At 65.0% G+C, this 57,671-nt stretch carries 44 protein-coding genes, 2 tRNA genes and 2 pseudogenes (1 of these 48 running past the window's edge); 14 read left to right on the forward strand and 34 right to left on the reverse strand.

Annotated elements, in window-relative coordinates; translation table 11 throughout:
* Nucleotides 1-410: 410 nt before the first annotated feature.
* The 14 genes from ACQ754_RS13295 to ACQ754_RS13360 all read right to left on the reverse strand — a co-directional run bounded on the left by ACQ754_RS13295 (nt 411) and on the right by ACQ754_RS13360 (nt 10,463).
* Nucleotides 411-692, reverse strand: coding sequence for a hypothetical protein (locus tag ACQ754_RS13295; RefSeq protein ID WP_440997520.1), 282 nt, complete (start codon nt 690-692; stop codon nt 411-413).
* An 89-nt stretch (nt 693-781) separates the two neighbouring features.
* Nucleotides 782-1,726 carry a PA2778 family cysteine peptidase gene (locus ACQ754_RS13300; protein ID WP_440997521.1) on the reverse strand — a complete coding sequence of 315 codons (945 nt, stop codon included), beginning with the start codon at nt 1,724-1,726 and terminating at the stop codon, nt 782-784.
* Nucleotides 1,726-2,133, reverse strand: a complete 408-nt coding sequence (locus tag ACQ754_RS13305; protein ID WP_440997522.1) for a PA2779 family protein — start codon at nt 2,131-2,133, stop codon at nt 1,726-1,728. Before ACQ754_RS13305 ends, ACQ754_RS13300 begins: the two co-directional genes overlap by 1 nt.
* 197 nt (nt 2,134-2,330) lie before the next feature.
* A tRNA-Pro gene (locus tag ACQ754_RS13310) sits at nt 2,331-2,407 on the reverse strand.
* 46 nt (nt 2,408-2,453) lie between these two features.
* Nucleotides 2,454-2,810 carry a MerR family transcriptional regulator gene (locus ACQ754_RS13315; RefSeq protein ID WP_440997523.1) on the reverse strand — a complete coding sequence of 119 codons (357 nt, stop codon included), beginning with the start codon at nt 2,808-2,810 and terminating at the stop codon, nt 2,454-2,456.
* Nucleotides 2,788-3,090 (reverse strand): integration host factor subunit alpha, encoded by a 303-nt coding sequence (gene ihfA / locus ACQ754_RS13320; protein WP_440997524.1) that lies wholly within the window; start codon nt 3,088-3,090, stop codon nt 2,788-2,790. Before ihfA ends, ACQ754_RS13315 begins: the two co-directional genes overlap by 23 nt.
* A 7-nt stretch (nt 3,091-3,097) precedes the next feature.
* Entirely contained in the window at nt 3,098-5,482 is a 2,385-nt protein-coding gene (pheT, locus tag ACQ754_RS13325; RefSeq protein ID WP_440997525.1) for a phenylalanine--tRNA ligase subunit beta, read from the reverse strand.
* A gap of 34 nt (nt 5,483-5,516) precedes the next feature.
* Complete coding sequence (pheS, locus tag ACQ754_RS13330; protein ID WP_440997526.1) at nt 5,517-6,539, reverse strand: phenylalanine--tRNA ligase subunit alpha; 1,023 nt, start codon at nt 6,537-6,539, stop codon at nt 5,517-5,519.
* A 98-nt stretch (nt 6,540-6,637) separates the two neighbouring features.
* Nucleotides 6,638-6,994 (reverse strand): 50S ribosomal protein L20, encoded by a 357-nt coding sequence (gene rplT, locus ACQ754_RS13335; protein WP_440997527.1) that lies wholly within the window; start codon nt 6,992-6,994, stop codon nt 6,638-6,640.
* 29 nt (nt 6,995-7,023) lie between these two features.
* Nucleotides 7,024-7,221: a 50S ribosomal protein L35 gene (rpmI, locus tag ACQ754_RS13340; RefSeq protein ID WP_440997528.1), complete on the reverse strand. Its 198-nt coding sequence runs from the start codon at nt 7,219-7,221 to the stop codon at nt 7,024-7,026.
* Between the two features lie 80 nt (nt 7,222-7,301).
* The gene (gene infC / locus ACQ754_RS13345; RefSeq protein WP_440997581.1) at nt 7,302-7,862 is read right to left on the reverse strand and encodes a translation initiation factor IF-3; all 561 of its coding nucleotides are present in this window, start codon (nt 7,860-7,862) and stop codon (nt 7,302-7,304) included.
* Between the two features lie 3 nt (nt 7,863-7,865).
* On the reverse strand, nt 7,866-9,791 hold the full coding sequence (thrS, locus tag ACQ754_RS13350; RefSeq protein WP_440997529.1) for a threonine--tRNA ligase: 1,926 nt from the start codon (nt 9,789-9,791) through the stop codon (nt 7,866-7,868).
* 112 nt (nt 9,792-9,903) lie between these two features.
* A tRNA-Val gene (locus ACQ754_RS13355) sits at nt 9,904-9,980 on the reverse strand.
* Between the two features lie 261 nt (nt 9,981-10,241).
* A complete protein-coding gene (locus ACQ754_RS13360; RefSeq protein WP_440997530.1) occupies nt 10,242-10,463 on the reverse strand; it encodes a helix-turn-helix domain-containing protein in 222 nt (73 codons plus the stop codon).
* A 99-nt stretch (nt 10,464-10,562) separates the two neighbouring features.
* Between ACQ754_RS13360 and ACQ754_RS13365 the strand changes: the two genes are divergently transcribed.
* From ACQ754_RS13365 to ACQ754_RS13380, 4 genes and pseudogenes are all read left to right on the forward strand, one after another.
* A complete protein-coding gene (locus tag ACQ754_RS13365) occupies nt 10,563-10,817 on the forward strand; it encodes a hypothetical protein (protein ID WP_440997531.1) in 255 nt (84 codons plus the stop codon).
* Nucleotides 10,810-12,039, forward strand: coding sequence for an Arm DNA-binding domain-containing protein (locus ACQ754_RS13370; RefSeq protein WP_440997532.1), 1,230 nt, complete (start codon nt 10,810-10,812; stop codon nt 12,037-12,039). The genes ACQ754_RS13365 and ACQ754_RS13370 overlap by 8 nt, the downstream gene beginning before the upstream one ends.
* Nucleotides 12,029-13,081, forward strand: coding sequence for a TraI domain-containing protein (locus ACQ754_RS13375; protein WP_440997533.1), 1,053 nt, complete (start codon nt 12,029-12,031; stop codon nt 13,079-13,081). Before ACQ754_RS13370 ends, ACQ754_RS13375 begins: the two co-directional genes overlap by 11 nt.
* Before the next feature lie 266 nt (nt 13,082-13,347).
* Nucleotides 13,348-13,607, forward strand: a pseudogene (locus tag ACQ754_RS13380) (IS1634 family transposase); the annotation flags it as partial.
* Between the two features lie 472 nt (nt 13,608-14,079).
* Here the strand turns inward: ACQ754_RS13380 and ACQ754_RS13385 are convergent.
* Genes ACQ754_RS13385 through ACQ754_RS13405 form a run of 5 tightly spaced genes read right to left on the reverse strand, consistent with a single transcriptional unit; the run spans nt 14,080 to nt 24,063 of the window.
* Nucleotides 14,080-17,079 (reverse strand): type III restriction-modification system endonuclease, encoded by a 3,000-nt coding sequence (locus tag ACQ754_RS13385; protein WP_440997534.1) that lies wholly within the window; start codon nt 17,077-17,079, stop codon nt 14,080-14,082.
* Nucleotides 17,076-18,152, reverse strand: a complete 1,077-nt coding sequence (locus ACQ754_RS13390; protein ID WP_440997535.1) for a virulence RhuM family protein — start codon at nt 18,150-18,152, stop codon at nt 17,076-17,078. Before ACQ754_RS13390 ends, ACQ754_RS13385 begins: the two co-directional genes overlap by 4 nt.
* A 16-nt stretch (nt 18,153-18,168) precedes the next feature.
* Nucleotides 18,169-20,079: a site-specific DNA-methyltransferase gene (locus tag ACQ754_RS13395; protein ID WP_440997536.1), complete on the reverse strand. Its 1,911-nt coding sequence runs from the start codon at nt 20,077-20,079 to the stop codon at nt 18,169-18,171.
* 19 nt (nt 20,080-20,098) lie between these two features.
* On the reverse strand, nt 20,099-20,851 hold the full coding sequence (locus ACQ754_RS13400; protein WP_440997537.1) for a DUF4391 domain-containing protein: 753 nt from the start codon (nt 20,849-20,851) through the stop codon (nt 20,099-20,101).
* The gene (locus ACQ754_RS13405) at nt 20,851-24,063 is read right to left on the reverse strand and encodes a helicase-related protein (RefSeq protein WP_440997538.1); all 3,213 of its coding nucleotides are present in this window, start codon (nt 24,061-24,063) and stop codon (nt 20,851-20,853) included. Before ACQ754_RS13405 ends, ACQ754_RS13400 begins: the two co-directional genes overlap by 1 nt.
* 267 nt (nt 24,064-24,330) lie before the next feature.
* Between ACQ754_RS13405 and ACQ754_RS13410 the strand changes: the two genes are divergently transcribed.
* Together ACQ754_RS13410 and ACQ754_RS13415 are read left to right on the forward strand one after the other, a co-directional pair.
* Nucleotides 24,331-25,695: a hypothetical protein gene (locus tag ACQ754_RS13410; RefSeq protein ID WP_440997539.1), complete on the forward strand. Its 1,365-nt coding sequence runs from the start codon at nt 24,331-24,333 to the stop codon at nt 25,693-25,695.
* 560 nt (nt 25,696-26,255) lie between these two features.
* On the forward strand, nt 26,256-26,891 hold the full coding sequence (locus tag ACQ754_RS13415; RefSeq protein WP_440997540.1) for a hypothetical protein: 636 nt from the start codon (nt 26,256-26,258) through the stop codon (nt 26,889-26,891).
* On the opposite strand, the gene ACQ754_RS13420 is transcribed toward ACQ754_RS13415, so the two are convergent.
* Both ACQ754_RS13420 and ACQ754_RS13425 read right to left on the reverse strand, forming a co-directional pair.
* Nucleotides 26,888-29,161, reverse strand: a complete 2,274-nt coding sequence (locus tag ACQ754_RS13420; protein WP_440997541.1) for a ThiF family adenylyltransferase — start codon at nt 29,159-29,161, stop codon at nt 26,888-26,890. The two genes, ACQ754_RS13415 and ACQ754_RS13420, sit on opposite strands and share 4 nt — an antisense overlap.
* 27 nt (nt 29,162-29,188) lie before the next feature.
* Nucleotides 29,189-30,307, reverse strand: coding sequence for a hypothetical protein (locus ACQ754_RS13425; RefSeq protein ID WP_440997542.1), 1,119 nt, complete (start codon nt 30,305-30,307; stop codon nt 29,189-29,191).
* A 665-nt stretch (nt 30,308-30,972) separates the two neighbouring features.
* Between ACQ754_RS13425 and ACQ754_RS13430 the strand changes: the two genes are divergently transcribed.
* From ACQ754_RS13430 to ACQ754_RS13450, 5 genes are all read left to right on the forward strand, one after another.
* The gene (locus ACQ754_RS13430) at nt 30,973-31,935 is read left to right on the forward strand and encodes an HNH endonuclease (protein ID WP_440997543.1); all 963 of its coding nucleotides are present in this window, start codon (nt 30,973-30,975) and stop codon (nt 31,933-31,935) included.
* Entirely contained in the window at nt 31,932-33,218 is a 1,287-nt protein-coding gene (locus ACQ754_RS13435; RefSeq protein ID WP_440997544.1) for a pentapeptide repeat-containing protein, read from the forward strand. Before ACQ754_RS13430 ends, ACQ754_RS13435 begins: the two co-directional genes overlap by 4 nt.
* A 1,100-nt stretch (nt 33,219-34,318) precedes the next feature.
* A complete protein-coding gene (locus ACQ754_RS13440) occupies nt 34,319-34,699 on the forward strand; it encodes a hypothetical protein (protein WP_440997545.1) in 381 nt (126 codons plus the stop codon).
* Nucleotides 34,700-34,804: 105 nt separating this feature from the next.
* Nucleotides 34,805-35,278, forward strand: coding sequence for a hypothetical protein (locus ACQ754_RS13445; RefSeq protein WP_440997546.1), 474 nt, complete (start codon nt 34,805-34,807; stop codon nt 35,276-35,278).
* 87 nt (nt 35,279-35,365) lie between these two features.
* Complete coding sequence (locus ACQ754_RS13450; protein ID WP_440997582.1) at nt 35,366-35,638, forward strand: ADP-ribosylglycohydrolase family protein; 273 nt, start codon at nt 35,366-35,368, stop codon at nt 35,636-35,638.
* On the opposite strand, the pseudogene ACQ754_RS13455 reads toward ACQ754_RS13450, so the two are convergent.
* Together ACQ754_RS13455 and ACQ754_RS13460 are read right to left on the reverse strand one after the other, a co-directional pair.
* Nucleotides 35,623-36,757, reverse strand: a pseudogene (locus tag ACQ754_RS13455) (IS3 family transposase). The gene ACQ754_RS13450 and the pseudogene ACQ754_RS13455 overlap by 16 nt on opposite strands.
* A 568-nt stretch (nt 36,758-37,325) precedes the next feature.
* Nucleotides 37,326-38,135: a LytTR family DNA-binding domain-containing protein gene (locus tag ACQ754_RS13460; protein ID WP_440997547.1), complete on the reverse strand. Its 810-nt coding sequence runs from the start codon at nt 38,133-38,135 to the stop codon at nt 37,326-37,328.
* 95 nt (nt 38,136-38,230) lie between these two features.
* On the opposite strand from ACQ754_RS13460, the gene ACQ754_RS13465 reads away from it, so the two are divergent.
* Entirely contained in the window at nt 38,231-39,463 is a 1,233-nt protein-coding gene (locus tag ACQ754_RS13465) for a DUF418 domain-containing protein (RefSeq protein WP_440997548.1), read from the forward strand.
* Between the two features lie 430 nt (nt 39,464-39,893).
* On the opposite strand, the gene ACQ754_RS13470 is transcribed toward ACQ754_RS13465, so the two are convergent.
* Nucleotides 39,894-40,691 (reverse strand): SDR family NAD(P)-dependent oxidoreductase, encoded by a 798-nt coding sequence (locus ACQ754_RS13470; RefSeq protein WP_440997549.1) that lies wholly within the window; start codon nt 40,689-40,691, stop codon nt 39,894-39,896.
* 63 nt (nt 40,692-40,754) lie between these two features.
* Complete coding sequence (locus ACQ754_RS13475) at nt 40,755-41,225, reverse strand: cupin domain-containing protein (protein WP_440997550.1); 471 nt, start codon at nt 41,223-41,225, stop codon at nt 40,755-40,757.
* Between the two features lie 186 nt (nt 41,226-41,411).
* Between ACQ754_RS13475 and ACQ754_RS13480 the strand changes: the two genes are divergently transcribed.
* Nucleotides 41,412-42,206, forward strand: coding sequence for a LuxR C-terminal-related transcriptional regulator (locus tag ACQ754_RS13480; RefSeq protein WP_440997551.1), 795 nt, complete (start codon nt 41,412-41,414; stop codon nt 42,204-42,206).
* On the opposite strand, the gene ACQ754_RS13485 is transcribed toward ACQ754_RS13480, so the two are convergent.
* From ACQ754_RS13485 to ACQ754_RS13515, 7 genes are all read right to left on the reverse strand, one after another.
* Nucleotides 42,154-44,556, reverse strand: a complete 2,403-nt coding sequence (locus tag ACQ754_RS13485) for an efflux RND transporter permease subunit (protein ID WP_440997552.1) — start codon at nt 44,554-44,556, stop codon at nt 42,154-42,156. The two genes, ACQ754_RS13480 and ACQ754_RS13485, sit on opposite strands and share 53 nt — an antisense overlap.
* Nucleotides 44,549-45,658 carry a hypothetical protein gene (locus ACQ754_RS13490; protein WP_440997553.1) on the reverse strand — a complete coding sequence of 370 codons (1,110 nt, stop codon included), beginning with the start codon at nt 45,656-45,658 and terminating at the stop codon, nt 44,549-44,551. Before ACQ754_RS13490 ends, ACQ754_RS13485 begins: the two co-directional genes overlap by 8 nt.
* Nucleotides 45,659-45,663: 5 nt before the next feature.
* The gene (locus ACQ754_RS13495; protein WP_440997554.1) at nt 45,664-47,025 is read right to left on the reverse strand and encodes a DUF1329 domain-containing protein; all 1,362 of its coding nucleotides are present in this window, start codon (nt 47,023-47,025) and stop codon (nt 45,664-45,666) included.
* A 41-nt stretch (nt 47,026-47,066) separates the two neighbouring features.
* Nucleotides 47,067-48,683 (reverse strand): DUF1302 domain-containing protein, encoded by a 1,617-nt coding sequence (locus ACQ754_RS13500; protein ID WP_440997555.1) that lies wholly within the window; start codon nt 48,681-48,683, stop codon nt 47,067-47,069.
* A 505-nt stretch (nt 48,684-49,188) separates the two neighbouring features.
* On the reverse strand, nt 49,189-52,362 hold the full coding sequence (locus tag ACQ754_RS13505; RefSeq protein WP_440997556.1) for a hypothetical protein: 3,174 nt from the start codon (nt 52,360-52,362) through the stop codon (nt 49,189-49,191).
* On the reverse strand, nt 52,359-54,869 hold the full coding sequence (locus ACQ754_RS13510) for a hypothetical protein (RefSeq protein ID WP_440997557.1): 2,511 nt from the start codon (nt 54,867-54,869) through the stop codon (nt 52,359-52,361). Before ACQ754_RS13510 ends, ACQ754_RS13505 begins: the two co-directional genes overlap by 4 nt.
* 76 nt (nt 54,870-54,945) lie before the next feature.
* A complete protein-coding gene (locus ACQ754_RS13515) occupies nt 54,946-55,380 on the reverse strand; it encodes a hypothetical protein (RefSeq protein WP_440997558.1) in 435 nt (144 codons plus the stop codon).
* Nucleotides 55,381-55,953: 573 nt separating this feature from the next.
* Between ACQ754_RS13515 and ACQ754_RS13520 the strand changes: the two genes are divergently transcribed.
* Entirely contained in the window at nt 55,954-56,298 is a 345-nt protein-coding gene (locus ACQ754_RS13520) for a sigma-70 family RNA polymerase sigma factor (RefSeq protein ID WP_440997559.1), read from the forward strand.
* An 88-nt stretch (nt 56,299-56,386) separates the two neighbouring features.
* On the opposite strand, the gene argJ is transcribed toward ACQ754_RS13520, so the two are convergent.
* Nucleotides 56,387-57,643, reverse strand: coding sequence for a bifunctional glutamate N-acetyltransferase/amino-acid acetyltransferase ArgJ (gene argJ, locus ACQ754_RS13525; RefSeq protein ID WP_440997560.1), 1,257 nt, complete (start codon nt 57,641-57,643; stop codon nt 56,387-56,389).
* Nucleotides 57,640-57,671 carry the end of an NAD-dependent succinate-semialdehyde dehydrogenase gene (locus ACQ754_RS13530; RefSeq protein WP_440997561.1) on the reverse strand. Its footprint extends 1,390 nt past the window's final position, so the window shows 32 of its 1,422 coding nt (coding positions 1,391-1,422); its start codon lies beyond the right edge, outside the window; it ends in the stop codon at nt 57,640-57,642. The genes argJ and ACQ754_RS13530 overlap by 4 nt, the downstream gene beginning before the upstream one ends.

Genomic DNA, 57,671 nt, shown 5'->3' on the forward strand with positions numbered 1-57,671 from the left:
CGAAAGCTTTGCCACACAGTGCCTTGCGCTCAGGGCACGGGGGCCGGTGAGGAGAACCCCAGTTCCGCCCTTGAGGCAGACGCCGCAACGCCGTTTGACCCTCGAGCGTAGACAAGGGCAGCTCCGCGACGAAGTGAAGTCCGGTCGGTAACCAACCCACGCATATCAGAGGGATCCACCGTCGCAGCTCGCCCTCGTGTCCTGAACGCAAGGCACTGACCAACAACCAGGAGACCGGAGACAACGAAGAGAAACGAATCGCAAACGTTGACAGGTCAATCCATATCAGGGCGGATGGAGGCCGAAGGCCGGAATCCGCGGGGAGGGTCGCGGTGCGTTGCGCTTCGCTCCATGCACCTTACGGTGCCACGGCGCCTACGGCCCCGTGGCGGTGGAGGGGCCTCGGCGGGTCAGTTCAGGCGGCCGCTCGAGGGGAGGGAATCGCGCTCGCGGACGCCGTTCTCGTCGCTATCGTCACCGCGATCCGGAAGATAGATCTCGGTGGGGCAGTGCTGGTTGCGCTCGATGACCCGTTCGTGACGCTCGCCGAGACAGTTGTAGATGCACTGGCGCCCATCGGTGACCATTTGGTCGCGGATGAGGTTGCACTTCTCAGCAAGTGCCGAGTCGCTCACCGCCATCGCCACTACAGTGACGGCCGGAATCGCCATCCAATGCCGCAGATATCCCATGATCGGCTCCTTAACTTGCCCCGACCGCCCGTCGCAGTTGGCCGCGTCCCCCTGTGTAGGAGACAAGCTAGCCAGCCCCGCCGGGAGCGTCAATCACCGCGCACACCCTTGAGGGTCTCGCGAAACCGTTCCACGCGGGGCCCTCCGATGGCCACGGCGCGCTCGGCGGCGCGGATGGCGGCGTCCCGGTCGCCGAGCTCGGCGGCGAGCTGCGCCAGGTTGTTCCAGACCACCCCCCGGTGATCCGCGACCCGGCCGGCGGCCGCCTCAAGGACCCGCCGGGCCTCTTGGAGGTCACCGGTGGCGTAGGCGGCATTGGCATGCCCCACGGCGAGGCGCCCCTGCTCGGGCCAGCGCTCCGTCGCGGAGGCCCAGTACGGCAGCGCCGCCGCCGGCGCGGCGCTCTCCTCCAGCTCGGCCAGCGCCCGGAACAGGGGGCGGGGCTCCGCGCTGGCCGGCAGCGCGCCCGGGGGTGGGGTCACCAGGGCCCAGTAGTCGCCGCGGGCCCAGGTGCGCAGGAAGGTCTCCCGGCCCAGGCGGTGGCGGCGGCGCTCACCGGAGCGCAGCACCAGCTCGCCGGTGTCCGGTTCGAGCCCCACCACCACCGCATAGTGCCAGCGCGGCCACCAGGACAAGGCCAGGTTCTGCAGTACCATTACGGGCTGTCCGGCGGCAAGCTCCGCGGCGATGGCGGACAGGCGCCCCTGGATCTCGTAGGCCAGGCGCCCGGCACTGCGCGCCGCGGCCTTCACCTCCGCCTGCAGCGCCCCCTCGCGTTCCGGCAGGTAGATACGCTCGGCGAGCGCCTCCGGGCTGGTCTCGTGACCGCTCCACTCCAGGGTGGTGGCCAACGCCGCGGGGCCGCAGTAGTGCGCGGTATCCGGGTAGAAGGGGACCGCCTCCAGCTCCACGCGCCCGGCATCCCCCGATAGGCGGGTGCGCTCCTCCGGCAACGTGCTGCAGCCGGCGAGCACGGCCGCGAGCACAACGGCGGCGAGCCGGTGCGGCCCGCCGCCGCAGCGAGTTGTCCGCATCAGCGCGCGGTCTTGTTTACGAAGGGGAAGACGTCGGTGAAGCCGAGGATGTCGGTGATCAGCAACACGACGAAGATGAACACCGCTGCCCCGATCAGGCTGCTGCCGCCGGCGGGGAGCTCGTCCATGCGCGCGGCGAGCTGCCGGGCCTCGGCGTCGGAGAGCGCGGCCACCCGCTCCTCGGCCATCTCCGGGTCCACACCGTGGTTGACCAGCTGCTCGCGCACGTCCTCGCGCTCGAGCATGGCCTGGATCCGCTCGCGGGCCTCGTCGGCGGCGTCGCTGGCCGCCAGGGTCTGGGTGCCGATCATTGCCGCCTGACCGGCCGGGGCGACCAGGGTCATCGCCAGGAAGATGGCCGTGAACAGGACCATGATGCCGCGACTGTGGCGAAGTGCGTCGTTCATCACCCTCTCCTTCTCGTTGGGATCGATCACCGACAGCATACCGGAGCCGGTGCCGCGGTGGTGAGGGCCGCCGTTACCGGGGCATGCCGCGCCGCCCCCTGTCTCCGCACGGCAACATCGCCGCAACCCCGGCCCCAACCCCACAACGAAACGGCGGCAGCCCCGTTGCCGGTGACTGCCGCCGTTTCCGTCGGATTTGGTCGGGGTGAGAGGATTCGAACCTCCGACCACCTGCACCCCATGCAGGTGCGCTACCAGACTGCGCTACACCCCGAATTCAGGTCGGCAATGATACCCGATGACGCCTGCGGGGAAAAGCGCTAGCGCCGCAGGGTCGCGAGCAGATCCTCGAGCTCGGCGCGGATCTGGCGGACCACCTGCCGGCTCTGGTTGAGGTCCTCCCGGGCGTCCTCACCGGCGAGCTTCTGCCGGGCGCCGCCGATGGTGAACCCCTCCTGGTAGAGCAGCGTCCGGATCTGGCGAATGAGGATGACATCCTGACGCTGGTAATAGCGCCGGTTGCCCCGGCGCTTGACGGGCTTTAGCTGCGGGAACTCCTGCTCCCAGTAGCGCAGCACGTGGGGCTTGACCCCGCAGAGCTCACTCACCTCGCCGATGGCAAAGTAGCGCTTCGCCGGGATGGGCGGCAGCTCGTCATTGCTTGTCGTGTCCAGCATAGGCCTCGACCCGGGACTTCAATTTCTGCCCCGGCCGGAAGGTGACCACCCGCCGGGCGGAGATGGGGATCTCCTCGCCGGTCTTGGGGTTGCGGCCCGGCCGCTGGCGCTTGTCGCGGAGGTCGAAGTTGCCGAAGCCCGAGAGCTTCACCGGCACCCCGGCCTCCAGGGAGCTACGGATCTCCTCGAAAAAGCTCTCCACCAACTCCTTCGCCTCGCGCTTGTTCAGACCCACCTCTTCGAAGAGACGTTCGGCCATATCGGCCTTGGTCAGTGCCATAGTCGGTTCACTCCCTCAGGGATGCGTTGAAATCGTCTTTCAAGCGGCTGACCACCCGGGCGATGCAGGCCTCCACGTCCTCGTCCGTAAGCGTGCGCTCTGAATCCTGCAAAATCAAGCCGATAGCCAGGCTCTTGTGCGCTTCCGGGACGCCGGCCCCGCGATAGACGTCGAAGAGTACCGTTTCCCGCAGCCAGGTGCCGGCGCTCTCGGCAATGGCGGCGCGGACGCGGGCGGCGGCCACCTCCTCGGCCACCACTACCGCCAAGTCCCGGCGGATGGAGGGGAAGCGGGACATGGGCTCGAAGGCGGGCACCCGGGCCGCGTCCAGGGCGGCAAGCTCGATCTCGAAGACGTAGGCGCGGCCGCCGAGCTCCAGGCGCTTCTCCCGGTCGGGGTGGATGGCGCCGACCCAGCCCACCGGTTGGCCGTCGCGCAGCACCCGGGCACACTGACCGGGATGCAGGGCCGGATGTTGCGCCGACTCGAAGGCGAAGGCACCCAGCTCGCCGGTCAGCGCCATGAGCGCCTCCAGATCGCCCTTGATGTCGAAAAAGTCCACGGGCCGGGCGGGCTCCCCCCACTGCTCGGGGTGAACGTTGCCGGTGGCGATGGCCGCCAGCATCGGCGTCTGTTCCAGGTGCGCGCCCTCGCTACCGCGAAAGCGCAGCCCGGACTCGAACAGCCGCACCCGTGGGATCTGGCGGTTACGGTTGTGCACGGCGGCCCGCACCAGGCCCGGCCAGAGGCTGGTGCGCATTACCGCCAGGTCCTCGGAGAGCGGATTGGCCAGGGCCAGGGATTCGGCGCCGGGGTCGAGCTCCTCGGTGAGCCCATCGGATACGAAACTGTAGGTGATCGCCTCCTGATAGCCGCGGTCCACCAGGGCCCGACGCAGCCGCCGCAGCCCCAGCCGTCCCTCGGGCTGCGCCCCCATGGCCAGCGGGGCGGGGGTGCGGGACAAGGGGATGCTGTCGTAGCCGCGGATGCGGGCGATCTCCTCGACCAGATCCTCCTCGCGGGCGACATCGAAGCGCCAGCTCGGCACATCCACCGTCCACTCCACGGCGTCCGCATCGCCGCTGACGGCCATGCCCAGGCGCTGGAGGATATCCTGCATCTCCTCGCGGGCGGTCACCGTGCCCAGTAGCCGATCCACCCGCGCCGGGCGCAGCCGCACCCGGGCCGGATGGGGCATGGTCGCGTCGTCCACCGCCCGGGTGACCGGCCCCGGCTCACCGCCGGCGATCTCGGTGAGCAACCGGGTGGCCCGCTCCATGGCCCGCTCGGGGAGCTCCGGGTCCACACCCCGTTCGAAGCGATGGGAGGAATCGGTATGCAGGCCGTGGGCCCGCGCCCGGCCGGCGATGGCCAGGGGGGCAAAGAAGGCGGCCTCCAGGAAGACATCCCGGGTGGGGGCGCCGACGGCGGTGTCGGCCCCGCCCATGATCCCGGCCAGGGCCACGGGGCGCTGCTCGTCGGCGATGACCAGGGTATCGGCGTCCAGGGTGACGGTGTCGCCGTTGAGCAGGGCCAGGCGCTCGCCGTCGACGGCCATGCGCACGCGGATGCCACCGGCGAGCGTGGCCAGGTCGAAGGCATGCATGGGCTGGCCGAGCTCGAGCATCACGTAGTTAGTGATGTCCACGGCGATGGACAACGGACGCACGCCGGCCCGGCGCAGGCGCTCACGCATCCACACCGGCGTCTCGGCGGCCGTGTCCACGCCGCGGATGACCCTGCCCACGTACTTGGGGCAGGCCTCCGGCGCCTCGAGGGTCACCGGGAGGGTGTCGCGAATCACCGGCGCCACCGGACCCCCGGCGGGGTCGGCTACCGCCGAGCGCTGCAGCACCCCCACCTCGCGGGCGACCCCGGCCATCCCCAGGCAGTCGCTGCGGTTAGGGGTGAGGTCCACCTCGATGACGGTGTCATCCAGGGCCAGGTAGCTCCGCAGGTCCTCCCCCGCGGGCGCGGAGGCGGGGAGCTCCATCAGGCCGGCGGCGTCCTCGGAGAGCCCCAGCTCCCGGGCCGAGCAGAGCATACCCTGGGACTCCACTCCCCGGAGCTTCGCCCGCTTGATGCGGAAATCGCCGGGCAGGACGGCGCCTACCCGGGCAAATGGCACCTTCATCCCCGCCCGCGCGTTGGGGGCGCCGCAGACCACGTCCACGCTCTGCTCGCCGTCGGAGACCCGGCAGAGCGAGAGCTTGTCCGCATCGGGATGCCGTTCGCAGGCGAGGACCTCGCCCACCACGACCCCGTGGAAATCCGGCGCCGCGGGCTCGACGGCGTCCACCTCCAACCCGGCCATGGTGAGCCGGTGCTCCAGCTCGGCGGTGGAGGCTGGCAGGGCCACCCATTCCCGCAACCACTGCTCACTGATCCTCATCGCGTGCCTCTGGTAGTCCTGGGATGCGCGGCGCCTAGCGGAACTGGCGCAGGAAGCGCAGATCGTTGTCGAAGAAGATGCGCAGGTCGTTGACGCCGTAACGCAGCATGGCCAAGCGCTCCACGCCCATGCCGAAGGCGTAGCCACTGTAGCGCTCCGGGTCGACGCCGACGTGCTCGTAGACCGCCGGGTGCACCATCCCGCAACCGAGGATCTCCAGCCAGCCGCTGCCGCCGCACACCCGGCAACCGGCACCGGCGCAGAACATGCACTCCACGTCCACCTCCGCCGAGGGCTCGGTGAACGGGAAGTACGATGGCCGGAAGCGCACGGCGAGATCCTGCTCGAAGAAGCGCTTGACGAAATCGTCGAGCACCGCCTTGAGGTCCCCGAAGGTGATGCCCTCGTCCACCAACAGCCCCTCCACCTGGTGGAACATTGGGGTGTGGGTGAGATCGGAGTCGCAGCGATAGACCCGCCCCGGCGCGATCACCCGCACGGGCACACCGTCGGCCTCCATGACCCGGATCTGCACCGGGGAGGTGTGGGTGCGCAGCAGGTGGCGGGCGTCGAAGTAGAAGGTGTCGTGCATCGCCCGCGCAGGATGGTGCTCGGGGATATTGAGGGCCTCGAAGTTGTGGTAGTCGTCCTCCACCTCCGGGCCCTCAGCGACGCGGAAACCGACGCCGGCGAAGAGGTCCTCGATGCGCTCCAGGGTCCTGGTGATGGGATGCAGGCCCCCGGTGTCGCCGCCGCGGCCCGGCAGGGTGACATCCACCCGCTCCGCCTCCAGCGCCGCCGCCACCGAGGCCCGCTCGAGCTCGGCGCGTCGTGCCTCGAGGCGCTCGGCGAGGCGTTCCTTGGCGCGGTTGATGGCCTGCCCCGCGGCGGGGCGCTCCTCGGCGGGCAGGCGGCCGAGCTGCTTGAGCTCGGCGGTGAGGTGGCCCTTCTTGCCGAGGTATTCCACCCGCACCGCGTCCAGCGCGGCCAGGTCGGTGGCCGTGTCGATGGCCTCCTCGGCGTGGCTGATCAGCGCATCGAGATCCTGATTGCTCATGGTCCGTCCCGTCCGGCGACAAAAAAAGGGAAGGTCGCCAAGGCCCCTTCCCTTTCCCTAGCGGCGGGCGCGCCCGAGGGCGCGCCGGTGTCCGCGTCTCAGGCGAGGCTCGCCTTGGCCTTCTCGGCCAGCGCCTCGAAGCCCGCCGGGTCCTGCACCGCGACATCCGCGAGGACCTTGCGATCGACCTCGACGCCGGCCTTGTGCAGCCCGTCGATCAGGCGGCTGTACGAAAGCCCGTTGGCGCGCGCTGCCGCGTTGATGCGCTGGATCCACAGGGACCGGAACTCGCGCTTTTTCTGGCGGCGATCCCGGTAGGCGTATTGTCCGGCCTTGGTGACGGCCTGATTGGCCACTTTGAAGGTCTTGCGCCGTGCGCCGTAATAGCCCTTGGCCTTACGGAGGACCTTCTTGTGGCGGCGGCGTGCGGTGACACCGCGCTTTACTCTCGCCATCGTCTATTCTCCCGAATGATTCCGGTTGGTTACAGGTACGGCACCATGCGACGCACCATGGGGGTATCGGCCTCGGCCACCATGGTGGAGGCACGGAGCTTGCGCTTACGCTTCATATCCTTCTTGGTGAGGATATGGTTGTGCATGGAGTGGGCGCGCTTGAACCGGCCCGACCCCGTCTTGCGGAAACGCTTCGCCGCACCGCGATTGGTCTTGATCTTGGGCATTGCCTAATCTCCGCTCTCTCAAAGAAAAACCCCCGGCGTGGTCGCCGGGGATTCCCGCTGCCCGGTTGGGCGGCTACCGTCTACTTCCCCTTGCGCGGGGAGAGCATCATTACCATCAGCCGACCCTCCATCTTGGGCCGCTGATCGACGGTGGCCATGTCCTCCAGATCCTGCTCTACACGCTCGAGCAACTGCAGGCCGAGCTCCTGATGCGCCATCTCCCGGCCGCGGAAGCGCAGCGTGATCTTGACCTTGTCCCCCTCCTCGAGGAAGCGGCGCACGTTGCGCAGCTTGACGTCATAGTCCCCCTGGTCGGTGCCGGGGCGGAACTTGACCTCCTTGACCTGGATCTGTTTCTGCTTCTTACGCGCCGCCTGCTGCTTTTTCTGCTGCTCGAACTTCCAGCGCCCGTGATCCATGATCCGGCAGACCGGTGGATCGGCGTTGGCGTCGAGCTCGACGAGGTCCAGCTCCGCTTCCGCCGCTTTGGCCAGGGCGTCGCGGGTGTCCATGACTCCCACCTGCTCGCCGTTCTCGTCGATCAGGCGCACCTGCGGGACTTCGATATCTTCATTGACCCTGCGATTGTCGCCCGCGCTCGGCTGCTGCCGACGGGCGCCCGGTTTTCTACGGATAGCGATGCTTCAGTCCTCCGACACTGTCCGGCCGAGCCGAGCGCGTTCGGCATCAATCCGCTCGAGGAACGCCTCGAGCCCCATTGATCCGAGATCCTCACCCCGCCGGGTGCGCACGGCCACGGTCTTGGATTCCACTTCTTTGTCGCCCACTACCAGCAGGTAGGGCACACGCTGGATCGTGTGCTCGCGGATTTTAAATCCGATCTTCTCGTTCCTCAAGTCGCAACAGGCGCGAAATCCCCGATCCGTCAACTGTTTTTCCACCTCGCGGGCATAATCCGCCTGGCGGTCGGTGATATTGAGCACCACCGCCTGCCAAGGGGCCAGCCACACCGGCCAGTCGCCGCCGTAGTGCTCGGCGAGCACACCGATGAAGCGCTCGAAGGAGCCGAAGATGGCCCGATGCAGCATCACCGGCACCTGCCGGTTGCCATCCTCGGCGACGTAGTCGGCGCCGAGCCGCCCCGGCATGGAGAAATCCACCTGCATGGTGCCGCACTGCCAGACCCGGTTGAGACAGTCGCGCATCGCGAGCTCGATCTTCGGACCGTAGAAGGCGCCCTCCCCGGGATTCACCGTCCAATCGTAACCCTTGGCGTCCAGGGCGTCGGCCAGTGCCTGTTCGGCCTTGTCCCAGGCCTCCTCGGCGCCCACCCGCTGCTCCGGCCGGGTGGACAGGGCCACGGCCACGTCGTCGAAGCCGAAATCGCGGTACACATCGAAGGCCAGGTCCAGGAACGAAGAGACCTCGTCCTGGATCTGCTCCTCGGTACAGAAGATGTGGGCGTCGTCCTGGACGAAGTTCCGCACACGCATCAGCCCGTGGAGCGTACCGGAGGGCTCGTTGCGGTGGCAGGAGCCGAACTCCGAGAGCCGCAGCGGAAGGTCCCGATAGCTCTTCAGGCCCTGGTTGTAGATCTGGATGTGGGCCGGGCAGTTCATGGGCTTGACCGCGTAGTCCCGATGCTCGGACTCCGTGGTGAACATGTCGTCGCGGAACTTCTCCCAGTGCCCGGAGCGCTCCCAGAGGCTGCGGTCCAGCAGCTGCGGCGTGCGGATCTCCTGGTAGCCACTGGCGTCGAGCCGCCGGCGCAGATAATCCTGCAGCACCTGATAGACCCGCCAGCCGTTGGGGTGCCAGAACACCATCCCCGGCGCCTCCTCCTGGAGGTGGAACAGCCCCTGGTTGCGGGCGATCCGGCGGTGGTCGCGCTTCTTCGCCTCCTCGAGGAAGGTGAGGTAGCGCTTGAGGTCCTTGCGATCGGCCCAAGCGGTGCCGTAGACGCGGTTGAGCATCTCGTTGTTGGCATCGCCGCGCCAGTAGGCGCCGGCGAGCTTGGTCAGCTTGAACGCCTTGCAGAAGCGCGTGTTCGGCACGTGCGGGCCGCGGCACATGTCCACGTATTCCTGGTGGTGGTACAACGCCACGTACTCCACGTCTGGCATGTCCTCGAGGAGCTCGACCTTGTAGGTCTCGCCGCGCTCACGGAACACCCGCAATGCCTCGTCGCGGTGCACCACCTCTTTGACGACGTCGTAGTCCTGATCGATGAGCTCGGCCATCCGCGCCTCGATGGCCTCCAGGTCCTCCGGGGTGAAACCGGGCTCGTAGTGGACGTCGTAGTAGAAGCCGTCCTCCACCACCGGCCCGATGGCCATCAGCGCCGTGGGATAGAGCTGCTTGACCGCCTGCCCGAGCATGTGGGCACAGGAGTGGCGGATGATCTCCAGCCCCGCCTCGTCCTTGGGGGTGATGATGGCCAGGTCGGCGTCCGAGTCGATGAGGTCACAGGCGTCCCGGAGCTCGCCGTTGACGCGGCCGGCCAGGGTGGCCTTGGCAAGGCCCGGGCCGATGTCGTGGGCGACATCCATAATGGAGACGGGCTGGTCGTAGCGGCGTTCGCTGCCGTCGGGGAGGGTGATCACGGGCATGCTGAGTGCTCCACAGTGGTGACCGATACGAGGGGCCACATGCATTTCCCGGCGGGTGTTCGGCCGGCAGAAACGACGAAAGCACCGCCACGGGCGATGCTTTCCGGGAAGCTGGTAGGCGCGAGTGGACTCGAACCACCGACCCCCACCATGTCAAGGTGGTGCTCTAACCAGCTGAGCTACGCGCCTGTCTCGATCCAGCGCGCATTCTACAGCGTTCGCCACAGGTGTCAACGCCGGCCCCAAGTCATTGGTTTTTAAGGGTTGTGGGTGCTCTTGGAACCGGCCAGCACGACCGCTTTGGACACCCCGCGCTCCACCACCGCGTAGCTCGCCCGCGAGCTTGAGCCCAAATTGAGCCCGTCTGGGGCCCGGCTAGGCTGGGCCCAGCCGCCAACCTCGCGCAGCAGCTGAGCACCACCTCGAATTGTCCCAACCCGGTGAGCCCACCTACTCCTCCACATACTCGGCCACATCGCCGACCGAGCAACCGAAGTACCGACACAGCGCATCGAGGTTGTCCGTTGTGGTGTTGTAGCCCTTGACGTTGGCGATCTTGGAAAGGGTCGTTCGATTAATACCCGTCTCTGCCGAAATCTCCTCATAGGTGACACGCCGCCCCTCCGTGAACGATTTGTCAGCCATGAGCTCCTTGAGTCGAAACCGGATCATCAGACTGTCCCGTTAAGTTTACAAATGTGCTTGACAGTCACGTTTGTTGTTTTTACGCTGAATACCACACTCAACAAACGTTAACTTAAGGAGACAAACGTGACTGAGAGAACCTATCTTACTCCGGAGCAAGTCGCCGCGCGACTGCACTTCTCGCCGCGCTACTTCCGCAACGTCGTCATGAAGCGCGACTTGATCGAAGGCTTCCACTACACCCGCGCCTTCCACGGCCGCAAGTACCTCCTCATCTGGGAGCGCGTGGAGCAGGAGCTGTTGAGTGAGGTCGCCGAGGGTGAGGCCGAGAGCGGAGGGCTTCAGATCCCAATGGCCAAGGGAGGACGCTGCAATGTCTAGCATCCGTCGCCATCACAACGGAAAGCTCTTCTTCGACTTCCACTACCAAGGGGTCCGCTGCCGAGAGTACACCCGGTTAGACGACACCCCGCGGAACCGCCGTCTCATGGAGGAGGCACTCAAGCGCATCGACGCCGAGATCACCCTCGGGACCTTCGACTACGCGAAGACGTTCCCCAACAGCAAGCGGGCCTCCCGGTTCGCAAAGCCCGCAACACCCGGTGCCGGCGCCGAGACGAACGCGGCACAGGCTCCACCGCAGAAGGAACTGCCCACCTTCGACGAGTTCGCCGAGGAGTGGTTCGTGGAAAACGAGGTCACCTGGAAGCGCTCCTATCGCGCCAAACAGCGCGACATCCTCGAGCGCTACCTCAAGCCGGCATTCGGGAAGGAGGTGGTCAGCGGCATCCGGAAGTCCCACGTGCTCAAGTATCGGGCCCAGCTCGCCAAAGTCGCGCCCGATACCGGCAAGGCAGCCTCGCCCTCGTGGATCAACCAGGTCTTGAATCTGCTCAAGCAGATCCTCGACGAAGCCGCTGACCGATTCGACTTTAGCACGCCATTCCGCGGCATCAAGCCCCTGCGGGTCGGGCGCACCCAGATCGATCCCTTCTCCCTCGAGGAGGTTCAGCGCTTCCTCGACGCCCTCCCCCCGCAGTGGCGCCCTTATTTCATCGTGCGCTTCTTCACCGGGATGCGCACGAGCGAGGCGGATGGGCTGAAGTGGCAGTACGTCGACTTCAACCGCCGCGAGATCCATATCCGCGAGACCCGCGTGCACGGCGAAACCCAAGACCCGAAGACGGACGGCTCCGCACGGAGCATCCAGATGTCGGGCATGGTGGAGAATGCCCTGCGGGAGCAGTGGCGGATGACGGGACAGCTCAGCAGCTACGTCTTCTGCAGCCGGCTCGGTTACCCGCTGATCTATCGGAACGTGAACAACCGCATCTGGTATCCGACGCTGAACAAGGCGGGCCTGCGCCGGCGCAACCCCTATCAGACCCGCCACACCGCGGCGACGCTGTGGCTGGCCGCTGGCGAGAACCCCGAGTGGATCGCCCGGCAGATGGGGCATTCCAACACGAAGATGCTGTTCACCGTCTACTCCCGTTTCGTACCCAACCTGACACGCCAGGACGGTTCCGCCATGGAGCGCCTGCTCCGCTCGCGGCTGGACACCGCCCATGGGGCCTCTGAGGAGGTGGATCATGCGGAATAACGCAGACACCGCAGCGGCGGTCCGGCAGGCCTTCGGCGGAAGCACCACGGAACATGCCGACGGGCTCCCCGGCGCAAGCTGGACGGCAGCCAACGCGCCGATGTCGCTGTCCATCAGTGAGCTCCAACCGGTCCTTGAGTATCCGGAGCTCGCTGCCGATGGACTGGTGGCGGGTACCTACGGCGTCGAGTGCGTGCACACCGGACGGGCCTCCACCGGGGAATACTATCTCCGCCTTCGGCTCTACGATGTCACGGGGGCCGCCCACGTCTACTCGCGGTGCGCTGATTGGCCATCGCCCCCGCGGGATGGCCAGACCCACACCGTGGGGTTCCGGTGGGTCCACGATCGCTATGAGAACCTCGTGCCGCTGGCGCGCCCGTTTCCGTCGACGCAGACACTGCCGGAGCGCTCCCCATTGGAACTGCTGCCCGGAGACCGGTTACCCGAGCCGGAGAACCTGTTCCGGCTGCTGACCCTCGTCGAATCGCTGCGAACCCCCGGGTACCGGGCTCTGGTGGAGGAGGTTTTCCGCGATCGGGAGCTGGCCTACCTCTTCGCCACGCTCCCCGCCAGCAGGCGGTGTCACCACACCGGCGAAGGTGGATTGCTGGCCCATAGCCTGGATGTCGCCGAGGGCGTCCGGCGTGCCACCGGGCACCTGGCAATCGGGCGATTGCGACGCGAGGCCCTGATCCTGGTTGGGCTTCTCCACGATATCGGGAAGGCCTTGCTGAACACTCGCGAGGGCTACCGCCTCCCCTCCAGCCGGGGGGAGCATGCGGCGCTGATCGACTACGCGCTCGCGACACCCATGGCCCGCCTCAAGGCGCGAGACCTGGACGCCTTCACGGCCCTGTGGCAGGTCATTGACGGCTACAAGCGCAAGGACCGATACGCGGCACCGCTGGCCGCGCTCGTCGAGTCCATGGACAGCGTCAGCGCTCAGACGAATCTGATTCAGCAGCGGTCGACTTCCCACCCCGGTTACCGCCTACCGGGCTGTCATCGCGAAACCATCTGGCACGCGCCGGGGCGCTGAGTGGTTGCTCGGCGCCCCCCCTCCCCCGACGAGCCGGTGCAGGTCACGCATGACCCTCCTCGGGCCCGTATGCAATCAGCCAAGTCCCCAAGTTCATCAGGTTGTCCCGGATCTTGCCGCGATAGCGGCCTTGCAGCCTCCACGGATCAGTGCGTTGGGCGGCACAGGCCCCGAAAACGCTGTTGTGCCCACTTGGGGTTATCAGGGTGTGCCGTGATCCAATATTGGAAGCCGCTCGGGCCTGTTTGTACCGTTGCCCCGTATGTATCCGCTCCTCGCGCTCCCAGGGCCGGACCTACCTGCGCCTGGTCGAAAGCTATCGCGACGCCCGGGGCAAGACCCGGCACCGCCCGATCGCCCAGCTCGGCCGGGCCGATCGACTCACCGAGGACAAGGTCACCAGCATCATCCGCTGGCTCAAGCGCCACACCGGGCTGCCGGTGGTCGACGCCGAGGGTCCGCGCTTCGAACCGAGCCGCTCGTTAGGGCTGCGCCGTGGCTGCTCACCGAGATCTGGCACGCGGTATCCCCGGGCTCCAAGCGGACTCGCCGGCGGCGACACAATGTGCCGCCGCACGCAATGATCCGCGGACAGCCTGATCGAGTGCGGGCGGATGAGCACGAGCCCCTTTGGGACGTTGGCGTGACGAGATCGACGCCGAACTTAGGAAGGCTGCCATTGGACTTGATGATCACCTTGCCGGCCGGTGAGCGCTTCCCGGAAAGCACTCGGTACTCCCTACGTTCACCGCCTTCAGTCCGGTAGCAGATGGTGACCTGGGTGATGAAGTCGCCGTCAAAAATACGGTCGTATTCCATGAAATAGACGGCCTCACCCGGCTCCAAGGTTTCGCAGGACGTAGATGTCACTCGTGACACCGCCCTCGTGGGCGATACCAGTCAGCCACAGCTGCGGCGTGTCACCATCCGGGGAACCGCGGACATACTGAAGCACGCCTTTGGTAGCGCGCACTGTCGCAATTGGAGAGCATCGACGGTCACGAGAAGCCTTGCGAGAAGCTCTCATAATCGTTGTCCACCCGAAAGGTCACGTCCTCACCGAGGGCGCGGAAGTGCGCCTTGCCGCACTTGATCTTAGCCTCCTCTTGGGGTCGCAGGGTGTCGGTGAACAGACTGCCCTTGGACTCCACCACGAAGTACAAACGCTGCTTCCCATCGGTTTCCACCACCACGGCCCAGTCAGGATTGTAGCCTCCGAGCGGGGTATCGATGTGAAACCACGGCGGTAGCTTGGCATAGACCTTGACCGCGTCGTTGCGCTCAAACGCCTCGGCGAAGTTGGCCTCCACGTCGGAGTCGTAGACCACGTGGTCGTATACGGACTTCTCGCTCTCGATCATGTTGCGGCTGAGGTAGCCGAACAACTCCTGCTCCTCGAACAGCTCCTGAGCGTAGAAGTGGTCATCGCCGATCTTCTGGTACTTGATGCCGTCCACAATGAACAGCCGCATTTGGCGGCGGATGATCTCCAGCACCTGTTCGATGAACTTCTGCGGGTTGTTACGGAAGCCTTCCAGCCGCTCGCTGCGCACCAGGATCTCCACCAGCGTGCGGCGGGTTAGATTGGTCTCGTTCTGGAGGAACCCGATGATGTCCGGTAGCTGGAAGTCCCGGGCGTCGTAGGTGGCGGCGGTCTCCTTGACGCTCTCGGCATCCACGCCGCCCCGGTTCACATCCAGGCGGGCCGTGCGGGTGACGAAGCGGGCCTTGCCCACGCGAAGGTTGTCGCGGATCTCCTCGGCGCAACGTTCGATCAACGCCTGGGAGTCGAAGTCCACCCGGTAGGTAGTGTGGTGCTTGATGCGGTCCCAAAGCGCCTTGAAGTCGTCGCTGAGGTAAACCGCTTTGTTAAGGCGCACCTGTCGGCGGTCGTCCTTGTTCTGGATAACCAGCCGGCCGGCCACCTTCCGCAGCACCGCAGTGATCGCGCCCGCGTACTCCTGGACGTCTTCCGGCAGAGATAGCGTGCCGTTCTTCAGGTCCTGTCGCAGGCTGTCCTGGACCTTGCCCTTGCTGTCGACATAGCCCTGGCCGTGGAGGTGGTTCCAAACGGCCTCGGAGCTATCGGTCCCCAGATACGCGGATTCGCCCTCCACGGTCTCGACGGGAATACTGGCGAACAGATGCTTCTCCACCACGCCGAAGCGGATGCCCTCTTCCTGCTCGATCTCCGTCTGGAGCTTCCGGGCGAAATCCTCGTAGGACTCATTGGCCATCACCGTCAGGGTGTTCACCTCGAAGCCGTGCACCCGCTCGCCATCCTGGTTCACGGCCACCCGCAGCCCGCGGCCTATCTCCTGGCGCTTCTTCATGGTGGAGCGGGTCTCGTTGAGGGTGCAGATCTGGAAGACGTTGGGGTTGTCCCAACCTTCCTTGAGCGCGGAGTGGGAGAAGATGAACTTCAGCTTGGACTCGAAGCTTAGGAGCCGCTCCTTGTCCTGCATGATCAATTGATACGCGCTCTCGTCTGCCTGGGTCTTACCCTCGCCGCGGGAGTCCTTTAGCATGCCGCGGCCGCTGGCGTCTTTCTTCTTGTCCACGGCGAAATAACCGTCGTGGACGTCTTTGGCCTCGCTCTCCAGGTCCACCTCGCCGAACAAACTTTGGTACTTGGGCTTGCGGGCGGCGCGCAGATACTCTTCCTCGAACATCCGCGCGTACTTGCCGGGCTGTGGGTTGCCGTCCTCGTCGTAGTCCCGGTAGTTGGATACCCGATCGATGAAGAACAGGCTCAGCACCTTGATACCCCGGGGCGTTAGCTTCAGCTCCTTGTCCAGGTGCTCCTCGATGGTCTTGCGGATCTGCAACCGTTTGTACTCGTCGTCGTCCACCTGGCCGATGGCCTGGCCCAGACGGACGATCTCCGGCCGGCTGGTGAAGCTGACGTACTCGTTGTCCGGCTCGCAGTAGATGTCCTCGATGATATAGCCGTCGTAGACGCTGCGCCCGCCGGTGGCGTCCAGCAAATCTTCGCCGCTGCGCACCCATTTGGCCTTGCGAGTAACCTTGCCCTTTTGCAGCACGTCCAGCTCCAGCTTGGCGCGTATGGGACTCTTGCGGTTGTTCACGTCCAACAGCTTGACATAGGCCTTGTTGTGGCTGTCCTGCACCTCGATACCGGCCACTTCGATCTGCTTGACCAGCTTGCGCTCGTAGGCGTCCACGGAGTCCAGCCGGTAGAGCATGTGGTGCTTGTCCAGGTGGGTGGCCGAGTAGCGCAGGGTACAGAGCGGGTTCAACGAGCGAATGGCCTCCCGACTCTTGTCCGTCGTGGCGACGCTCTGCGGCTCGTCGATGATCACCACTGGATTGGTGGCCTGGATGAACTCGATGGGCTTGTTGCCCGTCATCCGGTCGTGGGGACGGTGGATGATGTTGGCCTTGTCCTCCCGCTCCGGGTCCTCGAAGCTGCGGCGGAAGGCGTCGATGTTGATCACCATGATCTGGATGGTGTCGCTGGTAGCGAAATTGCGCACCTGGCCCAGCTTCTGCGAGTCGTAGACGAAGTAGTCGAACGGGACGTTCACGTAGAGCCCCTTGAAGTGCGCCTCGGTCATTCGGAGGGATTTGTACACGCCCTCCTTGATGGCCACCGACGGCACCACGACGATGAACTTGGTGAAGCCGTAGCGGCGGTTTAGCTCGAAGATCGTGCGAAGGTAAACGTACGTCTTGCCGGTACCGGTCTCCATCTCCACCGTAAAGTCCAGAGAATCCAGCTCCGCGGAGGGCGCCAAACCGTTGCGGAGCTGGATGCCCTGCACGTTCTGCAGGATGTCCTCTTCCAGCAGGCGCAGGCGATTGCCCACGCCCAGGTCGCCGCTCTCCTGGCCAAAGCTCATGGCCATCTGCGGCTCACCGCGCAGGGGCGCGACGGTAAAGTTCGTCTGGCAGATCTCCTGCCCCTCAAAAACGTCGGCAATGGCGCTTATCGCTTCGCGCTGATAGTCGAGGTCCGCGTCGAACTGGATCTTCATCGATCCTCCCCCTCGTCTTTACCCCCATCGCGCTTGGGAGACTTGCGCGCCAAATCCTCCAGCGCGCGCAGCGTCTCCTCCTCGCCGGCCGCTTCCTTCAGCGCGCGCCGACGTTCCTCGAAGCGCGCGTACTCGACCTTGGCCTTCTTGTCGGCGGTACTCTTTCGCACACTACCGTGACCGCTCAGCACGGCCCGGTCGTTGAAATCCAGGAACTGGTCCAGCTTTTCCTGCCAGTCCTGCATGAAGACCTGTTTGCGCCGGCTGGCTTGATCCTGGGCGAAGTCGAGCCACATGGTCACGATGCGATTCAGTTCAGTGATTTCATCGGCCTTGAGGTAGTTCTTGGCGACGGTCACGTCCGCCGCACGTACCTCGCCGCCCTTCCAACTCGTCAGCCCCATGTTGGGCGCGGTATGGTCGGCGCGGGCGTGGATCAGCTCCGGGGCCGTCTGGCCGGTGGCGGCGTAGTGGAGTTTGTTCTGCATATGCTGGAAGAAGCGCTGGGTCTCCTCGGCGTTGCGCTCATAGTCGGCGGCCAGGGCGAAGATCTCCCGCACGCGCAGGTACATCCGCCGCTCGCTGGCGCGGATGTCGCGAATGCGCTCCAGCAGCTCGTCGAAGTAGTCGGGCACGCCGGGGCCGGGCGGGTTCTTCAGGCGTTCGTCGTCCATGGCGAAGCCCTTAGTCAGGTACTCCCGCAGCCGCTCGGTGGCCCAGCGGCGGAACTGGGTGCCCCGGTGGCTGCGAACCCGGTAACCTACGGCCAGAATGGCATCCAGCTTGTAGTGCTTAACATTGTAGCGCTTGCCGTCCGGAGCAGTTGTCAAGTAATCCTTGACTACTGCTGACCGGTCGAGCTCGCCTTCCTTAAAGAGGTTCCGCAAGTGGAGACTAATGTTCTGCTTGCTGGTCTGGTACAGCTCGGCCATGAGCGCCTGGCTCAGCCAGATGGTGTCATCCTCGAACCGGCACTCAACGCGCGTTGACCCATCCTCGCTCTGGTAGACGAGGAGCTCGCCTCTCGCGGAAGCGATGTCGTCGTCCGGCGGTCCCTGCGGTTCGTCGCTCATGCCTTGCCCTCCCTGGTCACAGACTCTTCACGTCTTCGATGCCCGCCTGCCGCAGGATCTGCACGGTGTTAGTCTTCACCACGTCGTCGGCGAAACCCACGTCCTTGAACACGACCCGCATGACCTCCGGGGTCAGCTCGTCATTCAGGGCGGCGATGCCGTTGACCACGTCCAAGTCGACTTTGTCTGCCAGGCAGACGATCAGGGCACCGGCGCCGATAAGATAGACCGTTCGGCCGGCGATTACGCGTTCTTCGATGGGCACCGCCAGCTCCAGGCCGTATTTGAGCAGCAGCTCGTGGAGCACGTCCTGCTTGCTGCGGTCAGGCTTGATGTTGTCGATGGCGTCGAAAAGCGAGGACCTCAGATCGTCGGCGTTGGGGTCCCAGGGGCGGATGTTGCTGGCGCCGAGCTGGAGCACCTTGAAGCCCAGGTCCAGCTCGGCGTTGGCATTCGAGCCGTCTTCCGCCTCACTCGTTTGCTCCTCGCGTATCGCCTCACCGGCTGCCCGAAGTCGGGCCTTGCCCATATCGGCAATCGTGGCGTAATCCTCCGCCTCAGTCTGCTCGGGGAGCTGCGCCAGAACGAAACGCCGATTGCCACTGTCCTCGGCATTGAGCTGCATAACGGCATCCCCAACCGTGGCTGACCCCGCAAAAAAATCCAGAACGATATCGCACTCTTCCGGTTTGGTGCCGATGCGAAGCATTTGTTGGACAAGACGCGTGGGCTTGGGCGTATCAAAGACTGATTCAGAGGAATCGAATTGCAATCGCTTCAATAGCTCCTTTTTAGCTTCCTGAGTATGACCTACCTCCTTGTATGACCAGAAGGTTTGCGGAACACGACCCTGTTTCACTTCACTCAGAAAGCGTTTTATAGCCGGTGTGTTATCACCGTCATGCCCCCACCATATACGTCCGTCGGCATCCAACTCGGCAAACTTCTCTTTCGAAAATCGCCAATATGTCCCGTACGGCGGACGTTCAATGACGCGGCCCGAAGGGCAAGTAATGGAATACGTTCCTTGGCTGTAGTAGTTACGAGCAGAGAGATCGCTGGCCTTCCAAGGCCCACGGGGGTCATTGTCAGGATTGCTGTATGCTGCATCTTGCTCGGCGCTTCGCGGCAGTAATTCGGGAACCCACGTTTCGCTGTTCCTCGCGTAGACCGCGATGTAGTCGTGGTCCTCCGAGAACTGCCGAGCTGAATTCTTCGGTGAATAAACCTTTTGCCAAATAACAGTCGCAACAAAGTTCTCCGGCCCGAATATTTCATCCATGATCTGCCGGAGATTCTGCACCTCATGGTCGTCAATAGAGACGAAAATCACGCCGTCGTCCCGCAGCAGATTCCGCGCCAGCCGCAGCCGCGGATACATCATGTTCAGCCAGTTGGTGTGATACCGGCCCGATGACTCGGAGTTCGCAGAGACCTTGAATCCCTGGTCGTCGATCTGACCGGTGTACCGCAGGTAGGTGTCCAGATTGTCTTGGAAGCGGTCGGGGTAGATGAACTCGCCACCGGTGTTGTAAGGCGGGTCGATGTAGATCATCTTCACCCGCTTGTGGTAGGACTTCTGCAGGAGCTTGAGCACCTCCAGGTTGTCGCCCTCGATGAACAAGTTCTGGGTGGTGTCCCAGTTCACGGATTCCTCCGGGCAGGGGCGCAGGGTGCCGGCGGAGGGCGTCTGGGCGATCTGACGGGCGCGGGCCTTGCCGTGCCAGGTGAAGCTGTAGCGCTCGCGCTCGTTCTCAACGTGGTCGCCCAAGATCTGCCGCAGGGCATCGAAGTTTACTTTCCAGCGCGGGCCGTCTTGGTCTGAGCCTTTTGTGAAAGCGTCGGGGAAAAGCTCGCGGAGCCGTTCGATGTTCTCTTCCACGATGTCCGGCGAGGCGCCGTCGCGCTTGGGGTCGAGCTTGTCCATGGTCATATCCGGTGTCGTCTTATAGTCCGGCGGTGGCTTGCCGGAGTTGTTGTTCGAGTTGCTTGATGCGGGTGTTGAGCTCCATCTGGCGGTTGAAGCGGGTCTCCTGCTTGATCTCGGCCCGCAGGCGGGCGATCTCGCCCTCCAGCCGGTGGCATTCGGTCAGCCGGTCGCGGCGGGCCTGTTGGTGCTCCGCCCGGGTAGGAACGTGGAATTCGCCCGTCAGGCGGGCGCATGCCAGCGCCAGTAGCCGCTGGTGCCAACCATCGTAGAGGGCATAAAGATGGCTCCGGGGCAGCTTGTCCACCGCGAGGCTCTCCAGAAAGGCCGCTTCCACGTCCTCCGGTGCTTCGGCGTCCAGCCAGCGCGTCAACAGAAGGGCTTCCGCTACCGTGGCACCGTGCTCCGCGCGGCTGGCTCGCTTGTGGGCGGTGCTCACCGCGAGCCGGCCATTGTGCACGAGGACCAGGAGCAGCGGGTAGGGAATGGCCCGGTGAATCAGCTCTGCCAGCCGTTGAGCACGGCGGGGGCTGCGAAGCTCGGCTTCGACGACCGCCAGCTCCGGGTAGTCGCGCTCGTCGTCCTGGTAGACGCTGACCGGGAGCGTGCTGGGCTTGATGGTGTACTGCCACGTGACGGTCTCCACGTCGTCCGTGAAGGCGCGGCGGTCCGCGGCGGACAGCTCGGCATTGTCGAAGAACAGTTTCTTGTAGACCCGCTTGCCAAGGTGACAGGCCTCGGGCAGGGCCAGGCGGTCGTAGAAGCGCTGCATCAGGCCGCCTCGGCGCCGTCCTGGATGATGAGGTAGGCGACTACCTCGAAATCGTCCATGCCCCGGAAGCTGTCGCGGCTGACCACCGTGCCGCCGGGCTGGAACAAGCTCTCCACACCCCGCTCTTCCGCCTTGCCGGTCACGGCAGCGACGGCCCGCGCGAGCAGGTCACGATAGTGCGCCATGTCCCAGCCATTCCGGGTGGGACGGTTGAACCGGGCGACTGCCCGGTCTTCCGGGTGGCCACGGCCCAGGGTCAGGCGCTTGAGGGCATCGAGAACCCGCCGGGTGTGGGTGAAGTTGAGCCGCACCGCGCCGTCGTCGCCCACGTACACCAGGTAGTGGGGCGCCAGGGGATAGGTCGGGTCGCCCTGGACCCTGGCGTTCATGTTGCGCAGACAGAAGATCGCACCCGGCCCCAGGTCCTCGCCGTCAACCAGATCGTCGATGGGCGTAACGGCGAAGGCACCCAGGGGCATGCGCTTCAGTCGAGCGCCATGCTCCTTGAGGTACTCGCCCAGGTCCATGCGGTAGTCGTTAAGGGTGAGGTCGGTGATCGAGATGCCGTCGGAGAGGTCCTCAATGCTGGGGACGTCTTTCTGGAGCTGGTGGAGCTGACGGCGGCGGTACTCGAGGTCGTTCATGGCGTCGCCTTCGGCGTACTCGATGACGTTCTCCTCGCCGGTGGCAGAGATGTCCAGCAACACCATGCGCCCGGCCACGCGGGCTTCCAGGTCGATGTACTCGTCCAGCTCCATGTTGGGCCAGAAGTTGACGAGCTGGATGACGTCGTTGGTGGAACCGAGCCGGTCGATCCGGCCGAAGCGCTGGATGATGCGCACCGGATTCCAGTGGATGTCGTAGTTGACCAGGAAATCGCAGTCCTGGAGGTTCTGGCCCTCGGAGATGCAGTCGGTGGCAATGAGTATGTCGAGCTCCGGGCCGTCCCTATCGGCTCGCTCCTTGGAGACGGGTGAGAAGGCGGTAAGGATGGACGGGATGTCGCGACGCAGACCCGGGACGGTGCCGCGATTACCGTGGGTGTGGCCCGTCACCTTGGCGGTATGCAGGCCGAGCGTCTCCCGCGCCCAGTCGGCGATCTCGCCATACAGGTAATCGGCGGTGTCGGCGAAGGCGGTGAAGATCAGCACCTTGCGGTTGCCGGGGTTGATGGGGTTTACCGCCTTGGCCTCGATCTCCGCCTTCAGGCGGTTGAGCTTGGCGTCCCGCCGAGCGGAGACGTCTCGGGCCTCGCGCAGGAGCTTGACCAGCTGTGCCTCGTCCTCCTCTAGGTCCTGGCGCCAGCGCACCCGGTCCACGTCCTGAATCAGCACCTTGACCTTGTTGCCCACGAGGTAGGGATCGAACGCCTCGTCCTCCACCTCGATGTCCTCGATGCCCCATTCCTCGATACCCGTGGCGTCGTGGCTTTCTAGGCGTTCCTTCAGTTCGCGCACGCCGCCCAGGAGTTTTTCCACGGTCAGGGCGAAGGCGTGAATGGAGCTCTCCATGCGCTTGAGCATGTTCACGCGCATGAGGTGGATGAGGCTTTGCTCGCGATCCTTCTGCTTGAAGATGGAGCCGCCGGTCACCTGCATGTCGTACTTGCGTCCGTACTCCTCCAGCTTTTCGGGCAACACGTAGGTAATCGGTGCGTAGGCGGCGAGGTTCAGTCGACGGATGTCCCGATTGATCTCGCGCAGCTCGGGGAAGTACTCGGCCTCGTCGATGGGTGGATAGAGGTTGCGGGGTGCGGCCCGGTGCGGGAAAGCCCCGACCTCCGACATGTCATAATACTTCTCGATGTGCTTGCGCGAGCGGGCGATTGTCAGCCGGTCCAGCAGGCTGAAGTAGTCGAAGTTCAGCGCCTCCAGCAGCCCTTCGGAGGTGCGCTTTTCTTCCCCTTCCCGCAACCAGGCGTTGAAACGCTTCTGGGCCTTGCCCAGCGTGTTGTCGATGCTGGCGATACCCTCGGCGTAGAGCGCATCGTCGCGACCCTCGGTGATGAACGCGATCTGGTTCTTCAGATCGTTCATGCGGTTGTTCACCGGCGTAGCGGAGAGCATGAGCACCTTGGTCTTCACGCCGGCCTTGATGATGTCCTGCATGAGCCGGCCGTAACGCGTCAGGCCGTCCTTTCGCGGCGGGTTGTTGCGGAAGTTGTGGGACTCGTCGATGACCACCAGGTCGTAGTTGCCCCAGTTGACCGTCTCCAGATTCAGCTCGCCCGATCTGCCGCCCTCGCGGGTGAGGTCGGTGTGATTGAGCACGTCGAAATTGAAGCGGTCCTCCGCCAACAGGTTGCGGGTGTCGTTGACGGTGTACAGCGTCCAGTTTTCGCGCAGCTTCTTCGGCGCCAGCACCAGCACACGATCGTTACGCAGCTCGTAATACTTGATGATGGCCAGGGCCTCGAAGGTCTTACCCAGGCCCACGCTGTCGGCCAGGATGCACCCATTGAACCGCTCGATCTTGTCGATGGCGCCCAGCACGCCGTCGCGCTGAAAGCGGTAGAGCTTGTTCCAGACCACCGTGTCCTTGATACCCGTGCGGGTCTTGATGATGTTCTCTTCATCAAGATCGGCCAGGTAGTCGCGGAACAGGTTGTGGAGCGTGAGGAAGTAGATCGACTCGGGGGATTTGTCGGCATAGATCTGCCGCAGGCCCGCGAGTAGGTTGGCTTTGGCATCGCGAGCGACGTCCGTGTCGTTCCAGATACCCTCGAACCATTCCAACAGCGCCGCCGCCTCGGACTCCGTGGTGGTTTCCGTGTTCATGTAATAACCGCTGCCGGGTAGGCGACCCAAGCCCACGGTCGTGAACGGTGAGCTGCCGTGGATGGCGAGATTGGCGCCATCCGCATTGGCGATGTGGTAGAGGTTGTGCGGTGCCGGGCGCGACACAGTGCGGACCTCGGCACGGTTATCCAGCCATTCCGCGCATGCCCGCGCCAGCGCAGCGGCATTCAGCCTATTGCGGAGCGGCCGGTCTGCGTCACCGCCAATCAGGCTGCAATGGGGGGCGCCATCCTCGCTGGCCTCCTCGAGCGGCAGCAGCAGGCGCGCGGCCTCTACTTGTCGCAGGGCGCCCCCCATCGTCTCGTAGCCATAAATCGAGAAGTCCGACGCGAGCACCGAGAGGCTAGCGCCATCGGAGATGGCCTCGGCGAGCGCACGAGCGAGATTTCCGTGGGCTTTGTTATCGATCAGCATTAGCCCTGCCCCCTATGGAAACTCTTTCGCTATTGCCGCCACCTTTCGATGTGACGCAGTATGCAGCATGAGCATAATTGGTGGTAAGGGCCACGGGGTCGACCGGAGCCACCTGAGCCAATGGAGTGCGCCGTGCCGAGGCTAGATCAGCTGCCAGAGGGATTGTCCGCAGGGCACCGGGATGGTGCGCCAAGCAGGTCAGATGTGGCCGTACGCCCAGGGGTTTTTCGGTCACCAGCCGAATGAAGAGAAAAACGAGGGGGATCGATGGCGGGTATTCTTGAGAAGGTCACGCGGGGCGAGCATGCGCGCCTGGTTCCGGTCGTCGCGGATACCAGCCGGGAGGAGCGGGCCGTGTCGGTCGTCTTGGCGGGGTTCCGGGGCGTCGAGGCATTCCGCGAGGCCGCCCTACGCTCCATCGGCCAGCGCGTCGGTAAGCGCTCACGCTTCACCGCCCTCACCGAGGTCGTCTTCGAGGATGACAGCCATCCCCGCAAGAAGGGCAAGAGGGGCAGCAACGACCGCCCCGACGGCCTGCTGGTGCTCGATACAAGCCGCAAAGAATGGAGTGCGCTCGTTGAGGGCAAGATCGGCAGCGAAACCGTCGACGAGGATCAGTTGAAGCGCTATGTCGCCCATGCGAAGGCCCGCGGGGTCGATGCGGTCATCACCATCACCAACCAGTTTGTTGCCCGCCCCGATCATCACCCGGTGAAGCTGTCCAAGCGCGATGCGAAAGGCATCGAGCTATACCACTGGTCGTGGATGTATCTACTGACTGAGGCGACCCTCCTGCTTGAAGAGGAGGCCGTGGGCAGTGCCGACCAGCGCTTCGTCCTCGAGGAGATCGTGCGCTACCTGCATCACGACAGCAGCGGTGTCTCCGGCTTTCGCAGCATGAACCCCGAGTGGAAGGAGGTCGTCTCCAAGGTCCGCGATCGGGTAAGCCTCTCGAAGAGTGCCGAGGAGGTGCGCAACACGGTCAGCGCTTGGCACCAAGAGCAGCGCGACCTCGGACTCATCCTGTCACGCAAGGTCGGCCGCAGCGTACGCCTGAAGCTTCCGCGTGAGCACCGCAAGAATCCGGACAAGCGCCTCGAGGACGACGCCGAGGCGCTCGTGCGCGAGCACCGTCTGACCTGCACCTTCGATGTGCCGGACGCGGCATCTGACATCGAGGTGGCTGCTGACCTCGCCCGGCGCTCGATCTTCGCGACCATGCGCCTCGAGGCGCCTCGGGATAAGAAAACCACCAAGGCCCGGGTGAACTGGCTCGTCCGGCAGCTCAAGGGCACCGAGATGGAAGGCATCCAGGTCCGGGCCTTGCGCCGCGGCCGCGGACAGCAGCTCCAAGCCTCGTTCGCCGAGCTGGACAAAGATCCCAGGCACCTGGAGGACCCGGAAGGCAATAGCCCGCCCTCTGCCTTCGAGATCTTCTATAGCCTGGATCTTGCAGGGAAGTTCACCGGCAACCGGGTGTTCATCGAGCGCCTCGAGGCGGCCATACCACACTTCTATGAACACGTGGGCCAGCGCCTGCGGGCGTGGGTTCCGCCGCCGCCGCAGATCCAGTCCCGTGATGCCACGGAGAGCGATGGCGAATTCAGCAGCGCGGAGGAGGCGGGCGAGTGACCGCCTCGGACCATGGGTCAATCGAGGGGTGTCGCGTCCCGGATGATTCCGCGGCGTCCGACGAACAGCTCTTCCACTCCGCTGCGAGCGCCCGACCGGTCAGCTTTACGTCCAAGGCCCCCTTTGACGATGAGGGACCGGTGTGGCTCCTGCGTCATAGCGGTATGACGGCTTCCGACCCGGAGCAGACACTCAAACTATGCTCTATTCTTGGGAACAAGGGCAGAAGCCGTGAAGCGGCCGTTCAGACTTGGTGTTAGAGTCTTAGAATTGAGATCGTCAGGGCTTGGTTCGGCACTTACCGCCCCGTAGCGCCTCCTTGGGCCGGAAAGAGCCGATCTGCCTGTTGGTCTTCATTTGCCCGATCACCGACTCAATGGCGCTGCGGCGCTTAAGCTCACCCATCCTGATCGGGTGTTCATGCCGCAGCGTTGGCCAGAAAGGAAGACGACCACGCCCGGATCTCGGCCACCTTGTAGCCGCCATCGACGTAGCAGCGCTTCGGGGCGTCCCGACGGGGGTGATACAGTCTTGCCAGTTGATCTGCAGGAGCTAAGCGCTTGAGCTCGAAATTCGACGCTTACGAGATTATTGGTGTTATAGCGCCGGGCAGCGTCTTCATCTTCGGGGTTACGCTTCTATTCCCCGACTTTAAGTCGGTCTTCTTCGAGCAGGGCTTTTCGGTTGGTGATCTGGGGCTCTTCGTTGTCCTGTCCTTCGTCGCAGGTCATCTCGTCCAAGCCGCTGGCAACCTTGTCGAGATAGTAATTTGGAAGCCATTAGGGGGCATGCCGACAGATTGGCTTGTTCACAATCCGCGGAGGCTACTCCATGACACACAAGTCCAACGGCTGCGCCAAGCCGTCAAAAACGACTTCGACTGTGAGCTTCAAGATCTTTCTTCCGCGCAACTAGCACCGATCGTCCGAGAGATGTATGTCGTCGCTCAGGCGAGAGGCGACACTTCACGCATTGATTCATTCAATAGAACGTATGGACTCATGCGCGGCGTGACGGGGGCGTTCGGGGCTCTCGCAATCATGGCTCTGGTTGCCAATTGGCCAGCTTGGAGGCTTGGAGCCTTCGCGGCACTAGCCGCTCTTATCGGCGGCTACCGCATGGTGCGGTTCGGGAAGCACTATGGACGAGAGCTTATCGTTACCTATCTCCGGCTCACCAAGCCAAGACATGGCTAAACCCAGAGGTGTGCTCCGTTCCCTTCAGGCGACGAGATTACTAACAGCGTCGGTAGCCCGTTCGAACGATCCCTATCACGAAACGATTCCATGGTTCGGCGGTCCTTCTCCGACATCGCCGAATCAGATCGGGGATGACTGTGCCAAGTTCCAATCAGACTTACCTTGCCACCGGCGCACCGGGCAAGCCGCCTCTCAAGTCGGGTTTGCCCCGCCGGGCCGAGTTCGATGGCAGCAGCCGATTGTTCCGTGCCCGGCGGCACGTCACTCACGGCGACCACATATAACTGTTTGAGAACGAAATCATATCCGCCGTAGAGGTAACCCCCGGCCTCGATCTCGCCGTGGTCGAGGCGCAGCTCGTCGAGCCGCTGGGCCGCACCTGGCGAAAGTCGCACTTCCCAGCTGGGCGCATCCGCGGCCTCAAGCACGGTCACCGCACCGCCGTAATCGAACCACCGCCAGCCCAGCGGCGTTCCGTCTTGCGCAAGCGGGTTGATCCCAAACCCTGGGGAAGGCACGCGGCTCTGAATGCCAATGATGGTCGGCATAAAGGCAGCCGCATGCTGCGCGACTAGGTACTTGGGCATCCGCGTCGTGGCGGACGCGCAGCCCATGCCAACAACGAGTTCTTCGGAAGACGTGCCGGCGGCTTGCTCCCCTCGCAGCCACTCCTCGACGGCCTTGTCCTCGACAGCCCGCGCGCACAAATCATAATACAGGTCGATCGCGTTCGGCGTGTTTCCCGCGCCCGTCAGAAAGAGGGTCCCCAATCGTCCACCATGGAAGATCTCCATTCGCAGGAGTCTATTCTCGGCTGGCAGAGACGCGCCGGCCAAGCGGCGTCGCACCCTTTCATCCGCCGTGGCGTCAATAATGAAGGGATAAACGCCGGCGACCTTTGTAAGGTCCTCGTCCGAAAGGCTCGCAACATCATGCTCCAGGACCTCGCGCTGTATCTCCTGACCGTCAAGCGTGATCTTGCCCGCTAGCTTGTCCAGATGCGCGCACTTGGGCGCGTAAAGGTCTTCGATCGTCGCATTGTGGCGCCCAAGATTGTGCGGTTCGACAATGTCGTTGTCGCATACTGCGATCTTCGGGATGCCGGCTCTGAGCAAAAAGTCCGCGACACAACTGCCCAGGGCGCCGTAACCCAGCAAGGCCATCGGTGCGATTGTTTGTAGCCCCGAGGTAAAGGCCAGCATTTCGCGGCTTGGAAGCTGCAGGCCGAGCAGTTGCTGCACTGGGACCGCGGCGTCAATCGGGTTGTCCTCATGCCTTTCGCAATGGAGGAGGTAGGCCCGCATTTCCAGGCGGCGGGCCTCAGGCTCGGATGCCATGCCGAACACCGATGCCGAGATCGGCTCCGGTCGCCATATGCCAACCAACAGCGCCACCGGCCGCCTGCTGGTGGTTTCTCGGCCAGCGAGCTCCAATAGGGCAGTCATGATTGCTGTGGGAAGCTGGGCGTCGATCGCGGTTCCCTCGAGTCCGGCCTCAATCTCCCCGTAGCTGTTCCATACCCCGAAAAGTTGACGCTCTATGGACTGTGCTCGGTCCGACCATACAAAAACCCAGGGGACGTAAGCGGCGATACCCGGTTCTTTTGGGGACGCCTTGATCTGCCTCCGTGACGCTTGAACCTGCGCATCATCGTTCAGATCCACCGGGGGTGTCAGAAACACCACACGGCCACCAAGTTCCTCGCTTAACAGTCGCGCCACCCCGCAGCGGTAGCCTGAATCTTCTACCTCGTTCAGCGCCAACTTTTGGAAGAACCCGATATTAAAGTAACCACCACGGGCGTCCTGCCCTTCGCCCATGGGCACCGGCTCCCAACCGTCCTTCATCAGCTGCCCGGTCTTGGCGTCGTGAAACCAGTCGGAAAGCCGATCTAGCACGCCGTCGACACCGTAGCGGTCATAGACAGCCTGCAGGCCGGCGCGTACAAGGCACAGGCTTGCCGGATGCTCGAGCGGCGTTGGGTTGATGTGCCCAATCTCGCGAGGGAAGTCTGGACGAGCGCTCCAGACGGCTGGAGCATACATACCTACGGCTTCAACTGAGCGGTACACGAGCGTTATCGGCTCAATCTCCTGGATAGGGGTAGCCACGGGCTCGAGAAGTCGCTCGGTCTTAAGGTCAAACCCAATATGTACTCTGTCCGATTCGTCCGTCGTTACGGACAGGGTGTCCGAGTTGACCGCCGGCCACCGGCAGATGCGACTGACTTCACGCCTTAGCGCGTCGGGCCAGTCCGTCTCAGGCATCGTGCGGTTATCACGTCTGTCCGGCATTCATCCGTAACCGCCACCGCGTCCACTCGACGTGCCGGTAGTGGTGACAAACGGCCCCGCCATGAGTGCCCGCGTCGGTCCACCGGCACTAAACTTGAACACTACGTGGTCCGGCTTGTCCCCCTCCTTGTCGCCACCCGTACACAGGAACCGCTTACGCACATCATCCGTCACCTCACCCCCGTCCGCGAGAATTTTCAGGTACCGGTTTCTCGCGTGGTATGAAGGCGGCGTCGGCCCACCCCGCACGATCCGTTTGCTGCTCGCTATGACGTGGCCGTCACCGCGCTGTTCCCCAAGTGCTGCTTCCGCCTCCGGCGAGGGCACAAATGTCTCGTCCTTGGTATCTGGATTTTCGATGCGCCCGATCGAACGGCGGGAGCAGTGGTGCAGCGACAGCAAAATGTGCCACGCAAGAGCGTCCGGATCATTGCCGAGGACTTCGTCATGGATTCGTTCCCAGACCTCGACGGTCGAGTCCCCACCGAGGAGCACGTAATTCTTCTTGCCCCCGACGGTAATTGTCCACCGGATTACCAGGCTTGACGGGTTCGAGCTGTTCGGATTGTCCGGGTCATCCGACTCCGGAATATTCGCCTCTTCAGGCGTCGGCGCAAGCAGGCGCCAATCCAAGCCGTCCGTGATCGTGCCCGATTCATGCGAGCCAGTGTCCATGATGACCAATCGATTGCCATCCCTTTCCCCCGCCGGTGTACCGCGCAACGCCTTCCGACGCTTGATCTCATCGATGACAGGCTTCGAAACGTCCGTCGTGTAATGGGGATCGGCGCCATAGGGGCTGCACCAGATTTCATTGACAATGATCTTGACTGGTCCATCTTCGGGGTCGTCATCCCAATCATCGGGCGATCCAAGATGGAAGACCTCGCCGAATCCGCACAGGTGGTCTTGGTCCGGATGCGTCAGCACGAAGATGTCCAGGTAATCGCCGGTACAGGTAGCCCGGATATCGGGGGCGAAGTCCGGGGCATCGTCATCATTTTCGTCCTGGCACCGGCTTGCCCGGTGACAGATATCAGTCATGATCGTCCGATCATGCGCCTGAAGCAGCACCGAGTCACCGTTTCCGGAGGCAAAAAAGGCTATCTTGTGGCTCATATCCATATCAGGACACTAGATATTGGTCTTAAGACCCGTTTAACGCGTCCCTCACCTGAAAGTCAACCCTCCCCCGCGCTGAGTACGAACTCGCTTTCTACCCAAATGGGGCTCGGGGTCGATTCGGGGCCCGGGGTCTAACATTCCAACACTCCTTCCTGTTGGATGACCGCTCTTTGATCCGACCGTCATCGGCATGCCCGGCATTCCCACGGTGTCCGCTTCAACCCCGGTTGCCGCAACACCCCGCGCTCGGCCTCCTCGGGCCCCTGTCCTACGACACCGTATTTCGGAGTGCGGTAGTGGGAGAATCTCCTGCCATAGAAATCGCATCGAGGAGTGTTGTGCTGCCCTGCACGTATACGCGCTATCGGGCACCTCGTCGCCCTCGGTATCCGGGATGGGGAACTCGAGCGCCTGGCAGAGCTCGTGGACGAAAATCTGCGCATTGGACTCCTCGGGGCCGGTGGTGCAACGGGCCAGCGCTGGATGAACGCCTCCACCTGCGCCGCTGGTGGCTGCCCTGTGGCCCCGTGGGTACGGTCCTCCATGTGCGATCAATCCGTTGCCGCCACCCTCCGATGTGACGCAGTATGCAGCATGAGCATAATCAGTGGTAAGGGCGACAGGGTCGACCGGAGCCATCTGAGCCAATGGAGGGCGCCGTGCCGAGGCTAGATCAGCTGCCGGAGGGATTGTCCGCGGACCACCGCGAAGCGCTCGAGTGGTTCGCCGACCGGGCCGGGGCGGAGATCGCATCGCTCGGCCAGCCCCCCTCGGGCCTCCACCTCGCCAACCGCGCCAAGGACATCCACAAGCCCAAGGGATGGCGCTATGCGCTGAGCATCCGGGCGACGCTGTCCCGCCAGTACGACGACAAGGAGCCGGAGTGGCTGCCGGATGGATCCTGGCGGTACGACTACTACCAGGAAGGCACCGATCCCGCCCAACGGGATGAGGAATACACCAACCGCGGCCTCGTCGCCTGCATGGGGGACGGGGTGCCCGTCGCCGTGCTCCGCCAGACGCAGGGCAAACCGAATGTCCATTACCACGTGCTCGGCCTCGCCTACGTCCGCGGGTGGAAGGATGGCTGGTTCTCGCTTGAAGGCATCCTGGGCAGCGGGAGCCACGGCGAGGCGGCCCCGTCCCTCTCGGCTGATGCGGGAAACGAACAGCCGTTCTCGCCAGAGTCCATCACCGATTCGCGCAAGCGCACGCTCGCCACCATCGTCCAGCGGCGAGGACAGGCGACGCTTCGCCAAGCGCTGATCGAAGCCTACGAGGGTCGCTGCGCCATCACTGGTTGCGAGGTGCTAGACGTGCTCGAGGCGGCGCACATTCACCCGTACCGCCGCGAGGAGACCAACTATCCGAGCAACGGACTGCTGCTAAGGGGAGACGTGCACACGCTGTTCGATCTAGGCTTGCTCACGGTCAACGCGGCAACCCTTCGTGTTGTCCTGGCTCGAAGGATCCGCGCATTGCGGTCCTCGTGCCGATCTCTCCACGGGGCGCGGATTAGCGTGCCTCACGACCCATCTCAACAGCCCTCGGGGGAGGCGCTGCGCTGGCACGCCGAGCACGTTGCCGCCGACGGACTGCACCTAGAAGCGCCACACCAATGAGCAACGGGGGCTCTCTGTGGCAACGGACCGTACAGAGGATACGCGAAACCCTGAAAGGCCTTTGGTTCCGCCTGCCGGCACAGCTGCGCCACAAATTTGAAGGTGACCCAAGTGTTTTCCAGCGCTTTCTCTGGCGCTACCGAGCCGGATTATGGTTCGCTGTTTCCATCCTGGCGGTAGTGTTTGTTGCGTGGCTGTTCGGAGTGTGGAGCGCCATAGGCGCGCTGCGTGACCAGGCGGTGCGCGTGTTTGCAGTGATTGAGCAGACGCCGCTCCCAGAAAGGCCACCACCTGATCCGTCACAGGCCTTCCGGAACCTGCTATGGGGCATCTCAGCCCTAGGCGGCGCTCTTGTAGCGGTAGCCGGCCTTCTGCTTGCCGGATGGCGATCCTACACGCAGGCGCGCGCAGCGCAGATCGAGAATCGGCGAGTCGAGACCGAGACGTTTGCCCGGGCGATCGAACACTTGGGCAACGATGACTTCGCGATACGGTTAGGCGCAATCCTGAGCCTGGAGAGCTTGGCACGCGAATCCCCCCGTCTTCACCAGCCCATTATGGAAGCGTTCTGCGCCTATATCCGGGAGAAGCGGCCATGGCCCCCACTGACGGTCACTTCGGAGCAAGAAAACGCTACTGAGCATCAGGATGGCGACGATGAAACGCCGGCCGCGCGAGGAGAGGGACCGGAAAGCTCATCCGTTGGTGTGGGCGATACTGGAACAACGCGATTTCCTGCTGACTTGCAAGCTATCCTTACCGCGATCGGCCGTCGGGAGCGCAGACACGAGAGCTCAAGGGCTTGGCTTCTGCTCCGCAATACCGACCTTCGCCGAGCGGACCTCTCATATGCTCATTTCGAAGATATAGACCTCGGGGGCGCTCAACTTGAGGTCGCTACTCTGTCTTACACGCATCTAGATAACGGGTGCCTTGAAGGTTCCCATTTAGAGTGCGCAGGTCTTATTAGAACTCGGTTACAATTCGCAAATCTTCAAGGGGCGCACCTCGAGGGCGCTGGACTGCTCAGCGCGGAACTTGAAGGGGCGGACCTTTCAGGCGTTCATCTTGAGAACGCAATGATCGCAGCTACCAACCTCAAGGGCGCGGATCTTACGGGCGCTCATCTTACAAATGCACAGTTTCAGGACGTAAATATCCGAGGAACGAGAGTTAACATGAGCGATATTTGTCAGAACCAAATTGATAATGCTAATGGAGACTCGTCGACAGTAATCCCAGCAGGCCTAGTACGCCCTACCCATTGGGAAATTTCCCCCTAGAGTCGAGAGACAGCCACTCCGTACGCGGACCTCAATTCCTCCATGCGCATGACCGCGGCGATTGCGGCCCGGCGGCCACCGCTGCGCCGGCCACTGAATCCGAGGGCGCACCGCTATCCAGCATGACCTAACCTGCGCAGAGGACCACGGACTCCGTCACCCGGCGGGGTCACGACCGACGGCTGCGCTCGCCCCGAGGTTGGATTTCCGCCATAAGGCACGCTACATTTCGCATATTGAGACCCGGAAGGACTCGGCACATGGCTCCCAGAATCCCGCGCAGCCCCGATCAAGACCCCATGCGCGCGCCGCTCATCGGGCCACGCCGCAGTGCCGCCAATACAAATCCCTATCTAAAAGCGTAGCAACCTTATGGGCAGCTTAGTCCAGCAGGCGTTTACCCGCCATGCTGCGCACGGCGAAGAAATGCTTCACTGTTAGGCGGAATGCTTTATGACTGTGTACTGGAATTTTTGAGGCGGAACCTTTTCATGTGGGCAGGTGGAATTTGGGACTTCATTGCGGGCGGACTCATATTGTACATGCTTCTTTCCCGTGTATTGCTTGGGGATATGCGGGGAGCAGCGAGACTGATATTTGGGTTAGGCATATGCGGCGCCGGGCTCGGAGCTTGGCTTTTGATGCTTCTATGGATTAGCCCGCAATACCAAGTGCCGGCCATTTGGTCCCATGTCATTGGCATTGGACTTGCCGCTGCAGTTGGGTTTGGTGGCATACGGTTGATGTACGTTGTATTCCCCGAGGCTGCAGAGGAGGATTGCTTGATAGTACGGAGGCGTTGGGGCGATAATCAGGATCGGAATGACTAATCTTGAGCCTAGAAATGCCTTCGAGTGTGACTTCGGCAAACGCTACGCGTTTTTCTCAACCCCTCGAGGCAGCCGTTATGCGCAAACGCTGGAGGTATACATGGAGTGGTCTTGGAAAGCGTTCTTGATCCTACTCCCTATAGCAGTCATATTCAGTATGTTCAGCCGTGGTGCTATGAACGCTCAGAATGTGGCGAAGCATGGTCCAGAAGCCGACTACAGAGCTAATTCGGGTATGTCGGTCTTTGGCTCAGTTGTTGGTGGTAGCGTTTGGGCGACAATTATTACGTTGGTCATTGGTTTGTTCTAGTCTTCCATGTGAGTATGGAGAACCCTTTCAAAAACATTGAGCTGAAGTTCTGGCCGGATTTCCTGTTGGCCATATCTGGTTTGGCCTTCGTTGTTTCGGTTGCCGCTATGTATTCTGGTGCCACGCTCGCTCGAAGCTTGTCGGTAGGTTTTTTCGGTCTTGTGCTATTTGGCATAGGAGGAAAGATTTCCCATCACCGGTTCAGAGATCCAAATATTCGAGAGAATAGCAACGCTTGGTTTTCGGGTTGGCGGCACAGCATGCTGGCAAACTTATTCGCTGCCATTGGTGTTATTATAGTTCTTCTATCTGTGTGGCTGATTTCCAAACCAAATGCCTAACAAGACCATCAACTCGGACCGCCAAGCCTTCCGCTACGCTTCAGGATTGCCGGCCGGTTATGGCTGTCGTTAGAACTCTGAGAATCTGAGAAGGAGCGGTATACCGTGCCAGATCCAACACAAGCGATTCCGGTGTGGGTTGCTTATCTTTCCGCGCTCCTGACGCCGACCATAGCGATCCTTGGCTCAGTGATCGGGTTCCTCCAGTGGAGGACTAATCGTAACCGCCTGAAGCACGAGCTTTTTGATCGCCGATATGAGCAGTTCGAAGTAGTCAGGAACTTCCTCGGATCAATCATGTCATCAGGAAAAGCCACTGACGAGAGGCAGTTCAAATACCTGTCGGGCACTCGAGGGGTCAGATTCGTCTTCGACAAGGAACTGGCCGAGTATTTGGATGCGCAAGTGTGGAGACCGGCTATCGAGCTAGCCTGTCTCGATGGAGAACTTCAAGGTGTCCCTGTTGGTGAGGAGCGGTCGAGGAACGTGAGACGGCAATCGGAGCTCAAAAGACAGCTCTATCACGAACTGGAAACTCTTGATGATATATTTGCGAAGTACCTTCAGTTACACCACTAGCCTTCTAACAAAATGCTCACGCCGATGCGAGATTCTTCGCGCGGCTTAGCGTTCCGTTGAACGTCCACTTTTGGCCGTGAAGAGACGCTGAGCCTGCTGGAGACGGCGGTGCGGCTGGCCCGCCGCGATCCGGACCGCCGCAAGGCCCTGGTCACCCTCGGCGAGGGCTGGGTGGCGGAGGAGGCGCTGGCCATCGCGCTGTACTGCGCGCTCTCCCGGGATGACTTCGAGGCGGCGGTGATACTGGCGGTCAGCCGCGGCGGTGAGGTGGACCCATTGGCCTGGACAGGTCAGCGGGGTGTAGAAGTAAACCTCCGCCCTTCTCAGTGGCCGATGCTGGGGCATTATGCAAGCCCATAGGCTTCGGCCGGTGTTGCCTGCGCCAAGCCCTGGTTGGGCCGGCGGTAGTTGAAATACTCGAAGTAGGTGTCCAGCCCTTCGAGCAGGGTTGCGACCTCCGCGAACTCGTGCGGATAGACCAGTTCGTACTTGACGCTGCGCCAGAGGCGCTCGACAAAGATGTTGTCGTAGACGCGCCCTCGGCCATCCATGCTGATCGACACCTCGGCGGCCTTCAACCGCTGCGTGAACGCCTCGCTGGTGAATTGCGTGCCTTGGTCTGTGTTGAAGATCCCGGGCGTGCCGAAGCGTTGCAGTGCCCGCTCCAGCGCCTCCAGGCAGAACGCGGTGTCCAAGCTCCCAGGCCAGAACGAACCGGCTGTGCCAGTCGATGATGGCCACCAGATACATGAAGCCGACGGGCATTGGAACGAAGGTGATATCGGCCGCCCAAGCATCGTTCGGCTGCCGGGGCGGGCACTCCCGCAGCAGGTAGGGATACACCGGATGCTGTGGCTGCTTGCGGCTTGTGTGTGGACCCGGCGCAATCGCCTGCAGCCCCATCATGCGCATCAGCCGCTGCGTGCGCTTGCGATTGATCCGCCAGCCCTGCCGGCGCAGCGCTGCCGTCATCTGCCGGGAGCCGTACCACGGCGTGTCCAGATACTGCCGGTCGATCGCCTCCATCAGCGCGATCTGCTCGGCGGACGCCGCCACCGGCTGGTAGTAGTACGTGCTCCGCGGCAGACCCAGAAGCCGGCATTGCCGCGAGACCGAAAGCCGCGGATGATGGGGTTCGATCAACCATCGCCGGTCACGACTCCGGGCTGGCAGATTTTTTTTCAACCATGCCAGCTCCATGTCCAGGCGCCCGATCTGCTCATAGGCACGCGCCAATTCCGCTTCCTGATCCTTGTGCCTCTCCCGTCGCGCACCGGATTGAAAGAGCTCGCCGGCGTTGTCGCGCAGTTGCGCCTTCCATTGAGCAACCTGCGTCGGGTGGATCCCATACTCGCGAGCCAGCTCCTGGCTGGTCTTCATGCCCATGAGTGCGTCCAGAGCCACCTTGGCCTTGAACTCCGGGCTGTGCCGCTTGCGCTTCGCTGCCATCGTCCAACAACCTCCGCGTGTTGGCTCCATCGTAACGCGGACGGTTTACTTCACGACCTGTCCAGTTTTCGGGGTCCACTTCACGGCGACAGCGACTCCACCGGCGCCATCTGCGGCAACCTGCGCGGCGCCGAGCGAGGCCGGCGCGGCATCCCGGATCACTGGTGGGACGCTGAAAACCTGGAGCTGTGGAGGACGCTGCTGATCACCGCCGTCGAGCTGCGCCGGCTCACCGGCCTCGACGATAACGCCTGGCAGGAGATCGCCGAGCTCTTTCCCCTGGAGTGATGGTTCTGCAATGCTGCGGCTGACAGGGAGCGGGAGGCGATGACATGCCAATGGAATACGCGCTAATGGGCGTGCAGGTGATTGCTGTGCTCTTCGGCCTCGGCGTCCTCGCGTGGGCGCTTGCGTCGCGGCGCTCCTATGAACGGGAACGCAAGGCACGATCACATACTCGGGCCCACGATGGCGCCGGATCGGACGGGGAGCACCCCCGCGGAAACGGGGGATAGGGTTCCACCCGAGCCCTGACAACGGGAATTGCCTTCGCGCTGAAGCAGTGGCAGCCAGCGAGGGGCTCAGAGAGCCAAGGCGTCTACCCTCCGAAGGGTATTCCAGTGTTCCCTTGCCAGGAAATACTCCGTTGATATGTACGCCCGACCGGCACCTCCCGTCCATCGGTGAGCAGGATGCTCAGGCGACCATTGCTTCGATTGACTCGTTCCACCGCCGCGTGGGCAACCCACCAAGAGCGGTGCACGCGTTGGCCGAGCGCACCGAGCTCCCGGGCGGCATCCTCCATCCGGCAGAGTAAGAGTTGTTGTCCCCCACTCGTGTGGACCACGAGGTAATGGTCCTGCATCTGCAGACAGAGCAGTTCGCCGGCGATGGGGTCCCCGAGCCGCTGAAAAAACAGGTTCCCCGTCGTGGGCGAATCGCCGGATTCCGTCTCATCCGGAGCCGGAGACACACCACCGCCGGCGGGGTCGGGCGCCTCGGACGCATTCAGATAAAACACCACGGAGAGTACCGCGCATACCAGGAATACCTTCCAGAACAGGCCGATGATGCTCTCCCCGGGAAGACCGGCAATGGAGCCCGCAGTATGCACCACGCCGGTCGCCGGTATGGCGGCAAGCAGGCTGCCCGCCAGGGGCACCATCAACGAGCGTGCGGGGGCCTTGTCACTGATCCAGGCGTCCAGGCGGCGCACGGCAAGGTCGCAGAGGACCCAGTTCACCAACACGATACTCAGCCAGTAGGTGATGCGAGCGGGCCAGGCCAGCGCCTGGAACGTTCCGAACGGCCCCAGCAGCCCCAGGATCACGCCAGCGGCCGCGGGTGGACCCACCAGCACCGCGTGTCGCCACCATTCACGCATCGTGACTGCGGTGCTGGACGCCATTCACGAAAAAATCCCGTCGCCCGCGAAACTTACGTTGGCCGCCATCCATACCCCACCTACGGTTCCGGGAAACCTCACACGAAGGAGCCGCGTCCATGTCCGCATCGGCATCCAGCACTGCCCGCATCGACAGCCTCGATGTGCTCCGGGGATTCGCCATCCTCGGCATCCTGGTGATGAACATCCAGGCCTTTTCCATGGTCAGTCAAGCCTATCTCAACCCGACCCTCGGAGAGAGCCTGACCGGTTCCGATTTCTGGCTCTGGGCGATCGCTCACGTGGGGTTCGACTCGAAATTTCTGGCGCTCTTTGCCGCGCTCTTCGGTGCCGGAATGGTGGTCATGGCCGAGCGTTCCGAAGCCGATGGCGCGGGCCCCTGGCGCCAGCACACGCGACGGATGGCTATCCTGGCCCTGATTGGTATGGTCCACGCCTACGGCATCTGGTACGGCGACATCCTCTTCATCTATGCCGTCGTCGGCATGGTGGCGTTCACTTTCCGCAGGGCCTCCATTCATCGCCTGCTCGCCCTCGCCGCCCTGTTCTATGCCGTACCGGTAGTGATGGGGCTGGCGATGACGGGGCTGTTTCTTATCATGCCTGGACCGGGGTACGAGGCCACCGTGGCCGCGTACTGGCAGCCTCCGGCCGAGGCCATTGCCGCCCAACACGACGCCTACCGCAGCGGCTGGCTCGGCCAGATGGCGCAGCGTGTCCCCGATGCGGCCACCATGCACCTGCTCGCGCTGCCAACCGAAGAGGGCTGGCGCGTGCTCGGGTTGATGCTTGCCGGGATGGCCGCGCTGAAGGGTGGGCTGCTGACCGGTGCCTGGCCGCTGCGTCGCTACGTTCGCACCGGCGTGCTCAGCGCGGCCTTCGGGTTACCCCTCGTCATCGCCGGCATACTGTTCAACCAGGCCACGGGCTGGGAGATGACCACCTCGCTCTACCTCGGCACCCTGTTCAACCACCTGGGCGCTCCGCTGGTGACACTGGCCTGGGTCTGCGGAGCGCTCATCGTGCTCAAACAAGGGCTGTGGGCGCCGCTGCTAGCCCGGTTGCGTGCGATCGGCAGGACGGCCCTAAGCTGTTATCTCCTGACCAGCCTGCTCGCCACCACCGTATTCTACGGCCACGGGCTCGGACTGTTCGGGCGCGTGGACCGCATCGACCAGATCCTGATCGTCCTCGGAGTATGGACGGTCCTTCTCGTCGTTGCCCCCGCATGGCTGCGCCGTTTCGAGATGGGGCCCGTGGAGTGGCTGTGGCGGTGGGGCGTGAAAGGTGAACAACCGGCACTGCGACGGCAGGCAGCTCCGATCCTGTAGTGCTTCGCGTATGCCTGCTTCGATCATGGAGAGGTACGCCTTGTTGATACCGGCGGCCCGGACCACCGTTTAGGGAGACGCTTACCCTCCCGGATCGGGCCGTCCGGCTCACCTCGGCGGGGGCGGGATCACCATCCTGCCCTCCCAGCAATCGGGTGAGCGGGCGCTGGCCCACGAAGAGTAGATGCTGACCAGGTCGGTGGATCCAGGTGGCAGCAGCATCCTCACGGGGCAACAGTAGCTGCAGCGCGTTGTAGATCCCCAGCAGCAAGCTCAGACGCTCGAGCCGGTTGCGGTCTGGACTTCCCCCGCACCCTGACCACCGCCGTACCGAAAGGCTCAAAGCACGGCAGACGTCTCCGAACGGGCGCATCTGCGGGGTGGGTTCGGGAGGCGAACGGCGGCCGGGGACTGGCCGCCGACTGGATCGCTATAGGTCCACGGTGGTGAACACTGGCCCCTGCGCCGTGACATAGCCCCCGTCGACGACGAGGGTCTCGCCGGTCACGAAGCTCGCCGCGTCGCTTGCCAGGAAGAGCGCGGTGCGCGCTACCTCCTCGGGTTCACCGAAACGGCCCATGGGGGTGGAGCGCGTGACCGCGGAGACGTATTTCTCCGATTGCAGCGCCGGGCCGGTCATGCCGGTCCGCACGGAGCCGGGCAGGATGGCGTTACAGCGGATACCGCGGTCACCGAACTCGTAGGCGATGGAGCGGGTGAGCGCGATCACCGCAGCCTTGCTCGCGTTGTACGCAGTGACGGGGCCCAGGTGCGGCGGCCCACCGCCCACCAGGGCGGCGACCGAGGACTGGTTGATGATGGCGCCCCTCCCACCGGCCAGCATCAACGGCATGGCAGCCCGGCAGCACCAGAAGGTGCCGTCCAGGTTGATCCGCATGACCGTGGCCCAGTCCGCGGGGTCGACGTCCAAGAGGCCCCCGAGGGGTCCCGAAACACCCGCGTTGTTGTACAGCACGTCGAGCCGGCCGTATTCCGCCTCGATCCGGGTCATCATGGCCTGAATCTGCTCCGACTCACTGACGTCGCAGGCCAGGCCGAGGGCTGTGCCGCCGGCGGCGGCGATCCGGTGGGCCGTTTCCTCAGCGGTGGTGGCATTGACGTCGGTGACGACCACGGAGGCACCTTCGCAGGCGAACAGCTCCGCGGCGGCGCGACCGATGCCGCTACCGGCACCGGTGACCAGGGCGATCTTGTTGGCGAGTTGCATGGGGTGTGGGTTCCTTGGTTGGTGCGGTGCCCCGGCGCCCGTGCGGGGCGACGGGGCGTCGGATCACGAGCGCGGGACGCCTTCGAGGTGGCGGAAGGCGTTGTTGGCCCTGGCCTGCTCGACCATCCAGTCGACGTCGACCACCCCGGCAACGGAGCCGTCCTCGTTGTAGCCGACCACGCAGCCGTGCATGAAGCCGAGAAGCGTGCAGCCATCGCTGTGAATGGTGGGGGTGTGCGCGACGCCGCCGGCCTCGCACATGTAGTCACCCTCGCGCACCGTGCCGTGCTCGTAGGAGAACCCGCCCTGCAGGATCAGGGCGTTGGCCGCGCCGATGTGCTTGTGCACCGTCTCCGGCGCGTCCGGGTCGATACGCAGCAGGATGCACGTGTACGAGTGGTTGCGGTCGTAGTCGAGCAGCTTGAACCAGGTGCCCGGCAGGGCCCACTCCGTCCAGGGGACCTGCTCCGCGCGGACGATGGTCGAGCCATCGTCCCAGCACTCGTGGCCAAGGTGTTTCGTGGTGGTTTCCATGGTTACGTCTCCTGTTCGACGACTAGGGTTGGAAGGCAGGGATGACCGCACGGCCGCGGGGTGGCAACCCCGAGGGTCCGCGGACTGGGTCCTTGCGCCGGTAGCGCAGCGCGACGTTCTGGAGTCCCGGGAAACCTCGTGCCATAGTGGCGCCTTCGGATTCGTTCCCCGGGGGCTGGGCGTTCTGTGCGAAACGACCCCATCTGCGAGCAGATCACGAGCAGCGACAGCCTCGCGGCGGCGATGGACACCCTCGGCGGCCGCGCCGCCGACCTGGGGTTCATCGCCGTTCACTACGTCCTCCTGGCCCAGCTGCGCAGCCCCGACGGCGGGCCGGCCCCCCAGATGGCCTCCATGGGCTTCGGGGTCGTGCGCCAGGCCCGCGAGTGGATGGCCTACGTCGAGCAGCAGCAGCGCTACGTCGCCTGGCCGCTGCATGGCATGGCGATGGCCACCACCCTGCCATTCAGCTGGCAGTTCACCCTCGGCGAGCGCTGCAGCTGGAAGGTGCTGGACGGCGGCTCGACGCTGCCACGCTCCGACCTGCCGCTGCGCGGCGGCGAGGTCGGCATCCTGCGCGCCTGCAAGAACCGCACGGGCGTGGACCGGGGTTTGACCGTTCCGCTCCACGACTCCGCGGGCCGCTTCGGGATCCTCAACTTCGTGACCCCGGACACCGGGGTCCTGGAGCACATCGACCCGACGCCGCTGTGGCTGGCGGCCCACCATTTTCACGACCTGGTGCGGGCCAACAGCCGCGAGGTCGCCCTGCGGTCGTTCGAGATCACGAATCGCCAACTCGAGTGCCTCCGGTATGCGGCCCTGGGGAAGACCAACGCCGAGATCGGCGCGATCCTCGGTGTTTCCCAGACGACGGTACGGTTTCACCTGGACACCGCCGCCGAGCGTCTGAATGCGGCGAACCGCGTCAACCTGGTCGCCAAAGCGGTGCAGACCGGGCTCGTGGAGCGGATCCTGTAGGGGCGCGCCGCGTCTTTCGGGCAGCCCGGCCGACACCGGGCAGCAGGCGTGTCAGGGCCGGGACCAGCACGACGGCGGCGATCATGTTGCCGAGGAACATGAAGGCCAGCAGCGCCCCCAGGTCCGCCTGGAACTTGATGGGCGAGAACATCCAGGGTGCCACCCCGAGCGACAGCGTCAGGCCCGTGAAGATCACGATGCGCCCGGTCAGCACGAGTGTGCGGTAATATGCCTCGCCCAGCGGGACCCCGGCGCGCAGCGCCGGCCACAGCACGCCGATCAGGTAGACCGCGTAGTCCACCCCGATGCCCACGCCGAGGGCGATCACCGGTAGGGTCGCCACCTTCACCCCGATCCCCAGGCCGACCATCAGCGCCTCGCAGAGCACGGAGATGGCGACCAGGGGCAGCAGCGCGGTGAGCACGGCCTTCGGCGAGCGGAACACCACCAGACAGACGAGCCCCACTGCCGCGAACACGATGTAGACCATCTGCCCGAACGCCCGCTCGACCACCTGCGCGGTGGCCGCCTCGATCCCCGCGTTCCCGGCCGCCAGCCGGATGGTGGCGCCCTCCACGGCATAGCGGTCGCGGAAGGCCTCGACCCCGGCCACGACGGACTGCAGGGTCCCGGCGCGGTGGTCGGCCAGGTACACGCTGAGGGGGACGAAGTCGCAGTTCATGCCGACGCTGCCCCGGGGCAGCCGGGCGACGATGGCGTTCAGCATGCCCTGCGAGGCGAGCAGATCGCCCCACTTGCCGTTGCCCTCGTTCATACCCACCGACCGCACCCGGACCTGCCCCGCAGCGGACTGGGTCCCGGTCACGCCCGGCAGCGCCCGCAGCCGCCAGGCCAGCGCGTCCACCAGCGACAGCACCTCGTAGCTCGCGCACTGGCCGCGCTGCGTGTCGACCATCACGATCAGGACGTCCGAGCTGGCGGCGTAGTGGTCGCGGAAGAAGGCGGCATCGCGGTTGTAGCGGGACTCCGGGCGCAGCTCCGGCGCCCCCTCGTCCAAGTCCCCGACGGCGAGGTCGCGGGCGATCCAGGCGGCACCGAGGGCGAGCACCACGGCCACCGACACGGCCGTGGCGGCCGGACCGGTGCGCGTGAGCCGGTCGAGGGCCTGCCACACGGGGTGCCGGTCGCTCGCGCGCTCGTGCGCCACGCTGCGTTCCGCCGCCGCACGGCTGACGCCGACCAGGGTCAGGAGCAGGGGCAGGAGGATGAGGTTGGTGACGATCAGCGCGCCGACCCCGAAGCTCGCCATCATCGCCAGCTCGCGGATGACCGGGATCTCGATCACGCCCATGACCGCGAAGCCCACGGCATCGCTGATCAGCGCCGCGATGCCGGCGTAGAACAGGCGACGGAAGGTCAGCCGGGCAGCGGTCAGGCGGTCCGCCCCGGCGGCGACCTCCTGGAGGATCCCGTTCATCTTCTGGGCGCCGTGGCTCATGCCGATGGCGAAGACTAGGAAGGGAACGAGGATGGAATACGGGTCGAGGCTCAGGCCGAGGAGCTGGAGGAGACCCACCTGCCAAATCACCGCGGTCAACGAGCACCCCACCACCAGCAGCGTACTGCGCAGGCACCGGGAGAATCCCCAGAGCAGGGCCATGGCGATCGCGACGGTCAGGCCGAAGAAGGCGGCGACCTGGGTCAGGCCGTTGATGATCTCGCCCACCAGGCGGGCGAAGCCCACCACGTGCAGCTCCACGCCACGCGCCTCGTAGTCCCGCTCCAGCTGCTCCAGCCGGTCGGCGAAGGCACGGTAGTCCAGCGGCTTTCCGGTATCCGGATTGACGTCCAGCAGGGGCACCACGATGACGCTCGACCGCCAATCGTTGGCCACGAGCCGCCCGATCTCCCCCGAGCGCTCGATATTCGCGCGGAGCCGGCGCAGTTGCGCCTCCGTGCCCGTCATGCCGTCGGGCATCACCGGACCGCCGTCGTAGCCCTGCTCGGTGACCGTCCGCCAGCGCGTGTTCGGCGTCCAGATGGACTGCATAAACGAGCGGTCTACGCCGGGCACCAGCAGCAGCTCGTCGTTCAGGTCCTTGAGTGTCTCCAGGTACTCCGGCTCCAGGATGGAGCCGTCCGGATTGGCGACCGCAATGCGCACCAGATTGGAGGTGCCCGACAGCTCGTCCCGGTGATCCAGGTAGTTCTGGACGTAGGGATGGCCCGTGGGGATCATCTTCAGGTAGCTGGTATTGAGTTCGATGCGCGCGGCGTGCAGCGCCATGACGACGGTCACCACGACGCAGGCGCCGACGATCCAGGCACGCGCGCCGAAGACCACGCGCTCCAGCGGCCCGGCGGCGGCGCGGCGGGCGGAGTCAGTCATGGACGGCCTCCGGGCTCAGCGGGGTGCGGACCGGGCCGCCACGGCCGGCGAGGAGCAGCGAGCCGTCCGCAAGCAGGGCGAGGTCGTTGAAGGGGCCACCGGGCACAGTCCGGCGCAGCGACAGACGGTCCCAGCCGGGGGGCGCGCCGAGGATCCGCCCGTCGCGGCCGAGCAGCAGGAGCCCGCCGTCCGGCGTGGTGGCCGCGGCCACCAGCGTGCTCTCGACCGGCGCCGCGAGGGCGTCCCAGCTCGCCCCATCGTCCGTCGAGCGCAGCACCAGCCCTCGCAGCCCGTAGGCGACGAGGGTGCCGTCGGGCGCCACCACCGTCCCGAAGATCGTTCCCTCCGCCCCGGTGTCGACGGCGGCGAAGCGCCCACCGCCGTCCGTCGAGCGGTAGACACGGCCGAACTCCGCGCCGATGACGACGACGTCGGCCGTGCAGGACAGGTCATAGAGGTGGTAGCGGTCGTCCACCGGGAGGCGGTCGAAGATCGGCGTCCACGTCGTGCCCGCATCGTCCGAACGCCAGAGCTGGCCGAAGGCGCCGCTGGCGAGCACCGTCCGCCCTCCCGGCACCGTGCAGACGTCCAGGAACGGCTGTCCGGTCGCCTCCGTAGCGAGGATCGCGAGCCAGCGTTCGGCCCAGTCCGGCAGCGGGTCGTGCCGCCGGCTCAGCGCCCGCCGCAGATCCGCCGCCGCGGTGCGGCCGTCGCGAAGGCGCGTCCAGGTGCGCCCCGCGTCCTCGGTGCGGAGGATCGCACCGCCGTGGCCCACGGCGTAGCCGGTGCCGTCGCCCCGGAACGCCATGGCGGTCAGTGTGACGGCGACGGGCACGGGCGCCTGCCGCCAGTCGCCCGCGTTCCCGCCCGCCCGCAGGACGACACCGCGAGCGCCGGCGGCCACCGCGTCGCCACCGGGCAGGGCCTCCGCCACCACGAGGGGGACGTCCGTCGCTGCCGGCGTCTGCAGGGCGGGCCGGTCCAGGGGCGACGGCAGCGTCTGGGCCGCCCCGGCCGGCCCCGCCAGGGCGAGGGCCGCCCCCAGGGTGGCGGCCCAGCGCCACGCGCGGGTAGGCCCGTTGAGGGAAGTCTGCGCGGTCATCGGCGCTACCGCTGGCTGATGATGGAGAGGTTACCGGGGGTGAAGAAGCGGTCGCTCTTGGGCTCGACCAGCTCGAACCGGGTGTCCAGTCCGTTCATCACCTGCTGGGCGTACCATTCCCCGGTCTGCACGTTGATGGCGCCGTAGGGCGCGGCGACCACGGCCGGGATGTCCGGCATCAGCGTCGGCAGGGAGAAGTACACGCGCCACAGCTCGCCCGCCGCATCGTAGCCCTCGCCCAGGACGGCCATCCAGCTGTCCTCGTCGAGGTAGAAGCGGCGCTTGGCGACGACGTTGCGCTCGCCGTCCGCCAGCGTCGCCTCGACCTCCCAGACGCGGTGCAGCTCGAAGCGCACGGCCTCGGGCGCCCAGTGGTGCTCGGCGAACGCCTCCTCCACCGGCAAGGCGTGCATCCCGTTGACGTTGTAGGGGATGTACATCTCCTTCTTGCCGACCAGCTTCCAGTCGTAGCGGTCGATGGCGCCGTTGAAGACCCACACCTCGTCCCAGTTGATGACGCCGTTGGACTGCGAGTACGGGGTGTCGTAGTTGAGCTGGGGCGCCTTGCGGACCCGCCGCTGCCCGGGCAGGTACTGCCAGGCCTGACGGCCGATGTCCTTCGCGTCGGTGTGCTCGTTGACGACGATGTTCTCGCCGGCGATGAGCGGCGGATCGCTGATGCGGCTCAGGTTGTAGCGGTACCAGCCCTCGAAGCCCTCGCGGCTGCCGTGCGGGTCGTAGTAGGGGAACTGGTTCCACATGTCGCCGGCGGACGAGAGGATGCGGTCGCCGTCGCGGGTGCCGACGTAGTTGGCGAGCTCGGTGTAGAACACGTGCCCGGACCAGATGAGCAGGTGGTTCCAGATCGCCTCCGCCCCGTTCTCGGGGATGGGGAACGGGGGGCCGCCGTAGGCCCCCGTCAGGGACAGCCCGCCTTCGGTCAGTGCCGCGGATTCCGCGTTCCGGCGGGTGTGGTCGTAGACCCATTGCGGGGCCGCCGCGGTGCGGTGGCTGGGATAGACGTCGATGGCGAAGCTGTCCGGGTAGTTGCGAAACAGCGCCTTCACACCCTCCGAGAGTCGGTCCGCGTGCTCGCCCATATTGTCGGCAGTGATCGTGAACAGGGGCTGCTCGTCGGCGAACGGGTCCGGACGGGGATCGCCGCTCTCGTAGCCCGCGGGCAAGGTCATGTGGCCGCCCGTCCACTCGGGGATGGTGCCGGCCGCATTGCCGGCACGTTCGGCGCCGAACGGGGTGAGCTCTCCGCCGAGACGGGCCGCCCCGGCCTCGTCGGCCCCGGCCTGCGTACTCGCCGCCACGCACAGGGAAGCGGTCGCCAAAAGGGTGGTCCTGAACCAGGCCTTCATGATGTGTCCTCCGGGAGTCGTTATGGGATAGCGCCCGCGCATCAGAAGGTGCGGCGCACGTTGAAGGAGATGTGGTCACGGTCCTGCAGCGGCTGGCTGCCGGTGGGACCGAAGTACGCCACGTAGGAGAGATCGGCCTGCCACACGGCGTCATAGGTCGCACCGACGCCGACGGTGACGTTGCCGGCACGTTCGTTGCCGAAGCCCGCCACCGCGGACGAGGTCCCGATGGCGTTGTAGGAAACGGACACCGGCGTCGTGAGATCGAGGCCGGAGCGAACCTGGTAGTGCGTCGGGGTCAGGTTCAGCTTGAACGCGACCGCCGTCCGGTCGCTGTCCTCGGCGAGCATGTCCTCGTTTTCGTCGACGGACAGGCGATGGTTGAGGGCAACCTCACCAAGCAGCTCCGCGGTGTCCCAGAGCGCGTTGCCGCCGAGCTGGCTGATGAACGAGACCTGGGCGTGCAGCGTCTTGCCCACCGCGTGCCGGGGATCGTCCAGGGAGGGGGTCTCCCCCGGGGCGAGCGTCGGCGACCCGGAGTTCAGCGGCGAGTTGGTGCGCAGCGAGACCTCCGCCGCCACGTTGGCGTCGAGCATCGTGGTGGACAGGCTGGCGCCATAGGCCCGGACGTCCTCGGGGAAGACAAGCGTGTACTGCCCCGCCTTGCCGGTGCCCGGATCGGCGTTCACGCCCGGCCGGATGTAGACCTGCGGGGTCTTGGCGTGGAACTGGGTGAAATAGAAGCCCAGGTCCAGGTCGTGTTTCCAGTCCGTGTACTTTACGGCCATGCCGAACTCGCCGCTGTCGTCGGGCTCGACGTCGGGGCCCCGGCCTAGGTACGCGCCAGGACCGACCAGCAGGCTCTCGCCGCCGTCGTCCAGGATGTCAGCGGTGCTGAACAGGCTCCCCGCGGCCGGGATCCGGGTACGCCGCCACCGCGCCTGGTAATACGCCCCGAGGGCGAGGCCGCCGGTGAACTGGGCATCCACCGACACCTGCGGCACCGGCATGAATAGCTCCTTGGCCTGGGAGCTCGGCACGCTGACGCTCTTGATGCCGTCAAGCGGCGCCATGGCCGAGGCGATGCCGTTATCGGGGAACAACAGGCTCTCGCCGTAGAGGTGGGTGAACTGGCCCGCACGGGCGCTGACCAGTGCCGGTCCGATCTCGCGGTTGCCGTGAACGAATCCGTCCAGGAGCTCGACCTTCCCGCCGTGGAGATCGACCGTCTCGTCGGGAAACTCCGTGCTGGGAACGCTCAAGGCGTTGTACGTGCCGGGCGAGTCGTTGTCCGTATCGTCGTGGTACTCCGTGTCCCACCAGGCCGCGGCACTCACCCGCAGGCCGGCGCGGCGCTTGTAGTTGAGGTCGAACTCGGAGAGCAGATCCAGGCGCTGGGAGGCCAGCCCGGCGTCGAAGTTGCGGTTGCCATCGTCCGCATTGACGTCGGAGACGAGCTCGTCCCGCGGCTCCTGCAGGCGCCACAGGGCGCTATACTTGACGTTGGTGTCGAAGCGGTAGGTCACCGAGTCCGACAGCTTCCCGCTGAAGGCCATGGCGGCGGGGGCTGCGAGCAGAGTCCCGGCCGTGAAAGTGACGAGGCTCACCGTTCGCAGCGGATGAGGGCGCGAATGCGTCGCGTAACCGAGTCGATGCATGGGTGTCTCCTGGCAATAGCCCAACGTGAGGACGATGGCCGTCCCGTGTCCTGAATCCGGTCCGCGGGCGCTGCGGAAGACACATACCGCGTCTTCTACGGCCACAGACCGGATGGATGATCCCGCTGGATTGAGGGTTTGAAGTCCGGCGCCCTCTAGGACGCGAGACGATCGCGACTATTGCCGTCGGCGATCCGGGAGCGTGGGTCGAAGCTGCATGTCTATCCTCCTCGTAGTGATCCGGACTTGTTGCTGTTTTGTCCGGTGAGGAGAAGGATGCATGGCGTGGTTGCCCAGCACACCTCTCACTAATGAGGGGGAGCGGGTGCTACCGACGCAGTGCCCCATCAAGCGAAGCGCCCGAAGCTGGGCGCCTGGTGAGGCGCCGGCCGGGTATGAGGCAATACTCTAAGCTAGCGCAGCCGGTATGCATGGGAGTTTCCTCCGTGATCTGTAACGCCACCCAAACGGACACCCACCGCGCCTATCCCCGCGGCCAGAGACACTAGCTGCCGGACGTCCCACCAAGTCCTTTACCGGCTTCGGTTAGCGTCCCCAGCAACCACTCCATGACGAACGCCCACGCGATCCCATAGACCCAGTAGCCACGCGAATCACCGGCACCGCCACGATGCCGGCATAGGACCCATCCCCGCTCGCTCGGCGGCGGCGCAGTTTCCGGCGCATCAAACGCGTCGGGCCAAAGTGTGAGCTCAACGCCCGTTCGCTCGCGCCAGTAGCGCAGCTGTGCAGCCGCGCCGCCATAGCCGCTACCCCGCTTCGGCACCACGTAGTAATCGACCGCGGCTGCCAGATCCAGATGGTCGATGAGATCACGCCAGGTACGCACGGTGGCCAACCGGCGGAACACCACATCCACGGGATTCGACGCCAGTCGCCCCACACGGTAACTCTCCAATAGCGCATTGCGGCGGGCGGCCGATAGCTCAGTCAGCCACTGCAGCGTGGCGCGTGCCCGCCGGACATCCTGCTGGGTCATCGGCGGGTCAATCAGTGCCTCGTGATGCGCGCCGTAGCGGGATCGCCGCAAGTACTCCGGTAACCGCTCAAGCCGCCCCGTCCACTCGGCGAACTGGGCATCCGACCACGGTGGTCGAAATTGCTGCAACCACTCGGACGACCGCGCCCGGGCGTTCAGCGTGTCCGTGACCAGGAGATGGTGTTCATAGCGGTCCTCCGGCATCGCGAGGACCCGGTAGCCCTGCGACGGGCGCGGGCGCAGGCGCTGCTCGGCCGGGAGCAACCGGTCACCGAGATGATCCAGCAGGGCGCTGGTATTGCCATCACGGTGGTCGCGGAGCTGCTGGATCCGGGAGGGACTACGATCCGCGAGCCGCGCCAGTGCCGCGTCGCTCATCACCGGGAGTGCCCGGCGAACCGCGCGCGAAAGCAGCAGATCCGCGAGGTGGATGTAGTGGCCGAGCGTGATCTCCGGTGACGCGTGACCGAGCATCGCCGAGACCATCAGCAGACTGCGGCGCTGCACGGCGGCCTCCCCGAGGAGCGGCTCGCGCAGCCGCCAGGCGTCGGTGCCGATCAGATCTCCGGCCCACTCCGGCAGGGCGGCCGTCGTATCCCCCGCGGCTTCCTGTTCCGCCTGCCAGAATGCCAATAACAAGCGATTGGAAAAGCTGTGGCGCAGATGATGGTAGCGGACACCGGGGTCGCCGGTGACCCGCATCAGGGCATCCCGGATGCGCGCCATCTGCGCGCCACCGCGTTGAATCCACTGGCGCTGACGTTCGGCCGTGCCCTCCTCCGGGTCAGTGCCATCGAAGAGCAACCGCTCCCGCCAGGGTTCGCCCGCCTGTTCCGCGTGCCGACGCCGTTGCCACCACCAATCCCTCAGTCGCTCGAGGTGCCGGGAGGGTAGCAGGACGCCCAAGGGCATCACGCGGTGCGCGCTCTGGCTCTTCAGCCGCCGCAGGCTGTGCGGGCGTACGACCAGATCCCACTCCGGCGGCCCCTCCACGTCGCCGATACGCAGGCCCGCCACCTCGCTGCGCCGCAGCCCCGCGTAGTAGCCGAGGACCGCCATGAGTACGGCGGCGTCCACCGCCTGCTTACCACCGCCACGGAAGGCCAGCCAGTCCAGCGTCCACTCGAAGGTCTCCGGGTCAATGAAATTCGCGTCCACGCTGACCGGCCGCTGACCCCGCACCGCGAACACCGTGCTGTCAGCCAGATCGGGCGCGTCGTGATAGGCACAAAGGTAGGCATGAAAGACCCGCAAACCGTTGGCGACACGGATCCGCGCCCCCGGGGAATCGGTGTCCTCCAGGGCGTTGCCGTAGAGCTCGACCAGATCATCCCCGGAGAGCTCGGCCGGATCATCGGTGGCGAGCTGACCGAGCAGCCGCTCGGCCACCGCGTTATACAGGTCATACGCGGTGCGCGGGGCATACGCCCGCCGCCCACGCTGCCGTCGCAGCAGCCACTCCCCACCCCATTCGGCGAGGCGGCGCACGCCCCAGAGCCGATCGGTATCGTCGCGCATCACAGCCAACTGCGAGCGCGCATCCCCCGCGCCACGGCGCAGGATACGCCCTATGGTGCGCAGATCCTCCAGCCAGTCCTCGGACTCCGACGACGCGGGCTCATCGGCCCCGTCCTCGTAGGGCTTTGTCGCGGGACCCGGCGTGTCCACCCCCTCGTCGGGTACCGGCACCCGGTCCGTCGGAATCGCGGCGGGCGACGCCACCAGGCGCTCCAGCGCCTGCGCGGGCAGCGTGGTGGTGTGATAGTGCCCGCTCGCCACGCCGAGGAGATGGGGCGGGACATAGAGCGCCAGGCGCACCTCGGCGAACGTCCGCAGCTCAGCCAGGGTCGGCGGCAACAGCGCATCGATGCCGGCATGCTCCGCGTACGCCGCGATGCATCGATAGAGCTCCCGGGCACCGCGACGGCGATACGGCCGTGCCGGCCACCCGATCCGGCGCCACCGGATAAGCAGTAGCCGCGTGAGCGGATCGAGATACTGGCGCTCCAGCCCCTCCCCAGCCTCCGCCGTCGGAGTCCGCCAGGTCAGCCAATGCCCATGTCGCGGCCCCTCGGCGACGGCCTGGCCGAGCGACCACAGGCGGTTGATCCGAAGCACGCCACCGTACAGCATCGCCGCGAGCTGGACCTGGCCCCACACCGCCCTCGGAGTCATGTCGGGATTCACCGCAATAGTCTCCACGAAGGCCTCCGGCAACTCCTGGTAGCGCGTCGCCGCGGCGAAGCGCCGCCCACTGAACACCGGCGCCGGCGGGGGTGGCAGGGGGGCTGGAATCTGGACGATGGGGACCGTCCAGCAGCCAGCGCGATTGCCGGCATCCAGCACCTCGAGGATGCGGCGTTGGATGACGAAGCCGCGCTGAGGCGGCGCCACCGCCCGCACCGACTGCAGCAGCTCCTTGCTCTGTTCGCTTTTGTAGCGCGGCGGCTGCCCGCCGCCATCGACTCGCAGGAGTGCAGGATGCTCCGCGGCGAGTAGCCGCAGCACGTCCGCCATTTCGCCGGCCTGTCGCTGTGCGGCATCAAGGCGCAGCCCCGCATCGCCATCACCATCGAGGCTCACCACCGGCTGCGGATCCCAGAGATGTCGCCAACACCGCCGGATCGGCTCGTCGCCGCCGCAGGGCTCAGTGGCGTGACCGCCGACCTCGTCGCTCACGCTGGCACCGCCTGATAGCCGAGCACGCGGGTCAATGCCTCCAGGTACGGCAGCACCTCGCGGCGCATCCCGACGGGATCCATGGCCGAGGCCGGCGCCCAGTACTCCTCGCCGTAATGGGCATGGCCCATGATCGCATTGATCACCGTGACCGCCGCCCCCTGCTCGGTCAGCCAGCTCCGCAGCGCGTGGCGACCGGCATTGGGCGTCGGCCAGCTGTCGGGCAGCAGCGCGTTGAGCTCCGCCTGCATGGCCGCGCCAGCAAACTCCACCGGCATGCTTTGGCCGCTGTCGTCCGACTGGAAGAGGAACAGGGTGCGATGGAGCGCGAGATCAAAGCCGTCGCTGCCGTAGACGCTGGCATCGCGGTGCTTGGTCGCCGGCACGTGCACACTCGCCGCGGTGGCCGCCGGCAGGCGCACCCACAGCCGGCGCAGGTGGCGGAGATAATGGTGCACCTGCTCATAGACGGGTTCGGGTAGCACCACGAGCCGGGCACCGCCACCATCCCAGCGGTCCTTCTCCTGGAGGCATAGGGTCCGGGTGTCGTGATCGATCTCGGTGAGATCGACGATGGGCGTGCGGACGGCGCGGAAGCCGGTGACGAGCGCCAGGCCGACGCCGGTATACAGCGCCATGCGGTTGTGCTGCGTGATGGCATCCATGTGCCCGTGCGCGGTCAATGACTCCCGCAGCACCGCCACAAGGCGCTGCATCGCCTCGACGCGCAGCACCCGGTCATCGCCCACCCAGCTCTTCGGGGCCGACCAGGCAATGCGCCGGCGTGCGAAGAGCTGCGGCCCCGCAACCTGGTCCGCGTCCAGGATCTCAATCCGCTCGGCGAGATCGGCCAGGACCGAGTGGTAGCGATCGGCGAGGGCCTCGCGATCGTAGGCGGTGTAGTAGTGATGTACGGATGCGAGGGGGTCGCTGTCGCGGAACAGGAGACGGCCGGTCAGGTGATCGCCTTCCTCCCGGCCCCGCCACCACGACGGCAATATGCCGGCAAGCGCGTCGTAGCGCAGCCACTTCGGGCGGACATACTCGAACGCATGGCGCTCGAGGAACTCGTCCCAACGCGAGCGGAGCGTGCTCGTGCGATGCGTCGTCCACTGCTCGGGGCGATCCGCATCGGTGGTGTGCGCGGCCACCGACCACACATCCGGATAGACGACCCGCGGCCAGGTCTCCACGCGGGCGCTACCGCGATCGACGCGCATGGGCTGGCGCTCCGGCTCATCATAGGGCCGGATCCACATCCCGTGCTCGGGATTGAGCCCCAGTTCGTAGTCCGTCGGCAGGTCTTTCGCGCGCTCGATGATGGGAAAGCGGTGGCGACGATTGAGCTCTGCCGGTCGGGCGCCGGTGACCACGGCCACCGCCGCGACCCGCAGCATGCGCAGGGTCTCGTCGCGATGCTGCTGCGCCTGCTGCGTCCGCGGCTGCAGGCGGGCGAAGCGCTGATAGTCCTCGGAGAGCGTGCCCACGAGCTCGGCGATCTCGGCGACACGAATCCGGGCGGCATCGACCCGCAGGCGCTGTACCTGCATACGCATCCGCCGCGCACGCGCCCGGGCCGCCGCGTACAGCGAGCCGAGCGGCGGCAGCTCCCCGGGATCCGCATCATCGACCAGCATGTCGACATCGATCCACGCGCCCCCGCCCGGATTCTGGTACTCCCCCGGCGCGCCACCAGCGTCAAGTATGCCCTCCCGGGGACCTTCGGGCGGTTCGATCACCTCGATCATGCCCTCGCGGCCGGCCAGTTGGCCGTATCCATCGCGCGCAACGAAGTACCAATAGTAGGCGTGATCCGGCCAGAGCCGGTCCACCTCCCACCGCCCATAGCCACTGGAGTGCGACCGCGGGGTGCTTTCGCCCTGCCGGTCGTGAAACACCGACGGATAGCCCAGTGCGTGCGCCACCCGGATCATCTCCGCCAGGCAGCCGAGGCCATAGCTCAGCGAGGTCTCATCCTCGCGCTGGAGGTACTCCTTGGCGCTTACCAACGCCTTGAACAGGGCAATAGGCCCCTCGGCCCGTCGCTCGAACCACGCCACGACATGGTCAAACGTCGGGTGGTGGAGAAAGCGAACGGCCCGGCCCGCCGACTCCATTCGGGCTGGCAGGACGAATTCACCCCGCCATAAGATGCGCAGGTGGGCGGCCAGGTAGTGGGCCTGCAGGCGTCGGTACAGCTCGGGATGTTCCCTGCCCTCGCCCTCCCCCTCGGCATCCTGCCAGTGCCGATACCACAGTGCCGCCCACACCGGGTGGGTCCGGTAATAGCCGCGCAGTGGCGCGACATAGCGGCTGCCGCGACGGCGCGCCGTCAGGCGCTCGCAGCCCCGCGATGGGTGATCGGCCGGCACGGCGTGCACGGCCGCCGCGAACTCCCAGATGGCGACCGCTTCCGCCGCCCATGTGCCGAGGAGGGGTTTCGCTGATGTACGCAGTCGGAGGAGGTTATGCGCGATGGGATACACCCCCGGACATTCGGCGGGCATTCCCAGATGGAATCGAACCTCTTCCAGGCGCTCTCTCCCCTCAGCCGATAGTGCGGCCAGAAATAGCTCTAGGGGGTCATCCATCTCGGTCGCTGTCTTCGCCGTCGCGTATTCGGTACATCCGGCTGCGCGAAAGGCCAAGGTGGCGAGCAAGGTCCGTACGCGTCAGCCCCTCCATCCCGAGCTCTCGCCACAGCGCCGGCTGCCGCTCATGCGCCTGCAGCCATCGCCGCACCACCTGCGGATTGGCGCCGGCGCCGTCGATGGCAGGTAGTACCAGCCGCTCGACCGCGGCAATCAGGGACGCCCCCGCCCCCTTGTCCACCTCCACCACCGGCACCGCCTCGTCGGGATCAACGGCCGCGCGCATCGCCCGATAGACCACGTGACCGGCAAGCAACTGGTAGCGCCGCCGGCCGCGGCGCACCACCACCATCGGGCGCACGACGGCGAGGTGTCTCAGTGCATTGGGAGGGAGTGCCGCTAGGATGCCAACATCCGTTTCATTCAAATCCGTTTCGTCGGAATCAGGTCGAGCCTCGATCTGCGACAGCGCTACGGTACGCCAGACAGGGTCAGTTGCCACGGTCCCCCCGCGCGACGTCAGTGGTTGCAGCTGTGGTCCGATACGTGTCTCCGCGAGACCCTCAGCCTAACAGACGGACGTCTTGCAGCTTCGCCAAGCCCAAGTGATTCAATCCGACCCGGCGGTAACCCAATGCCGAATCCAAGCCAATCCGGGGGTGGCGAAGTACCGACGCGTCCAGTCGACATTGGGCTCCTTCCCGAGCTGTTTGTATTCTTTATAGTTTATGGCACGAGCTGCGCTACGGCTCACTCAGCGCATCAGCGCGGACGACGGTACGTTCACCCATTGCCTACGGCCACGCGAAGGTGGGTCAATTTTGTTGACCAGCAGGGGGGCAGCTTACTTGGCCACTAACATACCTGGATCGCACCTCTACGTACCAACGGGGTGTCCAAGGGATAGAGGAGACTCATCAACTGCGAAGATACAGCGTCGCGGCCGACGCTACACCGACGCCTATGACACGGTGGCGGAGACGCGCGATCCGCCGCCGCTGTGCCGCCCTTTCCGGGCCAGACACCGGAGACGCCCAAGGCGGCGCTCGGTCGCAGCCAGTTCCGGGCACTGCTGGAGAAAGCGATCGGCGGATTGCCGCCTGAGCTCCGTTTGGTGTTCACGCTGCGAGAAGCCGAGGGGATGACCATCCAGGCCATCGCCGAGGATTTGCGGCTCTCTCCCGTGACGATGAAGACCCGCCTGTTCCGTGCCCGCCGCCAGCTTCGTCGAACCCAGGAACGCCACATCATAAACGGTGGCTTCGAGCGCCTGTTCCCCTTCGTCGGTGCGCGTTGCACGCGGATGGCGGACCGCGTCATCGACGCACTGCGGCGCCGTCGTTGATGGAGACAGGCCCCGCTCGCGTGAGGTATCACAGGTATACCGCCCCACGGCCAAGAGGGGGCTATCAAGCACCGGCAAACCCTGGCACCTAGGACCGGTAGTGGCCGTTCGCGCGGACATACTCCTCGGTGAGATCGCAGGTATAAACCCGATCCGCGGCAGCGCCGACGCCAAGGAAAACACGAATAGCAACCACTTCCCCATCCATGTAGGAAGCCAGGGCACTCTCGTCGATATGGGTGCAGCCACGCCCGGCTTCTGCCACGGCAATATCTCCGAACGAGATCCCCAATGCCTCCCGGCGGATCGGTTCACCCGACTTGCCCACGGCCATGACAACCCGACCCCAGTTGGCGTCCCGGCCCCCCACGGCGGTCTTCACCAGTGGAGAATTCGCGATAGAGAAAGCCACACGCCTAGCAGAAGCCTTGGTCTTCGCGCCCGTCACTTCCACCTCGATCAGCCTGCTCGCGCCCTCCCCATCCCGTACCACCTGCAACGCCAAATCCCGCAGAATCGAGTGCACGGCCTCATTCACGCCGGCAACCAGTGCACCCACATCTGAGTCGACGGGCCTACGGATATTTCCCGACCTTCCAGTGGCAAACATCAGGATCATGTCCGAGGTCGAGGTGTCCGAGTCGATGCTGATGGCGTTGAAGGTGTCGTCCACCCCGCCACGGAGCATCTGCTGAATCGCAGCCGCTTCCACGGGCGCATCCGTGAATAGAAACGCCAGCGTCGTCGCCATATTCGGGGCCACCATCCCTGATCCCTTCGCGATCCCCGCGACACGGTACTGCGCGCCCCCAACGTGAATCTCCCGCACGGAACCCTTGGGGTGAGTGTCTGTCGTCATCATTGCCCTGGCGGCATCCTCGAGGGTATGCGCCCCCAGCGTCGCACTCATCCCGGGTAGGGTTTGTTCGAAGGCACTCATGTCCAGGGGTTCGCCGATCACTCCGGTTGAGGCAAGGAACACCTCCTCGGGTGCACACCCAATGCCATGTGCCGCTAGCTGCGCAGTCCGTTCCGCCGCACTGAGCCCCGCCGGCCCGTTAAAGACGTTCGCATTCCCCGCGTTGACGAAAAGGCCTCTCGCCCTTCCATCACCAATAATGCCGCGGCACCAGTCGACCGGCGCGCCAGGGCAGGCGGACTGTGTGAACACACCACCCACACTCGCCCCCTGCGGAAACGCCACCAGAAACGCATCCGTTCGCCCGCGATACTTCATGCCGGTCTCAGCGACCGAGAAGGCGGTGCCCGCAACCGTGCTCGCACCGTCGGCGAAGCGAAATTCCGGGGCGAGATACCGGTTGAGGTCGTCCCGGTCGGCGCTCATGAGGGCCTCAGGCCACCAAAGCACAGCT

It is taken from the genome of Arhodomonas sp. SL1 (assembly GCF_052060015.1).
In the GTDB taxonomy this organism is placed as follows: domain Bacteria; phylum Pseudomonadota; class Gammaproteobacteria; order Nitrococcales; family Nitrococcaceae; genus Arhodomonas.

Coding starts and splice junctions, on each gene's coding strand:
- ACQ754_RS13295 (WP_440997520.1), bottom strand. CDS start 692: ATGGGATATCTGCGGCATTGGATGGCGATTCCGGCCGTCACTGTAGTG.
- ACQ754_RS13300 (WP_440997521.1), bottom strand. CDS start 1,726: ATGCGGACAACTCGCTGCGGCGGCGGGCCGCACCGGCTCGCCGCCGTT.
- ACQ754_RS13305 (WP_440997522.1), bottom strand. CDS start 2,133: ATGAACGACGCACTTCGCCACAGTCGCGGCATCATGGTCCTGTTCACG.
- ACQ754_RS13315 (WP_440997523.1), bottom strand. CDS start 2,810: ATGCTGGACACGACAAGCAATGACGAGCTGCCGCCCATCCCGGCGAAG.
- ihfA (WP_440997524.1), bottom strand. CDS start 3,090: ATGGCACTGACCAAGGCCGATATGGCCGAACGTCTCTTCGAAGAGGTG.
- pheT (WP_440997525.1), bottom strand. CDS start 5,482: ATGAGGATCAGTGAGCAGTGGTTGCGGGAATGGGTGGCCCTGCCAGCC.
- pheS (WP_440997526.1), bottom strand. CDS start 6,539: ATGAGCAATCAGGATCTCGATGCGCTGATCAGCCACGCCGAGGAGGCC.
- rplT (WP_440997527.1), bottom strand. CDS start 6,994: ATGGCGAGAGTAAAGCGCGGTGTCACCGCACGCCGCCGCCACAAGAAG.
- rpmI (WP_440997528.1), bottom strand. CDS start 7,221: ATGCCCAAGATCAAGACCAATCGCGGTGCGGCGAAGCGTTTCCGCAAG.
- thrS (WP_440997529.1), bottom strand. CDS start 9,791: ATGCCCGTGATCACCCTCCCCGACGGCAGCGAACGCCGCTACGACCAG.
- ACQ754_RS13360 (WP_440997530.1), bottom strand. CDS start 10,463: ATGATCCGGTTTCGACTCAAGGAGCTCATGGCTGACAAATCGTTCACG.
- ACQ754_RS13370 (WP_440997532.1), top strand. CDS start 10,810: ATGTCTAGCATCCGTCGCCATCACAACGGAAAGCTCTTCTTCGACTTC.
- ACQ754_RS13375 (WP_440997533.1), top strand. CDS start 12,029: ATGCGGAATAACGCAGACACCGCAGCGGCGGTCCGGCAGGCCTTCGGC.
- ACQ754_RS13385 (WP_440997534.1), bottom strand. CDS start 17,079: ATGAAGATCCAGTTCGACGCGGACCTCGACTATCAGCGCGAAGCGATA.
- ACQ754_RS13390 (WP_440997535.1), bottom strand. CDS start 18,152: ATGAGCGACGAACCGCAGGGACCGCCGGACGACGACATCGCTTCCGCG.
- ACQ754_RS13395 (WP_440997536.1), bottom strand. CDS start 20,079: ATGGACAAGCTCGACCCCAAGCGCGACGGCGCCTCGCCGGACATCGTG.
- ACQ754_RS13400 (WP_440997537.1), bottom strand. CDS start 20,851: ATGCAGCGCTTCTACGACCGCCTGGCCCTGCCCGAGGCCTGTCACCTT.
- ACQ754_RS13405 (WP_440997538.1), bottom strand. CDS start 24,063: ATGCTGATCGATAACAAAGCCCACGGAAATCTCGCTCGTGCGCTCGCC.
- ACQ754_RS13410 (WP_440997539.1), top strand. CDS start 24,331: ATGGCGGGTATTCTTGAGAAGGTCACGCGGGGCGAGCATGCGCGCCTG.
- ACQ754_RS13420 (WP_440997541.1), bottom strand. CDS start 29,161: ATGCCTGAGACGGACTGGCCCGACGCGCTAAGGCGTGAAGTCAGTCGC.
- ACQ754_RS13425 (WP_440997542.1), bottom strand. CDS start 30,307: ATGAGCCACAAGATAGCCTTTTTTGCCTCCGGAAACGGTGACTCGGTG.
- ACQ754_RS13435 (WP_440997544.1), top strand. CDS start 31,932: ATGAGCAACGGGGGCTCTCTGTGGCAACGGACCGTACAGAGGATACGC.
- ACQ754_RS13460 (WP_440997547.1), bottom strand. CDS start 38,135: ATGGCGTCCAGCACCGCAGTCACGATGCGTGAATGGTGGCGACACGCG.
- ACQ754_RS13465 (WP_440997548.1), top strand. CDS start 38,231: ATGTCCGCATCGGCATCCAGCACTGCCCGCATCGACAGCCTCGATGTG.
- ACQ754_RS13470 (WP_440997549.1), bottom strand. CDS start 40,691: ATGCAACTCGCCAACAAGATCGCCCTGGTCACCGGTGCCGGTAGCGGC.
- ACQ754_RS13475 (WP_440997550.1), bottom strand. CDS start 41,225: ATGGAAACCACCACGAAACACCTTGGCCACGAGTGCTGGGACGATGGC.
- ACQ754_RS13485 (WP_440997552.1), bottom strand. CDS start 44,556: ATGACTGACTCCGCCCGCCGCGCCGCCGCCGGGCCGCTGGAGCGCGTG.
- ACQ754_RS13490 (WP_440997553.1), bottom strand. CDS start 45,658: ATGACCGCGCAGACTTCCCTCAACGGGCCTACCCGCGCGTGGCGCTGG.
- ACQ754_RS13495 (WP_440997554.1), bottom strand. CDS start 47,025: ATGAAGGCCTGGTTCAGGACCACCCTTTTGGCGACCGCTTCCCTGTGC.
- ACQ754_RS13500 (WP_440997555.1), bottom strand. CDS start 48,683: ATGCATCGACTCGGTTACGCGACGCATTCGCGCCCTCATCCGCTGCGA.
- ACQ754_RS13510 (WP_440997557.1), bottom strand. CDS start 54,869: ATGCCCGCCGAATGTCCGGGGGTGTATCCCATCGCGCATAACCTCCTC.
- argJ (WP_440997560.1), bottom strand. CDS start 57,643: ATGAGCGCCGACCGGGACGACCTCAACCGGTATCTCGCCCCGGAATTT.